Origin of the sequence: Halobacillus ihumii (assembly GCF_902726645.1) — a bacterium.
Taxonomy (GTDB): Bacteria; Bacillota; Bacilli; order Bacillales; family Halobacillaceae; genus Halobacillus_A; species Halobacillus_A ihumii.
The window spans coordinates 2,818,186-2,875,856 of the sequence record NZ_CACVAO010000001.1; the positions used below are offsets into that span (position 1 = coordinate 2,818,186).

The window sequence follows — 57,671 nt, forward strand, 5'->3', positions numbered from 1 at the left end:
CTGATGTTAATGAAGCTGGAAAGAAAGTCATTTCTGAAATTCATGATATTCAGTTGTATATCGATGGCGAATTTGTAGATGCAGAGAGTAAAGAACAATTTGAAAATGTTAGTCCATTTACTAATGAAAAAATTAATCAAGTAGCTTCGGGTGGGAGCGCTGACATTGAGAAAGCTGTTAAAGCAGCAAGAAAAGCTTTTGAAGGAGAATGGGGAAGCCTTCCACTGAAAGAAAGGCTCAGCTACATTTATAAAATAGCAGATGTCATTGATGAACATATTGACGAGATTGCGCCCTTAGAATCGTATGATACCGGTCTTCCGATTAGTCAAACCAAAAAGATGGTAGCACGAGCGGCACAAAACTTCAGATTTTACGCGGAGATGGTGTCAAGCCGGCTTGTTGGAGATGCATACCAGGTAGATGATCAGTTCCTGAATTACACGATCCATAAGCCCGTTGGAATTGCTGGTCTGATTACTCCATGGAATGCCCCATTCATGCTGGAAACGTGGAAAATCGCCCCGGCGTTAGCGACAGGAAATACGGTGATTTTAAAACCAGCGGAGTGGTCGCCGCTGACCGCTAACCGTTTAGCTGAAATCATCGACAAGGCCGGGCTTCCTGATGGAGTCTTCAATGTCGTACACGGATACGGGGAAACAGCCGGTGCCTCACTTGTTGCCCACGAGGATGTCGAACTGATTTCATTTACCGGCGAAACGAAAACAGGGTCAGAGATTATGAAAAATGGTGCCGATTCCCTAAAGCAGTTTTCCATGGAACTGGGAGGGAAATCCCCCATCATCGTCTTTGAGGATGCTGATATAGAGAGAGCCATCGATGCTTGTACATGGGGAATCTTTTCCTTTAACGGTGAACGCTGTACTGCAAACTCCAGATTGTATGTACAGGAAGATATCGCAGAAGAGTTCATTATGGCTCTCAAGGATCGCGTTAAGAATATTGTGGTCGGGGATCCGATGAAAGACGATACTCAAGTTGGCCCGCTAATTCATACAAAGCATTACGAAAATGTGAAATACTACCTCGACATTGCAGAACAAGAAGGATGTCAGGTGATCAGCGGAACGGTTCCTGAAGAATACAGCCGCGGCAATTTTGTGGCTCCGACATTGCTGCTAAATGCGGATACATCCATGAAAGTCGTGCAAGAAGAAGTATTCGGCCCTGTCATTGCCGTTATGACATTCAAAGAAGAAGAAGAAGTCATCAAGAAAGCAAATGACGTCCGGTATGGTTTGGCTGGTTACGTTTGGACAAAAGATATTCAGCGTGGTCACCGCGTGGCTCAAGCGGTTGATTCAGGAATGTTATGGATCAATTCCCAAAACGTTCGTGATCTGCGTACACCGTTTGGCGGTTCTAAGCATAGTGGAATTGGCCGTGAAGGCGGACATTACGCATTCGAGTTTTACACAGAAGTTCAAATCATCCATGTAGCGCTGGGAGATCATCGTATCCCTCAATTTGGAAAATAATTTGCTATACAAACGAAGGAGGAATTGATTATGCCTGCAAAAACAGGAGCTCAGTATAAGGAGAAATTAAGAAATGCAAAGAACAACATTTTCATCCATGGTGAGCGTGTAGAGGATCCGACGACACACCCTGCCTTTAAAAATGTGATTCAATCAATGGCAGATTTATATGATTTGCAATATGAGCAGCCTGACAAAATGCTTTATACGTCGCCGCAAACAGGGGATCAGGTGGGGATGACCTTTTACCGTCCGGAAACCATTGAAGATTTAATCAAGCGAAGAGAAGCTATCCAGGAGTGGGCGAAGCTTTCCGGCGGATTAATGGGACGCTCTCCTGACTATCTCAATGCTGAAGTTATGGCAATGGGCGTCGCTAACGATCTCTTCGGTGAAGATGATCCAATGTTCGCTGAAAATGCTAAGAACTATTACGATTATGCCCGAGAAAACGACATTAGCTTGACACATACGTTGATTCACCCGCAAGTAAACCGCCAAAAAGCCCAGCACGAGCAAGAAGACGCCAACGTAGCCCTGCACCTAGTTGAGAAGCGGTCGGACGGTATTATCGTCGATGGAGCCCGTTTGCTGGCTACGCAAGGCGGCATCACCGATGAAATTCTTGTTTTCCCATCAACGGTTAAAAAAGCCGGCGAACAAGATGATCCGTATTCACTCGCTTTTGTTGTACCGAATAACACGCCAGGCCTGAAATATATCAGTCGTGAGTCATTCGACTATGGCAAGAATAATTGGGACCATCCATTAAGCAGCCGCTTTGAAGAAGGCGATGCAATCGTTTATTTTGACAACGTTTTCGTACCATGGGAAAAGGTATTTGTTTGCGGGAACTCTTCGATTTGTAACCGCACCTTCCTTGAGACGAATGCAGTTGTTCACATGTCACATCAGGTTGTTGCTAAAAATGTGGTGAAAACGGAATTTGTCTTAGGTGTCGTACTTAGCTTAATGGATTCAATCGGCATTGATAAGTTCCAGCACGTACAAGATAAAGGGACAGAAATTATGCTGACACTAGAAACGATGAAATCACACTTATTTAGAGCTGAACACAATGCCAAGCTTGATAAATGGGGTACAATGACACCTGATTTTGAAGCCTTGAATGCGGCGAGAAACTGGTATCCAAGAATCTATCCGCGTCTAGTTGAGATCCTGCGTATTCTAGGGGCTTCCGGTCTTATGGGGATCCCAACAGAAGCAGATTTCCATCATGAGGAGATTGGACCGCTCGTCAATCGTGCGCTTCAATCTAAGAACCTTGAAGGCTATGAACGTGTGAAACTATTCCGTCTTGCCTGGGATCTGACGATGAGTGCCTTTGGAAGCAGACAAACGCACTATGAGTACTATTTCTTTGGCGATCCAGTGAAAATGGGGATGACGTATTTTGAGCAGTTCAACAAAGAGCCTTATAAAGAGTACATCCAGGATTTCCTGAAAAAAGTTAAACCATCAAAACCTGACTATACCAACGTATAAGGAGTGAAGAGGGATGAACTTTGATATCATCCGTACCGGCCGGGCGATCTTACACGTAACCGATTTAGACAAATCAAGAGCTTTCTATGAGGCTCTTGGTTTTATTGAAACAGCGTCAGATGACAAGAACCTATTCTTAAGAGGGATTGAAGAACACAACCATCACAGCCTGCTATTGAAAAAGGCAGAAACACCAGTCGTTGAAGTGATTAGTTACAAGGTAAGATCAGAGGAGGATTTAGATCGCCTCGCTGCTTTTTTTGAGAAGCAGGGCACCAAAGTGAAATGGATGGAAAAGGGTTCTCAAGAAGCTGTAGGAAGAGCGTTACGAATTCAGGATGTCTCAGGGCTGCCGGTTGAATTTTATGCTGAAATGGAACCAGCTGAACGCCTGCTTCAGAAATACCATCTTCATAAAGGGGCGAAGGTGCAGCGTATTGACCACTTTAACTGCATGGTTCCAGATGTTGAGAAAGCCTATAACTATTACATTAACGAGTTAGGATTCTCTTGCTCAGAATATACCGCGGGCGAGGAGGAAAAAATTTGGGCCGCGTGGCTGCACCGTAAACCAAGTGTTCACGATGTCGCTTATATGAATGGCTTTGGCCCCCGTCTTCACCACGTTGGATTTTGGCTGAAAGATCCAATGAACCTAATTGACGGATGTGATGTATTGGCATCTATGGGTTATGGAAATGCGATTGAACGCGGTCCAGGACGCCATGGACTATCCAATGCGATGTTCCTTTATTTAAGGGATCCTGATGGACACCGAGTTGAATTGTATAACGGAGACTATTTAACGAGTGATCCTGATTTTAAACCGGTACGCTGGGATTTAGATGATCCAATGCGCCAGACATTCTGGGGTCATGAAGCTCCGGACAGCTGGTTCGAAGAGGCATCTGAAGTTCTCGATGTTCATTCAAACGAGAAAGTGAAAGGCTCAGAGCCGACTCTGAAAAAACGTAAACCGACTTTTGTAACGTGACAAGAATAAATAAGAAGAGGTGGTAATGATGGACGATCGTATGTTCAGAGCAGCGATGGGGAAATTTGCTACGGGTGTAACAGTCATCGCTTCAGAGGTGGACGGAGATGTACACGGGATGACAGCTAATGCTTTTATGTCGGTCTCCCTTGATCCGAAGCTTGTCCTGATTTCTGTTGATGGAAAGGCGAAAATGAATGAAGTAATTAAGAAATCGGAGAAATTTACGGTCAACATTTTATCGGGTGATCAAAAGGAAATGTCGATGATTTTCGCAGGACAAATTAAAGATGGGAAGAAGGTAGAATTCGACACCTTTGAAGGGCTTCCGGCAATAGGCGACTCACTTGTCAGTTTGGCTTGTAATCTTTATCAGGCCCACGATGCTGGTGATCACACCTTATTCATTGGAGAAGTCAAGAATTTGAATGTTCAAGACGGAGAGCCGCTGGCCTTTTACGAGGGAAACTATAAACAAATGACATAACTTTATGGGGAGGGGTAACGATGAGAACGGTACCAATTGATTATCCAATGGCACGGTCAATACAGGAAGACAGCGAAGCATGCGTCATGGCGTTAGGTTTTTTTGACGGCGTCCATTTAGGACACCAAAAAATCATTCAAACAGCTAAGAAGCTGGCTGACGAAAAAGATCTCAAGCTTGCTGTTATGACTTTTAACCAGCACCCCTCCTCCGTTATTAAGAAAGGAACGATCATCACCAACTACATGACACCACTGGCTGCGAAAGGGAGAGTGTTCGAAGGGCTTGGTGTCGATCTTCTATACGTTGTGAATTTTAAACCGGAAGTCGCCAAAATTCCGCACGACCAATTAGTTGACGACTATTTATGCGGGTTGAGTTGTAAGCACGTCGTTGCAGGATTTGATTACAAATATGGGTTTAAAGGCAAAGGAGATATGGAACAACTGCCGATCGATAGTGCTGGCCGTTTTTCAGTAACAACCGTAGGTAAACTGGAGAAGCGCGAGCAGAAAATCAGTTCAACGCTGTTGCGGGAGTTGATTTCCTCCGGGAAAGTAGAAAAAATCCCTGGATACTTAGGGAGAAGCTACTCAATAGCAGGTACATTGAAGGGGCGCGGAAGAATCTGCACGGTGGATTTTGACCCGGACTATTATCTCCCTTGCCCCGGTTTATATGAAGTAACGATTAAAAAAGGTACGTTCCAATTAAAAGGAATGTGTGAAGTGAAATCCGTTCACCATCCTGACCAGCTGCAAGTGACACTCTTCCATGATCAATTATTTGATAGTTATGCGGAAGCAGAGCTGCAGTGGGATAATTTTATAGCTGATTTTGACATGGATGCATTCCATGCGCAAGGAGATTTTCGCGAATTGGAAATAAGCATTTGACCTTATTAGAATAATAGAGGAGGAATAGACATGGTACGAGATTATACTGAAGTTAAAGCAAGCTTGAGAGGTTCGGTAACCCCAGTTATTACACCATTTAAAGCAAATCATGATGTTGATTATGAAACATTGTCTGAACTAATCAATTTTCAGCTGGAAAATGGCACACATGCTATATCTGTAACAGGAACATCAGGGGAACCAAGCTCATTAACGGAAGAAGAACGAGTAAATGTTATGGAAACAACTTATAAAACAATTAATGGCCGCGTTCCATTTGTACCAGGCACAGGCTCAACGAACCATGATGAAACAATGCGGCTAACAAAAAAGGCAGAGGAAATTGGAGCCGATGCAGCATTAGTGATTGTTCCATATTATAATAAGCCTAACCAGCAGGCGCTCTACAAACACTTTAAAACAGTAGCGGATTCCGTTGATATTCCAATCATTGTTTACAACATTCCGGGACGGACGGCGCAAAACTTGGAGGTCGAAACACTTGCCAGCTTGAGTCGTGATTGTCCGAATATTATTGGGGTTAAAGAATCGAACAAAAATTTCGAACATGTGAATCGTGTCCTGTTAAATTGTGGCCGAGACTTTTTGTTGTTCTCTGGGATTGAATTGCTTTGCTATCCAATGCTTGCGATTGGCGGAGCAGGATCCGTCAGCGCAACGGCTAACGTACTGCCAGGAAAAGTCGCCCAAATGCATGATGCCTGGTTTGAAGGAGATGTCGAAACAGCTCAAAAGCTGCACTATGAGTTGATGGAGCTTAATGATGTGCTCTTTAAAGACACCAATCCGGCACCTGTGAAAGCCGCTCTTGGGATGATGGGCAAAATTGAACCGCATTTAAGGCTGCCAATGGATCTTCCTTCAGAGGAGCTGCAAAACGAAATTCGCGAAACATTGAATAAATACGGAGTTAATCTTCAGCTTGTTTAATAGGGGATTATGAAGAAGACGGTCTATCGATAAGGTAGGCCGTTTTTGTGTGCAAGAGGCGGCTGGTTGGTGAGCGATTTACATAGAAGATGAGCGCTTTAGAGAGAAATGTGAGCGACTCGCTAAAAAGACGAGTGATTACTAGAATAATACGAGCGTTTTCGACAAAAGTTGAGCGATAATGGTTAGAAGGGGGAAGCTTCCTTCATTATGGGCTCCTATTTGCTAGAACAATGTAGACGACTTCAATTATAATGGTATATGCTTAAGAGAAAGATAGGAAAGGAGCGGGGATTTTGTCGATACGAAAACGGTTGATTTTATCTAACATAGCCATGGTTGTTGGGCCTTTTTTATTCCTGCTTATAGTAGAAATTATAGCTGGCTACCTGCTGATGAATGTAATAGAGATAGAAAGTAGAGACCGATTGCAGAAAATATTTATCTCCATTCATTTCATAGGTTTGCTGCTCATATTAATTTTAACGAACGGAATCATTACATACTTTTTATCGAAGAGTATCATTCGTCCAGTGAACCGATTAACCCATGCAGCAGAAGAAATTGGCAAGGGAAATTTGGATTTTAAGATTGAACGGATGAGGAAAGACGAAATTGGTAAACTGTCCGATACTTTTGAAATGATGAGAAAGAGGCTGCAGGAATCGCAAGAGCTTCAGAAAAAGTACCAGGAGAACCGGAATAAACTGATGATGAATATTTCACATGACTTAAAGACGCCCATCACATCAATCAAAGGCCATATAGAAGGAATACGCGATGGTGTGGCAAACACCGAGGAGAAAATGGATGCTTATATCGAGACCATTCATACGAAAACTATTGTCATGGATCGTCTCATTGACGAACTTTTTGAGCATTCTAAACTTGATATGGGGCGGCTGGCTTTCCGATTTAAAGAGATAGATTTACAGCCATTTCTCGTTGATTTGATGGAAGAGTATCAGCTTGAGTGGGATGAAGTAACATTTTCTTTTGAGGCAGAAAAAGAAAAAACCTTTCGAGCAAAGGTTGATCCTGATCAACTAAGAAGAGTCGTTGTGAATCTAATGAATAATAGTTTAAAACATATGGATAAAACAGAGAAAAAGATTCATATTGATCTGGAAGAAAAATTTGATGAGATTACGGTAAAGGTTAAAGATAACGGACCGGGTATACTTAATAAAGACTTGCCTCATATTTTCGAGTTGTTTTATCGTTCAGACATGGCGAGGACTTCAGAAGGGGGGAGCGGTCTGGGACTAGCTATTTCTAAGCGCATTATTCAAGAGCATGAGGGAGAGATCAGCGCCTCCAGCAGAATAGGTCATGGAACAACCGTGACCTTTACTCTTCCTGTATCACGCATTTAAAGGATGATGTAATGAATCATATTCTAATCATTGAAGATGAAGAGAGTATTGCAGAACTGCAGAAAGACTACCTGGAAATGAACGGTTATGCGGTTTCGATATCTTTGGACGGATCAACTGGCCTTCAGACAGCTTTAACGGAAGACGTCGACTTAGTATTATTGGATGTCATGCTGCCGGGTATGGATGGATTCAGTGTGTGTAAAGCTTTACGTCAGAAGAAAGATATTCCGATTTTAATGGTGACGGCAAAAGTAGAGGATATCGATAAAATTCGGGGACTTGGCTTGGGGGCAGATGATTACATTGTAAAACCCTTCATTCCCAGTGAACTAGTTGCTCGTGTTAAAGCACATCTTACAAGGTACCAGCGTCTAGTCGGTAAGGCAGATCACGACATTCAAATTCGCGGACTCCACATCGATCGTAAGTCACGAAGAGTAAAAGTCGATGAGGAAGAAATCGTGCTGACGGCCAAGGAGTTTAATTTATTGTCATTTCTAGCGCAGAATCCTGATCATGTCTTTAGCAAAGAGGAGTTATTTGACCGGATTTGGGGATTCGATTCTGTAGGAGATATCAGTACGATAACCGTTCATATTAGAAAAATTCGAGAAAAAATTGAAAAAGACCCCTCACAGCCTGAGTATTTGGAAACAGTATGGGGTGCGGGTTATCGATTTAAAAAGTAAAAGGAAGGGATCTTCATCAATCGAAGATTCCTTCCTTTTTATAGTTAAGAAATATTTAATCATTCATTAAGTATATTTTAAGAAGGCTCCTGTATCTTGTTTATTAGTAGACAGGAGGTATTAACAGTGAATGAAACTCAGTTAATAAAAGGTACGAAAAAAAGGAAGAAAATATTCGCAGTGATTGCGGGGGTCTTTTCAGCCTGTATCGTCGCCCAGATATTTATCGCCGGTTTAGCTATTTTTGACACCCCATTACATTGGGGAGTGCATCGTTTCTTTGTACATTTCTTTGATAAACTAGCTCTTTTACTTTTCGTGATGTCCTTTATTTGCAAAATGCCCGCAAGCATCCGCTGGCAGAGTGGTGCGATGGTATTTTTGATTTATTTAATGTATTTTTCGGCAAACGTAAGCGCACTTGTATTATGGGGCGCCGCACTACACCCTGTCTTTGCCATGACGCTCTTTACTCTTTCAGTTTACTGCACCGTGCAATCATGGAAGACAACGAGGGAGGTGGAGTCTCAATGAGAAACGTCATGGTTATTATTATTGCCGCCCTTGTTGGAATTGTGGCAGGAATTGTAGTATCCGAATTAATTGGAATGATTGGTTATCTATTTCTTAATAAAATAATAGGGATCAAATATTTACCAATTGTTTTTGCAGTTGTGTTTGCCTGCATAGGTCCTAGTATAGACAAGCGTTTTATTCGTTTTAGCACTCGTAATTAATGGGTTTATATAGGTGAATTAATTTAAAGGAAATCTTGTTAAACGCGGCTAAATCCCTCTTGTTCAAGGAAATTAGCAGCTTCTTCATAAGAATTAAACGTTCCTTCAAGAGCCTCGTCTGCATATACGTTATATCCGTCTTCTTCGCGCATTAAAACGAGGGACTGATCGTAATCATTCATCCATTCCTCAAGGACAGGGTTTTTCTCAGCGGGCGTAGCGGATAGCGATTCGATCGCGTCCTGAACAAGATTTCGCAGTTCGTCCGCTTCAAAATCACGAATGTTGATCATCCCCTTTGAGTCAGTCGGATAGTCTTCAAGTTCGCCAGCATAGACAAATCCATTACCGTTTGGGTGGAGATGGTACACAATATTCTTTTTATCGTATAAGCTATTTTCAAAATGGAAATTAACGCGGCCAAGTGAAACTTCCTTTTTCTCCAGCTGGGCAAATTCCTCTATAATGGCTATTTTTTCTTCAAAAGATAACATAAGTGCCTCCTCGAGCTTTCATTATCATTCGTGATTATAGCACATGGGGGACAGGAAAGGAAAAAAGGAATTGTTTAAAATAGCCAACCGTGGTATAGTTAATTCTGCGATGAGCTAATTTGCGTAAGACGGCGTATATGCCTAACGTGGCTAAACGGCGAATGTGGTCGCCGGTACGTATGCGGCAAAGTATCGAAAGCTTTCCCTTTAATGGGAAGGCTTTTTTCATGTGAAAACAATTCGGTAACCACACGGCGAAGAGGGGGAGAGGAATGTACTTAACCATCCAGCAAACGGCTGAATACTTAGATGTGCCGTATTCATATATTGAATCCCTAATTAGAGACAAGCGAATTCGCGCTGTCCACGATGGTACAGCTTATCTTATTAACAGCAATCAATTTGATACCTACTTTGAACAGATAGAGAAATATCGTCTAATGATACAGGAGTACTTAAGTGAACCGTTACCTGAAGATCCAGATATTAAAGATGAAGATTAAATAGACAGAGCCCTAGAAGCTCTGTCTATTTACGTTCATACACTTTTTCACCACGATACCATGTTTGCAGAACTTTAATTTTGTGCAGGTCTTGAGGTGGAACTTCGTGTGGATGTTGATCAACCATTACGAAATCGGCTTGATACCCAGGTTTGATCTTTCCTTTACTATCTTCACGATATTCAATTTCCGCTGGGACAGTTGTGAAAGCATGAAAGCTGTCATCCACTTTTAACTTTTCCTGGGGCATCCAGCCGCCTTGAGGATTTCCTTCAAGATCTGTCCGATTTACAGCTGTGTTGATCGTCACAAACGGGTTGATTGAGCCGATCGGTAGGTCTGAACTTAATGTAACAGGAATGTGATCACGCACTAAACTGTTAAAGGCATCACAAAATGGCAGCAATTCTTTTGGTGTCCATTTATCTTTTTTATCCCATTCGCCCAGTAAAAAGGAGGGCTGTGTTTCGATATACGGTTTGAGTGTTCGCAGCCGATCCATAAGATCTGGGGCTAGAGTTTGAGCGTGGATGATTCGATGCCGTCGCTCTCTCGTGTTGGCTTCTTTCTGTTCTAAAGCTTCAATCGCCTGCTCACAGGCTCGATCTCCAATTGCATGCATAGCAACTTGCATGCCGTTTTCGCCAGCCTCGGCCACCATGTCGTTAACTTGCTCCTGGCTGTAAATGAGTGTGCCACTCGTATCAGGGTTTTCAGGGTAAGGGTTTCTCATGGCCGATGTATGAAGACGTTGGGTGCCATCTAAAAAGATTTTAATCGCTCCGACTTTTACTTGATTTGTCCCATCCCCCGTTCTAAGTTTATGGGTTTTAAGAAATTGTCTGAGGTCTCCAATATCAAAAATATAATGATGCAATTGAACATCAATAGGGAGCTCGCCTTCATTTTCAAGTTCCGTATAAGCTCTCCATAGCCGATCATAATTTCGAATGAAATTTATATCGTCTGTATGCACGGAGGTAAGGCCGTTAGCGTTAATATGAGGAAAAGCAGCCTTCAGCGCCTGCTTGGCATCTTCTACAGACCGCCCCCAGAAATGGCGCTTAATGTAATGGACCGCCGTATCTTTAAACCTCCCTGTCCACATTCCTTGATCGTCTTTCTCCTTAAAGATATCCGGTTCTTTTTTGAAATCTTCTTCTTCCCTTAACAATTCTAATGCTTTTTCACTAATCACACACTCGTGTCCATCTTCATGCAATAGAAAGATATAAGCATCTGCGTGAATTTCGTGCAAATCCTGGGCAGTTAATAAATGATCGATGTCATCAAATTGAGCATCATTGAACCCTTTGCCGAAAAACCACTGATTTTCTTCGAGGTTTCCATAATGATTTTCGATTAGTTCCTTCACTTCCTTAAAACTTTCGGCTTCTGTTAAGTCCAGTTCTTTTTTCAATAGTCCATATCTTAGTAAATGCATATGACTGTCGTTGAAGCTAGGTGCAATCAGCTTTCCTTTCCCGTTAATCGTTGTTTTTTGGCCTTTGTAGGGACTTGGATGAATAGACTGGAAGACACCGTCGTCAAATTCAACAGCATAAGTTTGATCCTTATTCTTCTCATCAAAAGGCTGATAGATTCTTACATTATCTATGATCACGAATCAATTCTCCTCTCAAGCTGGTTCTATTAAATAGTTACCACTAAAATCAATCAGTAAACCTTTTTGAGAAGTGAATGAAAAACGCAGAGTCATGGTTGCGACTCTGCGTTTTAGCTTACTCTTTAACAGCAATGGCTTCGATTTCAACTTTAGCTCCTTTTGGAAGCTTTCCTACCTCTACGGCAGCACGAGCGGGGTATGGTTCACTTAAATAGCTCGCATACACTTCATTCACAACTGCAAAGTCATCGATGTTCTCAAGATAAATATTAGCTTTTGCGATATGTTTGTAGGTAAGACCAGCTTCTTTGAGAATTGCGCCAATATTCTTCATCACTTGTTCCGTTTGCTCTTTTACATGTTCCGACACAAATAATTGTGTAGCGGGATTAAGCGGAATTTGACCTGAAATGAAAATAAGATTTCCGACGTCGACTGCCTGCGAGTAAGGTCCGATTGCAGCAGGTGCTTGGTCAGTTGAAATAGGTTTAAACAAAGTAAGTCACTCCTCTTATGTATAGTTAATAAATATCCTATCATGCTAAAGATATTTAAGGAATACAAAGCACCTTGAAAAAAATAAGTAGAAATAAATCATTTCCCGGGAAATATTGCTGTTTAATGTCTAGTTTTGCATTAAGAAGGTTAGAAATGGATTTACCGAAAATTTTGGCTTTACAAACTGAAAATTTTATCATTAAATTGTTATCAACTGCCTTTTGGAATGCTTTTGTTACAGGAGGATTTTTCAAGAATTACCAGGGTTCACCCTGATACAGGCAGATTCACTCGGTATAGAGAGGGTGGTGAGTGGGTACAACGACCTAAAATGATTAGAGTAATTTACCAATCAAAGGATAAGATAGCCTAGTTTGGTGTAAGCGATTACATATGATCGTATTTAATGATACACTATTTAAGGATTTCATTTGAAGGAGGGAAACTTGTGGCAAATTCACGAAACGATGAAGTCATTGATGAAGCAGTTGGAGAAAAGTCGATTAACAGATTAGAATTCCGTGGAGGCGTCTTTGCAGCCACAGTCCCACTAATCTTTTTCATAGTATGGGCGATTACATTAAGTGTAACGAAGCTTGTCACTGAAGAAGCATTGGTTCTCGGAATGGTAATCGGTGTAGCCATCGGTTTATTTCTTTGTAAATCAAAGTGGGCGGATTACGCACAAGCTTTAATTTCAGGAATGGCGCAGCCGATCGGGGTCATCGCTGTTATTGCCTGGTTTTGGGCAGGGATGTTTGCTAAATTGTTATCAGCAGGCGGTCTTGTCGATGGACTCATTTGGTTTGGATTTCAGACGGGGCTGGAAGGCGGTGCCTTTGTTGGAGTAACCTTCATGCTTTCAGCGTTATTTGCAACAGCCGTTGGTACAGGATACGGAACTGTTGCAGCATTTGGTATACTCATGTACCCAGCAGGGGTTATTCTAGGAGCAGATCCAGTCTTAATGCTGGCAGCCATCTTAAGTGGTGCGGTATTCGGGGACAACCTTGCACCTGTATCTGATACAACGATTGTTTCAGCTACAACTCAGGAGGCGGATGTGCCAGGAGTTGTTCGTTCACGATTTAAATATTCTATTACGGCGGCTATCCCAGCGCTTATTTTATTCGTGATTCTTGGTGATGGGGGAAATGCCCAAAATACAGAAGCTATGGCGAGGCTTCAGGAGCAAGTATCACCACACGGGTTGTTGCTGCTGATTCCGTTCGCATTAGTATTATATTTGGCATTGTCAGGTCATCATTTATTAACTTCTTTGACATGGGGCATTGTTGCTTCTATCGTCTTTATTATTATTTCCGGAACACCCTTTACCGAAATCATTCATATATACAAAGATGAGGCGGGTAATGCTGTTGTAGAAGGAGCCCTCATGAGTGGTATCGGCGGCTATTTCAATATGGCGATATTGATTCTGTTTATATTAGCAGCTGCCCACCTAATGGAAGTTGCGGGTACGATGGATAAAATTAGAGACTTTTTCCTTGGCATTATAAAAGGAGTAGTGAAACGTGCCGAGCTTTCCATGTATGGCATTGTCGCCTTCTTGAATGTGTTTATTACGATCAATACAGCAGCAGAAATTGCGGCGGCTCCATTTGTGCGCAAGCTTGGGAAAGAAATGAATATTCATCCTTACCGTCGAGCGAACTTCCTTGATACGGTAACTTCTTCATTAGGATATATTTTTCCATGGAGTGCTGGTGTTCTTTTGGCTTGGGCCACGATTAAAGGTGCTGCCAAGGAATACGAAAATATGCCAGTCGTTAGTCCAGCTGAAGTATTCCCGTATGTTTTTCAAGGTTGGGGACTTCTCATCGTTATGCTAATTGCAGCTTTAACAGGCTGGGGCTTACGTTACAGTGGAAAGAATGGTGAAGAAGTAAAACCGAAAGATTATGAAAATAAATAAAAACGAACGATGTAAAATTGAATAACAAAAACACAGATAATTAGCGAAGTGTTTTGTCGAAGCGAGGATAGAAATCCTTTCTTGACACACAATTAATCCGAACTGATTCCAAGAGAATGGAATCGTTCGGATTTCTTTATGCTTAATTCAGTATTTTCCCATCCTTTTTTATAGGAGGGGAGACAGGCTGATAGTTAATACCTATAGAAAAAGAGGTGTTAGGAGGATTTCATAATAATCTGTTGTATATTTCATCTCTTTATTAAAGATTGATATAGAACACTGTTTTCCTTACAATGTTATTGAAAGCGCTTTAATGAATAAAGGGAGGGGACGTACCGGATGCATGTACCACTTTTACTGACGGATTTTTTAGATCGTGCTGTTGAATTGTATGGGGAAAAGCCTGCCATAATTGATGATGAACGAGTTCTGACATATCGTCAATTGAACGGACGGGTTAATCAATTATCAAGGGGACTAAGGAGCCTCGGTGTGGAAAAGGGAGACAAAGTGGCCTATCTTGCTCCAAACACTACTGAAATGCTGGAAGGGTTCTACGGAGTGTTTCAAGTAGGGGCTGTCATGACAGCATTAAACACCCGTTTGCAGCCTGCTGATTATCAATTCATTTTAACCCATAGTGAAAGTAAAGTGCTGTTTGTGGATGAGGATTTATACCCGCTTATAAAACCAGTGTTGAAGGAGCTGCCTTCTTTGGAAAAGGTGATTATTCATGGTGAGGAAGCGGATGAACACAAAGGATATGATGAATGGCGGACTCAGTTTTCGGCGGATGCGTTTGAGCGTGCAAAACTGGAAGAAACGGATATAGCAAGTTTACTTTACACGAGCGGTACGACCGGAAACCCTAAAGGTGTGCTGCTTTCTCACCGATCCAATTACTTACATGCTTTGTCTTCGATGCATCATCTGCGTGTATCGGACGACGATACGCTGCTGCATGTGCTGCCGATGTTCCATGTGAATGGCTGGGGATCACCATTTTACTACACGATGAATGGGGCGACTCAAGTCATGTTGCGGAAGGTCGACCCGAAGTCCATTTTACAAAAAGTGAAAGACCATGGTGTCACCGCCATGCATATGGCTCCAACCGTTTTAAATATGGTTATTGAGGAGTACGATTCGAACGCTATTGAATTGGAACATGACTTGCGCGTAGTCATAGCCGGTTCTGCGCCACCGCCAGCTTTCGTACGGAAGGTTGAAGAAGACCTCAAGTGGGAATTCATTCAAGTTTATGGAATGACGGAAATTAGCCCCTTAATTACAACATCGATACCGCGATCAACAGAACTCGATTTACCTTCAGAAGATCAGTATCTTTTAAAAGCGAAAACGGGGTATGCGATGGTTGGGTCTAAAGTCAGGGTGCTGGATGAACTTGGAGAAGAAGTGGTGCATGACGGAAAGACGAGGGGGAAAATTGCGCCCCGCTCAAATAATGTGAGGGAAGGGTATTAAAAAAATGAGACCGCCACTAAGGAAACGATTCGTGATGGCTGGTTGTACACAGGGGATATGGCGGTTGTCGATCATCAGGGTTTTATTGAGATTGTGGATCGCAAAAAGGATGTCATTATCAGTGGAGGAGAAAATATTTCATCGATTGAGGTAGAAGGAGCCCTTTATGACCATCCTGCGATTTTAGAAGCCGCTGTGGTGGCTGTCCCCGATGAAAAATGGGGAGAAGTTCCACATGCAGTTATTGTCTTAAGGGAAGGCTATAAGGAAACAGAAGCTGATTTTATCAGTTATTGCCGCGAGCGATTAGCTCATTTCAAAGTGCCTAAGAGTTTTTCATTTGAAAATGAACTTCCTAAAACAGCTTCAGGAAAAATACAAAAAGTCGTCCTTCGTAAAGGGTTTTGGAAAGACCACGATCGTATGGTTCGATAACGGGAAACAGAAAGCCTCGGATTCCGGGGCTTTAATTTGTAATATTTACGTTAGGGATCGGGTGATTTGTGGTATGTAGAATAGGTGCATCAAAAATATATTCTTAGATAAGGAGAAAAAACATGTGGCTGAGGCATTCCTTCTTCAAGTATATAACAGCTGTGATTCTCGTGTTAATCTGTATTTATTTTCTACATATTCTCCACTTTTTCCAGCCCGTTCAAACCATTATCGGTACGCTATTCTATCCTATTTTAATCGCTGGGTTTTTGTACTATTTAATAAAGCCCTTCGTTAAGTTTTTATCAAAATCCAAGTATATCCCAGAAGTGGCGGCCATTCTGATTGTATTTGCGGCAATAGCCGCACTGCTGTATGCGGGCTTTACCTATTTGGCTGATACAATCCAAAAACAAGTTTCCAGCATTACAAATTTACCAAATAAGTTAAAAGAAACAGCTCAACAGACGGAACAAGTGATCCAAAGTAACAACTTAGGAATCCTTTCAGTTGGAGAGCTGCGCCAAAAAGTGACTAGTTTCTTTGGGAGTCTCACCCAGCAAATTAGTGACCATCTGACAGAAGTTGTCTCCACTATTGCTGGAGCAGCAACTGTTTTAGTCATTATCCCATTTGTCTTATTTTACTTTTTAAAAGATGGTGACCGTTTAATTCCATTTTTACTAAAATCGATTCCGGAAAAGCATAAGATGGAAGGGGAGAACCTATTAAAAAATATTGACCAAACTCTGGCTGCCTATATTATTGGTCAAATAACAGTCGCTGTAGTGGATGGCGTACTTATGTACGTTGGCTATTTGCTGATTGGGCTTGATTATGCGTTAGTACTTGCCTTGTTCGTTATAATTACCGCAGTGGTTCCTTTTTTCGGACCGATCATTGGCGCTATTCCGGCTTTAGTGGTAGCTTTGTCGCAAGACCCTGTAATGGCAGTGTATGTTTTAATTATTCTTGTAGTGGTCCAGCAGCTTGAAGGAAATCTCGTGGCGCCCGTTGTGCTTGGCAACCGCCTGAACCTGCATCCTTTGACGATTATTTTGCTGTTGGTCGTGGCGGCTGCCTTATATGGCTTTATTGGCATGGTCATCGCTGTTCCGCTGTATTCTGTTCTAAAAGTGGTATTGAAGAACCTTGTACAATTTTTAAAGCTCAGATATCAAGGATGAGGTACTTACATGGAAATGCAGGATCAATTTGTTAAAAACGTTGTGTTTTCTTTTCGAGAACAAGGAGAAAAGTGGTTAAAAGACTTGCCGCATCTTCTTCATTATTGTGAACGAAAATGGGAGTTGTCGATAAAAGAGCCTTATCCGTTGTCTTATAACTATGTGGCGCCAGCCGTGACCAGGGACGGGAATGAAGTGGTCGTTAAAATTGGCTTGCCAGGTCAAGAATTTAATCAAGAGCTTGATGCCCTTCAGGCGCTTAATCCCAAAGGTATCGTTCGACTATTAGATGAAGAACGCGAGCGTGGGGTGCTACTGTTAGAAAAAGTAGAGCCGGGGACGATGCTCTCAACAGTTGAAAAGGAAGATGAGGTATGTCAAATAGCTGCCAGTGTGATGAAGGGACTAGTGGCCCCTGTTGAAAATAGAAAAGGGCTCCCTACGACAAGAGACCGAGAAGCAGAATTAGCTCGTATATGTGAAGAAAATCCAAACGGACTCGGCCCTTTTTCGGGGGCAGATTTAAAAAGGGCATTACATGTGTTTACGATTATGAATACGTCTGCGAGTAATTTGAAGTTACTTCATGGTGATTTCCATCATTACAACATTCTGTCTAATGGACGTGATTCGTGGATTGCGATCGATCCGAAAGGGTTAATCGGGGAAGTGGAGTATGATGTCATCCAATTTCTGATGAACCGTTTGCCGCAAGAAGGTGCGGCTGATGTTATCGCAAATAGAGTGAACCGGCTGACTGAGGAGTTAGATTTAAACTTGAAGCGTTTGTTGCTTTGGGGATACGCACATTCTGTTCTATCCAGCGCATGGACCGTTGATATGGTAACAGATGAGTACGATCGAAGCTTCTCGCAGTGCCCGGCTGTTTTTAAGAATTTGTATGAGAGATACTATGGCCATACGATTGATGACTTTTTGGGAAAACGAGCACCATAGAGGCGCTCGTTTTTTCAATCCTTAAGGACTTTTAGCGACTGCTCTGTCTTTCCGTACAACTCCCATTATCCCAGCGATAAGCAGTAAAGCTGCTGGAATTAAGTAGAACATCGAAATACTAATAAGGCCCCCAAGAGCAGCAGCAATCATCATAATCGCGCCTATCTTTGTTTTGCTCTTAACAAGTATGGCTCCTACAATGGCGAGAGTAGAGAACAAGAAGGCCGCCCAGCCAAGTCCGCTGATAGCACTTGCTCCCGTCTCACTGACGGCCGCATCAATTTCTCCAATGAAGATCGCAAAAAAAGCACTGAAAAACCCAAGAATTCCGCCGATTAATCCTAAAATGAATTCACTGTTACGGTCCATGATGTTGTATCCCTCCACTCATAATAGAACCTGTCTATTCAATCGTATTCGGAAGCAGACAATTTATACCTGTCCGAATTCAGCGAACCGGCGGGGAGGTGAAGAGGCTGTGTTTATCCGCGAAATTCTACATACTTCAATACTCCTGCTCTGTATTTGGCTAAAATCCCTATACTATGTTATATTCATACCAATGCCATCCTACGCTAATAGCGACTGCGGGAAACTTAACCATTCTCATAGGATGGCAGGTTACATATGAAAGCCGGACTTGTTTTATAAACAAGTCCGGCTTTTTTTATTGAAGCAGCTTTAAAAGTGTCTAGTTTTCATGAAGTCAGGCCCATCCATCTCCACCCTTTTTGCTTTGTCCGCCCGCGTCGTATCCGATTTAGATCTGAAAGCGTTTTACTTTTATGAAAAAAATGGGAAAAAATATAATTTTCAGAAAAACGGTTGCTATTCGACAAAAACGGGTTTACAATACTTTTTATTATTTATTGTTGAAAGGAGGCTTCGCGATGGTTACATTTCTTGCATCCATCATGATTTTACTACTAGGATACTTTTTCTATGCAAAGGTGGTTGAGCGGATTTTCGGCATCAACGACCAGAACCCAACACCTGCTTACACAAAGAATGACGGGTTTGACTATACACCGATGAGCTGGTGGAAAGCGAGCCTCATTCAATTGTTAAACATCGCTGGCCTCGGTCCGATATTCGGTGCCATCATGGGTGCGCTTTATGGACCCGTTGCCTTCATATGGATTGTTATAGGCAGTATTTTTGCTGGTGCTGTACACGATTATTTCTCAGGTATGCTGTCACTTAGACACAATGGTGCACAGTTTCCGACGATCGTCGGAAAATATTTAGGCAAACCGGCGCAATCCATGATCAATGTGCTCTCCATCGGCCTGATGATTCTTGTGGCGGCTGCGTTTACCGCAGGACCTGCCCAGCTGATGTCCGAAATTACGCCGCTCAGTTTCACGGCTTCGCTACTGTTGATTTTTGCTTACTTTTTGCTGGCGACTTTGCTGCCTATTAATAAAATTATTGGACGAGTCTACCCAATTTTTGGGGCGATTCTTATTTTTATGGCGCTTTCGATCGGGGTAGGGCTTTTCTTTTTTGATAATCCTGTACCCAACCTGACGCTGGAAAACTTGCATCCTGACGAGCTGCCGATGTGGCCGCTTCTTATGGTAACGGTCTCTTGCGGCGCTATATCAGGTTTTCACAGTACACAGAGTCCGATTCTTTCCCGGACGCTGAAAAAGGAAAGTGAAGGGCGAAAAGTTTTTTATGGTGCGATGCTTAGTGAAGGCATCATTGCCCTTATCTGGGCTGCTGCGGGAATGGCGTTCTTCGGGAGTACAGGGGGTCTTCAAGAAGCCCTTGCTAATGGCGGACCAGCTGGGGTTGTGAATGAAATCAGTATTACAACTCTTGGCACATTAGGTGGGATACTTGCTGTGCTTGGTGTGATTATCTTGCCGATTACTACAGGAGATACAGCATTAAGGTCCTCAAGAATGATGCTGGGAGACCTTCTTACACCGATTCTTAAAAAACGCGGAAAGTGGACGAATGGGCTGCTGGTGATTCCGGTTGCTGTGCCGACCTTTTTGCTCACCCAAATGGATTATAGCTTCCTGTGGCGATATGTGGGCTGGTCCAACCAAGTGGTGGCCACTGTTATGCTATGGACCGGCGCCATGTATTTGATCAAACATCAGAAATTCCATTGGATTTGCAGTATTCCAGCTTTATTTATGACCGCGGTTGTCAGTTCCTATATTTTCTATGCACCAGAAGGATTTGATCTGCCTTATACAACATCGATGGTGATCGGAGCTGTTATTTGGGCCTCTGTCCTAATTTGGTTCATTACGCAGGTCATGAAATACAAGGCAGCCAGTCAAGACGAATCCGCTGCCCGAAAAGCCGGATAATAGAGAATCCCGTCTCCCGTATTTCAGGGGACGGGAATTTTTTCGGCTTAATTCTTCTTCCTATAGGGTGACTTACATATTCACATAAAACGACCGTGTGGCTATTCTTTTTCATAACAACTCCAAAAGGGTGAAAGTTTATCAATATCAAACTTCTCTATCGATTTTATCATTTGAATCTTCAGCTCTTGCTCCATATCTTCACGCTCAGTCGCAGGCAGAGAAGCACTTAATTTTTTTATTTTCGGTTCGAATTTGTCAATCAGCTCCATCATAGCTGTTTCATCTGCTTCTTTTGCTCGTAACAATAACTCGTACACCTCACTCATGTTTCTTTTTCACCTCTTCCGTTAAATGATCTATCGACTTATCAAGGTTTTGCAGGCATTGGTCCAATCGAAATAGAACGAAGAATGTAACAACAATGGGGAATCCAATATTTCCAGCAAGACTCATCCAAGATTCGATGGCTATCATATCCATTCTCCTTCCTGATAAGCTTTACGAAATTTTCTTATGATCCTGTGAAATGATTTTGAAGTAGATTGTTGTGAAACACCCAGTTTCTCAGCGATTTCCTTGAACGACAATTGATTGGCGACATGGTCATATAAAATCAAGCGCTGCTGAAGAGTAAGTCGACTAATTACGGTTTGTAATCGTGGACACGTGACCAACTCAAATGAATCGCCTTCCTCACCCCAGCCGCTAAAATTAGTATCTTCGACCGTCATTACATCCAATACTGTCAGGTCTTCGCCTACTGGCTGATTAAGGGTGAGCCTATGAGAATCATGCCAGCGCTGCCGCTTTTTTCGATAATCCTTCGCACATCGCCACATCGTTGTATTCATATAGGTTACAAACCTTGCTTCAATCTGATAATGATAAAACAGCTGATTCACACGACTACGATTCTTGGTCGTTGGATCGTTGCTCGCAATTGTATATGCTTCGTAATAGCGGCCATGCTGCAAAAATGAGTCGAATGGTTTTTTGGACATGTTACCAGCCTCCTTTCTAAAGAATAAGGGTTAAGAACAAGATTTCACAACCGACAATCGAACTAATGTTCGTATTTTTTCACGAAAAGTACCATTTTATACATGATTAATGAATCAATTCTAGGCTTGTGAGATGTTTGCAGCCACGGTCTATAATTGCGTTTATATGTTTGGACAAATTTGGGAATAGTAGTAAAAAGTTTTTCTATGGAGGAATGAACATGCCGGAATTACCGGAAATGGAAAACTATAAACTATTACTTCAGCAAAAGATTGGTGGGCAAACAATCACAGACATCTCCATTAACCGTGAAAAATCCATTAATGTGTATACAGAGACTTTCATACGCCAGGTGCAAAATCAGAAAGTAGTAGAGATAGAAAGGAAAGCTAAGCATTTATTGTTTTATCTTGAAAATGGCCGTGTTCTAGTGCTGCATCTCATGCTTGGTGGCTTGATGTTTTATGGTACTGAAGAGGAAAAGCCGGATCGTACCATTCAAATACGACTGTCCTTTGGAAGTGAGAACCTTTATTTTATTGGCTTACGGTTAGGGTACTTGCATCTTTTTACACAAGAAGGGGTTAAGGAGGAATTAGCTGATTTAGGCCCAGAGCCGCTAAATGTGAATTTTTCGCTCGATCACTTTTTAGAACTAGTAGAAAATAAAAGAGGTATGCTGAAAAACACCCTCGTTGATCAGGAATTTCTATCAGGGATTGGCAACTGTTATTCGGATGAAATTGCTTGGCATGCTCACTTGTTGCCAGACCGAACCATGGACGATCTCGACAAAAAGGAGAAAGTTCAATTGTACGAATCTATACGCTTTATTCTTCCACGAGCCACTCAATTCGGTGGTTACATGGACCAGCCCCTTTTTAAAGGGGATAGCAAAACAGGCGACTACCCTTCGCAAGCGTATGTGTATGATCGAGAGGGAGAATCATGTAGAAGGTGTGGGAACAAGATTAGTAAAGGTGAGATTTCATCCCGAAAAACATTTTACTGTCGTGAATGTCAGCACTAGGAAGGGGAGATGATTATGAATTTTGGCAGCCATGTCTCCATTCGCGATGGCTATTTAGGTGCTGCAAAAAAAGCTGTATCCATGAATGCTTCTGCTTTTCAGTATTTTCCTAAGAACCCAAGAAGTTTATCTGTCAAAGCGGTAAGTAAGGATGATGCTGCATTATGTAAAGAATTTTGTGAAAAGAATAACCTTATATCTGTCAGTCATTCTCCTTATCCAACAAACTTGACGCCAACGAGCTCCAGCAAAAGAAAACAAATAGTTCAGTCGCTGCTAAACGACCTGGAGATCACCAATGCGTGTGGTTCGCTTGGGGTAGTTGTTCACTTTGGGAAGGAAATCAGCCAGAATGATCCGCTTGTAAGCTATCGATTGATGATTGAAGTACTCAATGAAATTCTCGGCCAATGGGATGGGGAATGTAAGATTCTTCTTGAAAACAATGCCGGGAAGCCTGGCACAATTGGGACTACTCTTGAGGAGCTTGTCCAAATTCGGCAGTTATGTGATGAACCGGAGAAAATTGGGTTTTGTTTTGACACGTGCCATGCTTTTGCAAGTGGTTTATGGAGTGGAGAGGATTGGGGAGAAGTATGGAATAAAGGGACAGAGCTCGGCTATTTTGAACAATTAGAGGTAGTCCATTTTAACAATTCCAAATATGAGAGCGGGTCGGGGAAAGACCGCCACGCTAATATTATCGACCATGGTTACATAACCGGTGACCAATTTGATCAACTTTTGAGTACTCCACAATTGAAAGACATACCATTTATTCTGGAAACGCCGAAAGAAATGGTTCCCCATCAAAAGGAGATTGCGCTTCTTCAAGAAAGATGGGGGTAGAAGGATGATGCTTTTTTATATTGAAGTAAGCCTTTTGAGTTGACTCACAAACCATTTCAATATTACCCCAATGGCAATATAAATAGGGAAAGAATAGATGTGTTTCCACTCATGGAGTTCATAAATATTCATCCAGACAAATAAAGGTTCGGCGATAAATGCACCACCGGCTGAGAGTATGATATGGGCCAGAACAAAGTTTCTCCAGCGTGGAAACCACTGATATATAAGCATGTGGCATACAGGTAATAACGAATAATCTATAGGCAGTAACTCTGGCAGCATCTGGATCAACTTGGATTCATATGTCCATAACCCCCATATCACCCCAATAGAGTCCAATAAGGCGGCTGTTGTGGCTACAAAAAAACCCAGTGTGATCATTTCGAATAATCGGCTACGATCTACAAGTATCCACCAGAGGATCCAAGGAATAATCAGTATTAGAAGGAGAAACCACCAATTAAAAGAGAACAGAACATGTTCCACCCAATAATGATAATGGGTGTAGAACCATTTCTCTTGAATTTCATAGAGATCGACTGGATTTACAGTTGAAACGAGACTGCTCATGGTTAACGGCCCTCTCTTCTGAAAAAAATATGCTGAACTTACATTATGGAATATAGAAATAAACGGTGTAGGATCTCGATGTTCAGAACTAAGTCGTACTCTTATTCTTCCTAAAAGGGATGTATTTATTTAACACATAAAAAAATGTGAAGTACAGAGCTGAATTGAAAATGGCTGCCAAACAATCTTTGGCAGCCCATGTTTAAAAGTTTATTTATTATCCTCGTGGTTTTTCCAGTATGTTTCTTTCCCGCTAACAGGACAAACGGGAAAGTCCTCATCTTTATTAAAGGTGACCTTTTCTCCTGACTGACACATATATTCTCCAGTCTTAGGCACTCCTTGTCCAGTTCTATATTCACGGTAGTCTTCTTCCATTTATTCCACCTCCATCGGTTAACCTTGAGACTTATCGTTTCCAAAAAAAGTTGTTTTTACCTATCTAATTTGAATTTCGCTGGGGTTTTTGGCCAACGGACATGTTTATTATTCTATGGCACGGGTAAAATGGTGAAAAATAACAACGATGAGATAACTATGAGTAAAGTTTGGAGGGCTAGAGATGGAAAAGAATTCTGCCAATTTAACCCCAGGCGCATACTCTGCCCGCAATTTATGGTCGGGAATTTTATTTGGCATCGGACTGGTCGCTTTTTTGGATGAAATGGTTTTTCACCAACTGTTGCATTGGCACCATTTTTATGACAAATCTACAACGGATATAGGGCTGGTGTCTGATGGTCTCTTTCATGCTTTCAGCTGGTTTGCGACAATTGGTTCGTTGTTTATGGTTGCAGATCTGCGTCGTCGAAGTGCATTTTGGCTAAAAAGATGGTGGGGAGGCGTATTACTTGGGGCTGGTGCTTTCCAATTATATGATGGAACGATTCAGCATAAGTTGATGAGGATTCATCAAATTCGCTATGTGGAAAATCTTCTCCTGTACGACTTGATCTGGAATATTTCAGCTGCGGTCATGATAGTAATCGGCAGTGTACTTGTTGTTCGTACAGGGCGCAAATTACAATCAGCAGTGGAGGGGAACTATGATGGGTAGCTCTCATTTACAACAAGGGAGTGGCTTCCTCCCTGATTTACCTGTAGTTCTATTTTTTGGATTGCTGTTCATATTATATATCTGGGCGGCGATCACAACTAGTAAGCAAAGTCGTCTCAGGTCATGGCCGATTCACAGGTACATATGCTGGTGTGCTGGCGTACTATGTGCTGGAGCAGCTATTGTTGGCCCTTTAGCAAATAGAGCCCATTATGACTTTACGGCCCATATGACTGCTCATTTATTACTTGGTATGCTTGCTCCTCTACTTTTAGTTCTTTCTGCTCCGCTGACTCTATTGTTACGAACAGTTCCAGTCCGAACCGCAAAGTTTGTTGCTAAGCTATTGAAGAGCTGGCCTGTCAGCCTGGTCAGTCATCCGGTCTCTGCCTCAATCCTTAATATCGGCGGACTGTGGCTTCTTTACATGACGAGCTTGTACGAAGCCATGCATCATAATTTGTTAGTGGGCTTAGCTGTTCATTTACATATGTTTTTAGCAGGCTATCTGTTTACCGCTTCTATGATTTATATCGACCCGACTCCGCATAGGTATAGTTTCGTTTATCGTGCGATCGTGTTAATTCTTACTTTGGCAGGGCATAGTATTTTATCAAAATATATCTACGTGCAACCTCCACCTGGCGTATCGGAAGCCCATGGCGAACTGGGAGCGATGATCATGTACTATGGGGGAGACCTCATTGACTTATTTCTAATTATCGTGCTTTGTTATCAATGGTACAGAGCTGCCCGTCCTCGCGTTACCATAGGCGTATGTCAATAAACAAAATTCTGATGATTTTACAAAGTACAGACAAACTTATGGCTATATAATTTTAATGAATTGGTGCGAAAGACTTTCATATATAAGACGGATTCCGTACAATGGTTACTAATTATACTTTTTGACTTTCAAGCGTCATAGAAGTAAACCAATACCAATTTCAGTTAGGAGTCCTGTCAATGAGTGAACATCAGCTTGAAATCGTAGAAACAGAAAACAAGAAACCGAAACCTGAAACAGATCATATTCCATTTGGGAGAACATTTACGGATCATATGTTTGTTATGGATTATGATACAGACAAGGGATGGTATAACCCACGGATTGTTCCTTATGAACCGCTGACGCTCGATCCTGCAGCAATGATTTTTCATTATGGACAGACTGTTTTTGAAGGGCTAAAAGCCTATAGGGCAGAAAACGATCGGATTCTATTATTCAGACCTTCTAAAAATTTGCAGCGACTAAATCGTTCAAGTGAACGGCTTAGTATCCCGCCGATTGATGAAGAACGTGTGATGTATTATCTGAATCAATTGATCAGCCTGGAACAGGGCTGGGTTCCTTCCACACAAGGCACGGCCTTATATATCCGGCCATTCATCATCGCCACGGAAACGAATCTGGCTGTGGCACCGTCACATTCTTATAAATTTATGATTATTCTTTCACCGGTGGGTCCTTATTTTTCTGGCGGCTTAAAGCCTGTTAAGATCAATGTCGAAGAGCAGTTTACACGAGCTGTTAAAGGCGGAACAGGTACGGCAAAAACGGCAGGGAACTACTCGTCAGGTTACCAGGCCCAAGCGAAAGCGAACAACGAAGGAAATGCAGATGTGCTCTGGTTAGATGGAGTAGAGAAACGATACATTGAAGAAGTTGGCAGCATGAATATCTTCTTTAAAATCAATGGAGAAGTAGTAACGCCTGAATTAAATGGAAGCATCTTAAATGGGATCACAAGAATGTCGATCATTGAGTTGCTGAAAAAATGGGAGATCCCTGTAACTGAGCGCAAAATCTCCATCGCCGAATTGTATCAAGTGTACGAAGAGGGTGGTTTGGAAGAAGCCTTTGGAACTGGTACAGCTGCTGTTATTTCTCCAGTAGGGGAATTAAATTGGCTGGGCCATAAAATGGTGATCAACAACCATGAAATTGGAGAGTTATCTCAGAAACTCTATGATACAATTACGGGTATTCAAACAGGGAAAGTGGAAGATGCTCACCAATGGACAGTCGAAGTAAAATAAGTGTGAGAAAGGGCGCCTGGCAAAATGCGAGGCGCCTTAGTACTTTTAAGCTTCAGATAATTCATTTTCTGTGACCCATTTATGGTTTGTGACCTTTTCACCACCCGTAGTGGGGGTGTACGTAATCATATAAACTGTAGTTTGTTTGGCAGCCTCAATTTCCGCTGTAGCACCATGCATTCCCTTCATATGTGAGGCCTGAATGGTGACCTCAGTGCCGGGCTCAAGCGGTTCTTCACCTGGGTTCTTAATTTCTTCGTGAATGACCCATTTATGGTCTTCTACTCTTTCTCCTCCTGTGGTCGGAGTGTAGGAAACTACGTAGGCGGTCGTGTTAAAAGCGCCTTCTATAGTTGCTTCTGCTCCTTGCATCCCCTTCATATGGCCTTTCTCAATTACTGCCTGACTGCCAACTTCAAAGGTTGGATCCTCTGCCTTTTCTAATCCCTCAGGGACTTCACCTGAACTAGAATGATTCATATCCGTATGGCTTTCAGCGTCTGATTGTGTTTTGGAAGTCTCCTCGTTGGTACCCTGATTTGTTTCTTCATTACCACTACTGCATGCAGCTAACATCATAGTGAAGATCAGAATCACGATGCCAGCCCACTGTCTTTTACCTATCATACAAGCCCTCCTTCTACCTATTATCGTTCTCTTATACTGTACCCCCCTATAGTATTAAGTGCAATAATTAAATATTCCTAGATGATTTGTTATGTTTAATAAAGAAAAAGTGCCGCTGAAACTCGTGCCGGCACTTTTTTCGTGGTTTTAGGTTTGCTGAGGAAGTACGAACGATATATTTTTATAACCTTATTCGGTGTCTTTTGTACGAGCAAGCTGTTGTTTATTCAGGGTGCCAGGTGGTTGTTCTAACCATCCATGATCAATCATAAGTTCAGCACCGTCTTTCGCGTATTTTGCGATTTCTAATGACATACGTTCATATTCGACAAACAGATCCGTTCTCTGACTAGCTGCTGCTCCAGTTGCATAATTCCCAATTCCTGCTCCGCTTAACAGGTCCATATGGAATAGAATTAATCGATCTGAGAAGGGCGGTACAGTGGAATTAGTGATACCGGCGTCTGAGGAAGCAGGTGCTTGGATATTGTTGTCCAGAAGAGTTTTTGCGAAAACTTCCACATGTTTTTTGGCGATTTCCGCTCCTCTGAACAACCAATTTTGTACGTCCCTCCTCGGGGAAGTTTGCGCAAAGCCGATAGTAAGCTTATGGCCTATGATATTTGTCTGAACGTTCATGAATAGATGAGATATTTCTATAGCATTCAGCGGTCTTTGTTTATGGAAAAGTGAATAACCATTTAAATATTTTTTAGAATTGATAAATTCTGTGGTTTGAGGGTAAGCCATATAAGGGGCTCTGACAAAGATACCCTTGGAAAGAGAAACATCAGAACTTCTGTCATATAACTCAGAGGCTTCCTGCAGCCCTGTTAAAAAATAGTTTCTTACATCTTTCCGAGCACTCATGGCGATATAACTGCTGTAGGCAAGTAATCCGACCTTAGCCATATGATTAATATACGTGAGCTTGAATATGTCTGTAAAAAGTCTAGGAGCATTTAAATTCACATCATTCTCTAGAGTGAAGCTTGTCGGAATTGGAATTTCTTCCATCTCAAAAATAGTGGTCAATTGCTTTTTATGGGTTGTCGTCAGGTCATAAGCAAATTGCACAATTGGTCGTATCTCTTCGTCTTCTATATGTTTAAGAAAGTACTTTAATATGCAATTCGACATACTGTCATTCATATAACTCGTCCACAATGAGGCTAATTCAGAAGAAGTAAGTTTAGTACTCATGATATCTATCCTCCACGGCATTTTTTTCAGATGTTATTACTATTATTGTTAGCAAAAGTTAGATTATTATCAGATTGAAGAAATCAATTACACTTTTTGTGCTATAAACAGGGCAGGTCCCCTTTAACTTATGAATTAAGGAGACCTTTCCATTAGTAAACTTTACATTCTAACTATGATGGCGCCGCCGCCACTACCTTGCACACACTTGGTATCTTCTTGATCGTGCATGGATTGAAGTAATTCATTATACTGGGTCATTAATTGGCTGATTTTTTCCATTTGGCTCTCCAGTCTGATGATGGCTTGCATCATATATTGCATATCCGAAGAGGAACCGTTGTACGAAGGGACGGGATAGGGAGGATATCCCTGACCATGGTAAGGGAGAGAACTCTGGTGGTGGGAGCCCATCTGGTACATGTCATCGTGATATGCACCGTGATGGCCGCTATCGTCTTCAGCACCTCCGCGTCCCTGAGTTCCACCGCTTTCACCCTGGTTGTGACGGTAAGGATTCCACATAGGCTGGTATCGATCGTATGAAGACATCCTCTTACCTCCTTTCCTCATACGAGTAGTTTATTCGTTTATGTCTTTTCTTGGGTATAAACCTTATAAAATGATTGATCTGCCCATCCATGAAAGAATAAGCCAATGATTTTTCTTCTCTTGGTAACAGAGCAGAATCCGTATGTAAATAATGAATCATTTTTGTTCCATGGACTTAGGGTTACACTCCGAAAGTGGAAAGAGAACTTGTTTATCAAAGTATTGAGCGGACAAATGACTTCAAGCAAGCGGGTGAAACATATAGAGCCTTTGGCAGGAGATGTAAGGAAAAGATCGAATTATATGCAGTGAAATCATTTACACAACTTTCAAGTAGAAAGAAGGAATCAGATTATGCAACACATACCTGTTGCCGTGCAAATGTACACATTGCGAAAAGAAGCAGAGCGCGATTTTGCCGGAACTCTGCAACGAGTAGCAGAGCTAGGTTTTGCCGGAGTGGAGCTGGCTGGGTATGGCGGCTTGACTACAAAGGATTTGCGGCAGTTACTCGATCAACTCGGTCTTAAGGCAGTATCAAGTCACATTCCGCTCGATGAAATTAAACATAATTTAATGCAAGTGATCAAAGACCAGAAGACGCTTGGAAGCCAATATGTCGTCTGCCCTTATTTTGAACCAAATGGGGAAGAGGATTATCAAAAACTGATAAATACCCTGCGGCAAGCGGGGGAAGTATGTCGACAAGAAGGAATGACCCTTTGCTATCATAATCACGATTTTGAATTGGAAAAATTAAGTGATCATCGTAGCGCCTTACAAACAATCTTTGAAGAAACTGAGGCTCAACAGCTTCAGACAGAATTTGATGTGTATTGGCTGCAAAAAGCTGGAGAAGACCCGTTGGATTGGCTGGAGAATTATAAGGGCAGAACACCACTCGTGCATTTAAAGGATATGACAACGGATGAAGCGCAGTTTTTTGCAGAGCTTGGTACTGGCGAGGTTGATTTGGATTCGATTCTTGAAAAAGGGAAAGCAATAGATGTGAAGTGGTGGATTGTTGAACAGGACGAAAGTCGAAAAACACCTTTTGAAAGTTTGGAGATTAGTATGGAGTATTTAAAAACCAAACTTCCTTATTTAAGAACGGATTAACATGAGGGATGGGGATATTTAACACGTGTAAAAAACAAACGAAATTCTAATCCTAAGGATATGGAACAGTAAATGTTCCAAACCCCACGAGGAGTGATCAACGATGGCTGACAACAATCGGAATGAATTGTTAGTGCCTGGTGCAGAAAATGCAATGGACCGGATGAAGGAAGAAATTGCAATGGAATTTGGTGTTGAGCTTGGTGCCGACACTACTGCGCGTGAAAACGGATCAGTGGGCGGCGAAATGGTCAAACAGATGATCAGAATCGCCGAGTCAAGTATGGCAGACAGAAACAAATAGCCTGAAGCAAAGGGAACTCATATTAAATGGGTTCCCTTGTTTCAATTTTACATACTAAAGCATTTTTAAACGAGTTCATTTCATAAGGGTTTTATACAAAAAATCAGAACGGTGTCTTTGCGAAAATCTTATCAATTATTGAATGAATTAACATCAAATGAAATAATTTTTTAAAAAATAAGTCGATCTGTAAAATTGATCAAATGGATATTCGTTGTACCCCCTGTAATATCTGTATAGTATCCGCTTTCATTCTTATATATCCCTTCTTATAGGCAAGCGCTTACAAAAGTCCGTGAATAGATTCATTCATTTGACTATCCAAAAAATTCTGATAACATAATTAAAATACGAGCGAGGTTATCGTTATCGCTCAACCAAAAAGACAATTACAGGATGGTGAAAGAGTGACAATCCAAAAAGAAAAAAACGATCATACTACACCACTTCGACGTGATGTGAGTCTCCTCGGACATATGCTTGGTGAGATTCTCGTTCATCATGGCGGAGAAGAATTATTTAACAAAGTGGAAACAATCCGTGAGTTAACGAAAGAGCTTAGAAGAAACCGAGATACTTCCACTTATGAGCAATTAAAAACAGAAATCCAAACCCTTCAACCTCCGATGCGTTCGCAAGTCATCCGCGCATTCTCAATCTACTTCCACCTCGTGAATATTGCTGAGCAAAACCATCGTATTCGCAGACGCCGTGAATACCAGCTTTTTGAAGACCAAGGGGTGCAGCCTTTTTCAATAGAAAGTGCGGTGCTCTCGCTTAAGGAGCATCAAATCGATAAAGGGGTCATCCAGAATGTGCTCAACGAACTATCACTGGAATTGATCATTACGGCGCATCCTACCGAAGCAACGAAACGAACGGTACTTGAAATTCAGAAGCGTATTGCTACGATTTTAAGACAGCTTGATCATCCACAGTTAACGGATAATGAACGTGAACGTATTCAGGAGAGTCTGTTTAACGAAGTGACCGTACTGTGGCAGACCGATGAATTAAGGCAGCGTAAACCAACGGTCATGGATGAGGTTCGAAATGGTTTGTACTATTTTGATGAGACATTATTTGATGTCCTTCCTGATATCCATCAAGAATTGGAGGACCGTCTAGAGGAAAGCTATCCTGAAGATGAATGGACGGTTCCTAACTTCCTTCGTTTCGGTTCCTGGATTGGCGGGGACCGTGATGGGAACCCGAATGTGACACCAGAACTGACATGGGAAACCCTCAAGAAACAGCGGGCATTAGTTTTGAAAAAATATGAGGCTGTGCTTATTGAATTAATGAAGAGATTCAGTCATTCAACGAATCGTGTGCAAGTAAGTGATGAACTCATTACTTCCGTTGAAGCGGACGAGTCACTGATACCTTCGGATAAAAGATGGAAAGTCAAGGAAGAAATGTACCGTCGTAAATTCGCAGTAATCTTGGAACGTTTACGCCAGGTAGGAAAATCGGAAATAGGCTATCCAGCAGCAGACGACCTGATGGCGGATTTGCACCTGATTCAAGACAGTGTGAAACACCATCAGCCGACGAAGCGTGAATTGAAAATGCTTAGCAAACTTGTCCGTCAAGTAAAGCTGTTCGGATTCCACTTAGCGACACTTGATATTCGTAACCATAGCGGGGAGCATGAGGCGGCAATTACGGAAATTTTGCAAAAAGTAAGCATTCATAGTGACTACGCGAAGCTTTCTGAATCGGAAAAAGTTGAGCTGCTCGAGGATGTCTTAAAAGATCCTCGTCCGATCACCCTTCTGAATGAAGATTATAGTGAAGAAACGCAGGAAATGTTGAAAGTGTTCCAGTTGATTCGTGATGCTCATAAAGAGTTTGGAAAACGTTCGATCGAAGTTTATTTGATCAGTATGGCCGAGTCAGCAAGTGACATGTTAGAAGTGTTAGTGCTGGCGAAAGAAGCCGGAATTTATCGTCTGCACGCTGATGGCCGTGTAGAGAGTAACTTGAATGTCGCACCGCTGCTGGAAACGGTAGATGATCTAATAGCCGGTCCAGAAATTTTAAAAACACTGTTTGAAAAAGATATTTATAGCAAGCACTTGAAGGACTTGAATAATCATCAGGAAATTATGCTGGGCTATTCCGATGGCAGTAAAGATGGCGGTACGCTGACAGCGAACTGGAAACTATATAGGGCCCAGCAAGAGATTCATGAAATGGCAAAAGAGTACAATATTGGCTTGAAATTTTTCCATGGGCGCGGCGGGTCACTTGGCCGTGGCGGAGGTCCTCTAAATCGAAGCATCTTATCACAGCCAGCAGAAACGTTGGGAGATGGTGTGAAAATTACGGAACAAGGTGAAGTATTATCTTCTCGCTACCTGCTGCGTGATATTGCCTACAGAAGTCTTGAGCAAGGTGTGTCAACGCTAGTTGAGGGAGCGGCTCATGTTTCCAAAGAAACCGAACAAGTTGATCACCATGAGGGATCATGGACAGAGGCCATGGAAGAAATGGCAGATGTCTCACTTGAAAAATATCAATCGCTCGTTTTTGCCGACAAAGACTTTTTAACGTACTTTAACGAGGCGACCCCGCTTCAGGAACTTGGTGAATTAAATATTGGTTCACGCCCGATGAAGCGGAAAGACAGTATGAAGTTTGAAAATTTGCGCGCCATTCCATGGGTTTTTGCCTGGACGCAAAATCGCCAGCTGATCCCGGCATGGTATGCGGCGGGCACAGGGCTTGAGGACTATGCATCTCGTAGTGACGATCACTTAAAGCAATTACAGCATATGTATGAAAACTGGCCTTTTTTCCGCTCCACGATTCATAATTTACAGATGGCCTTGACGAAGGCGGATATCCACACCGCTCAAGAGTACACAACACTGGTCAAAGATCAGGATCTTGGAGAACGAATTTTCCAAAATATTGTGGAAGAATACGAGAGGACGAAACAGGTTCTTCTGAAAATTACGGGAAACGAAGAATTGCTCGATCAGCAGCCGACGATTCAAGAGTCTGTGAAGCTGCGAAACCCATATGTAGACCCGATGAACTTCCTGCAAGTTGAATTGATCAAGGATCTCCGTGAATATGGTGATGACAATGAAGAGACCCTCACGGAAGTATTGCTAACGATCAGCGGGATTGCTGCAGGTCTGCGAAATACAGGTTAATGTGTGAAAGAGGCTGTCGGCTTTGACCGGCAGCTTTTTTTGGTGGTGCGTACTATCTGAATTGATAGTGAACTTGCTTCATGGATAGGAAAGTTTGCTATTGAGAAAAATAACCTTTAGAATGTATGGTTGAGACAGGAAAATAAAGTCCAGTCTATAAAAAGGAATGAAGTGCATGGAGAAGAATTCATTGCAATCAGAGGTAGCCAGCTACATAGGGAAGTTATTACGGGACAACTTTGGGAAGGGACCTTCTTCCGTGTATGCTTCAATTGAAGAACCGTATATCGTGATCTATCTTCGCGGATTCTTAGCACCAATGGAGCGTGTGCTCGTTGGTCAGGACAATGAAATGAAGGTAGAGGAAACACGAGACCTATTAATGTACGAGCTGCTGCCGGAGATTAAAGCAACTCTCAAACTTATGACCGGATTTGAAGTAGATGAAATGTACTACGACTGGTCACTGGCAAATCAGTCAGGGATGTTTGTCTGTACGATATCCGACTGCACAGAGAAGGAAAATGGGTTTCTCGATTATTCTGTTAAAGAGAAGCTTCATGATGAAATTATCCGTGTAAGTGAACTGGCAGAGAAAGCACCAGAAAAAGTTGAGTCATATATGTTAAATTCCCGCACACTTCTCATTATCCGTGAAGGTATTCTCGTTCGAATAGAGAAGGAATTAATTCGCTCCGGGTTTGATGAGGTATTGAAACTAACGAAACGAAAGCTTGAAAAAACTTTATTAAGACAGTCATATTGCGAAACGATCTTAGAACAGGAAGTGTTGGATGTTTTCGCAGACTGGGACTTTGATCAGGATAAAAGTTACATTCTCTTTATTTTAAAACCAAATACAAGGTAGAAATGAGCCGGACAATTAGAGCTGGACATAAGCCGAAAAGATACTAAATCTTTTCGGCTTTTTTAATTTTTTTGAGAATTTTGAAACGAAAAGGAGCTCAATATATGCATTATATTATTATTGCTACAGATGATAACGGACTACGAATTGAGTTTGATAAAAACGAACAGGAACTTCACTTTGAAAGCTACGAGGAGGCTCAACAATTTATGGATCATATTAAAGAATCTAAGGTGCTTCCTGAGAAAAAATATAAGTTTATTATAGAGGAAAACAAGCCGAATTTTTGATGGAAATCTATTAAAAGGAGGGATTGGTTTGTTTCCCCTATGTGGGGGAATAGACAATTAGTTTTATATTAGAGGGAGGAGGTTTGGAAGCTTGTTACTTGATATATTACCAGTATCGCTAAGAAAATATTTAAAGATGTCCAAAAGACAGCGTAAAAATGAAATGCAATCCACTCTATGGTATATGCCTATGCTATACATAGGTTTAGCCATCTTGCTTGTTGCCGTAACGCTTTTTCTTGATTTAGTTGTGAATGTAGCACCATACACGTTTGAGATTTTACACTTTAATGCTTCGGTAACGAGGACACTTGTGAGTACGTTGATCGGAGGTATTTTGACTCTGAGTGCGTTCACAATTAACTCTTTGCTAGTTGTGCTTACTACGTTCAGCGGTCAATTTTCTCCACGGATGCTCTTAAATTTCACATCAGATAAGCAAACACAGCATGCTCTTGGGATCTTTAATGGGAGTTTTATCTATGTTCTTGTGCTGTTTTTATTTATTGGAAGTGCTGATAATGAAGTGTTCGTCACGGTGCCGCTTGTAACCATTGCTCTGGCATTTATAGCAGCAGTGACGTTTATATATTTTATTAACCACGCAACGACGTGGATGCAAGTCCATAATATTACCTACAGTATGAAAGAAGTATCTGAAAAAATTGTCTACAATACGTTAAGGGTAGAATTGGAACCTTATCGGACAAAAGAAAAAGGCGACTTGATGGAAGAGGGGCGTAAATTGGCTGAGCAAGTCAAAATAGAGACTTCAGGCTATTTGCAACTGATCCATTATAGAAAGATGATTGAAGAGGCTAGGAAAGATAATATTATTATAGAACTACATTCACAAGTAGGAGATTATATTCTAGAGGGAAATGTTCTTTACAGCTTCTGGGGGCCGGGCGCCAAGAGTGTGGGTCGGCAGAAATATCTCCAAATGGTAGAGATGGGTCACAAGGAAACAGAAATTCAAGATATTCAAATGGGAATGCATAAACTAGCCGAGATCGCTATCAAAGCTGTAGGAAATGATGACCCTAAGACAGCTACAAACACCATTCATAAGATGACCGAACTTATGCTTTCGATAGATAGCTACATTACATTTACACCGTATTTGGCTGATGAGAATCATCAAGTTCGCATTATTATGAAAGAAGAAACATTTGAATACTATCTGTACCGCGGTTTTGGTTTCATCCGCCATTATGCCGGTGACAATCACTTAATCATTACGGAAATTATTAGCGGTTTGGCCATGGTTGCTGATTCTATTGATTCGTCCAAGCATGAGGCGATATGGAAGTTTGGGTGTAACACGCTTGACCATATTGAGAACAAACTAATTTATGAACTGGATAAGACTTTCTTATTGCAGGAGTTCCATAAACTTGCCAGCGCAACAGGGAATATGGACGGATATAGGGAAATTGAGAAGAAGTTTTATCCTGCTGCAAATGAGAATGTTTAGTGTTAAGGTTTTGGGATTCTATATTAGGTATTTAAATAAGCCAACAGAATGGATCACTTCTGTTGGCTTATTTTCTGTGGGGAAATTATACAAGCTCAGGCTGTTTAGCTGTACGAAGGGCTGCCAACCCTGCCTTATTTAAAAAGTTCCATGGCTGGTTAAAGTGTGGTTGGAAGAATTGGTCTACAAATGCCAATTCATCGATTGTCATACCCTGCTGGATACCGACAGAAATCGTGTTGATGGCTTGAGTAACATCTGCTTTTGATATCACCTGGGCACCTAGAAGGCGTCTTGTATCAGGGTCAAATGTTACTTTTAACTTAACGTTTTCTGCTGTAGGCATAAAAGCAGGACGGTGAGTGTCCTCTATTGTGATGTTTTTCACATGAATGTCCGTGAAAGAAGCAGATGTTTCAGTTAATCCAGTTGAGGCCATGTTTAAATCGTAAATACGCAGTCCGGATGTGCCCTGTGTCCCAACGTTTGCAATCGTTGGTTCCAATAAGTTCCGTGCGGCAAGTGTCCCCATACGAACAGCATTTGTAGCGAGCGGAATATAGGCATGTTCTCCAGTCGGGTTATACTTGACTGCACAGCAATCACCGGCTGCAAAAATGGATGGATTGCTTGTTCTCATATACTCATCAACAGTAATAGCTCCATTATCCAGCATATCAACTTTTCCTCTCAACAACTCAGTATTAGGTCGGAAACCTACACACATGATGACTAGATCTGTCTCATACTCATCTTTGTCTGTAATGACTTTGTTCACAGAGCTGTTCTGACCTTCGATGCGTTCCACAGTTTGTGAAAGAGCAAGCTTGATGCCGCGGGAGTGGAAATCAGTTTCTACTTCGTTAGTGAATTCAGCATCAAGATACTTATTTAAAATTCGGTCAGCCCCGTCGATAAGCGTCACCTGTTTACCGGCTTTTTCGAATGCTTCTACGAGTTCAACACCGATATAACCTGCACCGACAACGGTAACTCGTTCTGCTTTTTCAGCCCGTTCAATGATGGTATTGGCCTGATTGTAGTTCTTGGCTAACAGTACGTTATCAAGGTCTATCCCTTTGATCGTTGGGGTGACAGGCCAAGATCCTGTCGTCATGACGAGTTTATCATAATCATCGGTAACGGTTTCTCCCGTCACCAGGTTCGTTGCATGGATGAATTGCCGCTCTGTATCAATATCATCAACATCATGCTGTATCTTCATTGTAATGCCTAACTCTCTCATTTCTTTGGGGGAGGAGTAGAATAAGCCTTGAGGGTCATCGACAATGCCTCCTACATATAGGGCTAGACCGCAAGATAAAAATGATACGTTATCGTTTCGTTCATAGACGGTGACTGTTGAATCAGGATATAAATTCGCAATCGTAGTGGCAGCTGCTGTTCCGGCATGTGTACTTCCGATGACTGCAATTTTCATAAGGTTATCCTCCTAGTTATCATTTGTGAAATATTTCACAAGTTGACTATAACCTTAGTATAATCTGTAAAAAGCTAACACACAAGTACATTGCTCACTATTTCACAAATTAGTCAAAAGTATGGTGCTGCCTATTGTACGAGCTAATATAAAAAACATCCTGCTTCTTATTAGACGAAGCAGGATCGGTTTCGTTCACTCATTCAGAATCCTCAATTGAATCATTGAGACGTTTGAATTTATTTTTTATAACTGAAGTGTCCGCAAATAAATCGTGAATCCCTTGGTGACGTTTTGTAAAGGCAACAACCAGGTAAGGCAAGCCTAAAAGCGCCATGCTGATATACCTGCCAATACACTCTCGGAAAATGATTTGCCCGTTGGTGAGAGGCTGATCATTTAGTGATTCGACAGATAAGCCAAGAATCATCTTCCCAAGTGTGGCACGGAAAAATTTTGTCATTAAAATAAAATAGAGAAAAAAGATGATCGATGTCGTGATATTTGCTGCACTGAACATGCTGATCCAAAGTTTTGCCTCCTCTAGGTTCAACAGTCGGAGGATCGGTCTGGTCACAATCGAATTAACGCCCCAGATAACCATCAGGTCAATAAGATAAGCAACAAAGCGGGGGCCGAACCCAGCATAAAATACTCGTTGTATATCGTCTTTTTGTCCTTTGAACATCTCATTGAGCGGTATGTCATTAGGGTGGTGCTCGGTAGTCTCCATATTTGTCCCTCCTTACTCGCTGTACATGTACATCAAGGTTGGTCCTTGACGGTTGCTAATCAATTGTTTGATGAAGCGGACTTCGCTATTTGGCAGTAAGCTCTTGGCTACCGGAAGGTTAAAGAAGGAACCTATGCTGTTCTGTTTATATTTAAACACTTGCGGGTTTCCTCCAACTTTTTTCTGCAATGCATTCAATGCTTCATCTTTAAAGCCAATTTCATCGACGAGTCCGTTTTCAACAGCTTGCTTACCAGAATAAATTCGTCCATCTGCGAGCTCATAGACTTTGTCTTTAGGCATCTCACGTCCTGATGCTATAACCTCAACAAACTGTTCGTAAGATTCATCAACAAGAGCCTGAATGATTTGACGGTCTTCTTCAGACATAGGACGCGTTGGACTCATGATATCTTTGAATTCACCACTCTTGAACGTGTTGAATTTGATCCCAAAGTCATTGGCTAATTGCTGATAATTGATACTTTGCATAATCACACCAAGCGAACCTGTGAATGTTTCATTCGAAGCGAAAATTCGATCGGCAGGAGCTGAAATGTAATACCCGCCTGAAGCGGCCATTCCACCCATAGAAACGTAAATCGTTTTACCAGCTTTCTTAATCTCAAGGAGCTGATCATGGATTTGCGCACTTTCATAAACTCCTCCGCCTGGCGAGTTCACATAGAGCAGCACACCTTTTATACTGTCATCTTTTTTGATGGCCTCTAATTTCTTTAGGAACTGCTCGTGTTGATATCCTCCAGACCCAAAAGGATTGGAGCCTGACCCTGGATTGTTAATAATTGTGCCATTTACCTCAAGCTGGACAATTCGGTTGGCGGTTGAACCTTGTTCAATGATTTGCTCCTTTGGCTTCTGACTTACTGAAAACATCGAGGTTGTATTTTCAGAAATACTTTGATTCATGAAAAAGCTGACACTCTGAAATGCAATCGCGATCAGCAATATACTCGCGGCGATAATACTGGCCACAATACGTTTGTTCATATGTAATCCCCTTTCAAGATATGTACAACCATCAGAGCTGTACTTAATGAGGCGATCTAATCCTGCCCCTTTATTCATACGGTTCATGGAATGGAAAGTTTCGTAAAATACGAGATTTTTCATGTAAAATTTGAAGTGACATGTGAAAAAAGGAGGAGTCAGTAGGCTGGTTTAACTAAATGTTTTCAGTTAGGACGTTATGGTCCTCCGTTAAGTCGCTATGGCTTTGAGTTAGGGCGTTATCATTTTGAGACAAGACGTTATGGCTTCCTGTTAAGGTGTAATAAAAAAGAAAAAGAGTGTCCCTCAAGTCATTGGTACACTTTAGGGACCTCATGTTATTTATCTTTATTGATTAATTCGTTTCGGTTCTCTGCTTGAGGCGGCTCTTCCATCCAATTGTTTTCAATCATAATTTTTCCGCCTTCTTTTGAATAAGTGAAGATATCCTTTGCCAGCATAGCCATTTTTACAGGAAGATCCGGACGGAAGCTGAATGCCCCGCCAATAACGTTGCTTCCTAATCCAAAGGTGCTGAGCAGGTTGGTGTTATACATCATCAGCTTTTCTGAAAAGGGAGGTGTGGTAGAATCCGTCGCCTTTCCTGCAAATGTAACCGGGGCTTGGATGTTACTTTCCAACAGAATGTCGCTGAGTTCTGTGATTATTTTCTGTGAGATTTCTTTCCCTTTGAGAAAGTGGTTCTTAGCAGCTTTGTTTCTAGCTGCCTGAGCGTAGCCCGTCATCAACTGCATACCAGCTGTATTGGTTTCGATTCCATAACATAAATGCCCGATTTCCATGGCGTTTAAAGGCCGCTTTTCCTGAGAAAATGGAAATCCGCTAATGTATTTTGGGTCTTTTACAATCTCAACTTCCTTCGGTACGGAAATGTGAGGCGGACGCACCAGTGTACCCCGGTTTAACAAGACCTCGGTGATGTTGTCGTACACTTTCTGAGCGTGCTTAGTCAAACGGTTGTTTAAACTTCTAATATCCTTTCGATAGGACATGGTACTATACAATGCATAATAGCCAACGCTGACTTTTGCCATCGTACGTACATACATCAAGTCAAAATCCTGATCAAATAAACGAGGCACGCCTTTTCTGACGTCCTGCTCAGTAAAGCCGATGGGGACGATCGCTTGCTCATTTTGCAATATAGTTGTCAATTCTTTAACAATGCGAACTTCACCTTCATAAAGCTTTGTGAGGATCTTTTGTGACTCTTTGTCATCAGTTTCTTTAAAATGTTCCAGTACACTGATCATCATGGTTTTAAATTGATATAGTGACCAGATAATTCCGATTTCAGTAGCACTTAGCTGCACGTGTCTAGAATCTCCCATTATATACCACCCTTATTTATTGTTACTCCTTACTATTTCCAGTATTTGTTTAATTATGATGATTCATGACATATAGTCATGAATCATATTTTCATAATTGATCTATATATTGTAGTACAAGCAATATTATATGGAGGGGAGCAGATGAAGAAGAGGATAGGTATTGGAATTGGGACAGCTTTAGCTTGTGTGATCATCGTTTGTTTATTTTATTCTTTTTCCAGCAATCAAACAGTACCAAGCGAACACTTAGAAAAAAGGATCAAACATAGCATGGAGGAAACGGAACGGATGAACAAAACGATAAGATCTTTTCAAGAAAGTCTACATAAACAGCTCCAAGAAAGAGGCTTGAAAGGTAGTATTTCCAGTTCGATCGGTGCTATTTTTTCTTCAAAACCTCCTTCTGTAACGATTAGAGTTGAGAGTAAGCAGTATAAACAAAAAAACGAAAAGGAAATAAAGCATATCATTCAAAAGCTGGTTACTTCTCATCAGCTGGGAGACGTAGACATTCATGTAAAAGTAGCGGATAGAAGATTAGAAGAGCCAAGTGAACAAGATAAAAAGCGGGAGAAGCATATGAGAGAATTATTTGAAATCGCTCACGAAACTTTAGAAGAGGCAGGGGATATCAAAGTTAGCTCGATTAGCGTAAGTGGAAGAGAACCTAAAACAATGACAATTGAAATAAAGGGATCAGAAAAGCTTTACCATGATGTTCGGAAAGACATTAAGAAACGTGTACACGATGCCATATATACCAAAAAGAAATTAGATTTAACCATTAAAGTAAACAGAAGAAATGAAAGCCGTATGAAGTGGTCTCCTATTTTCCATTCCATTATGGAAGAAACCGATAAAAATTTTGATGATGTGACAGGATTTGCGCATTCTTTTCACCCGAAACCGCTGCAAATTATTTTAAAAACATCTTTATCGAACGGATGGTTTTCATGGGGAACGAAGGATAAGGTCAAAGAAATTGAGACTTATGTGGAGAAAATAATAGACATTAAAAGTGAAGAATTATCCAAAAAGGCCACTCCTTATAAACTAATTATTAGGGGGGAAGAAGGTAACAAATTGAACTAGTATACCAATTGAAATCCATGGTGATGGGCCACTAGAACTTTATGATTCTGCTGGCTTATTATAGTAGTTGGAAAAAATGTCTTATAACTGTGAATTTGCCACAAAGAATCCAGAAGAATTCCAATTTAAGTGGATTTTTTGAAACTAAATAATGGTTCCACACGTATTCATAGTAGAGAGAGGCTCACGGTTGATGAGAGGTTTCTGATAAATAACTACCCATAACTCCATGTTAAAGCATCTAAAAACCGGACTATTATGAAGAGAGTAACTCATGAAAATCATTTCAAAAAATATAATACATACTGGAGTTTTTATAAGGTGGAGACGGTAATATTAGAAACCCAATATACATATTACGTGGGTTTTAGAATTTTAAGGGGGAATGGAAATGCTTGAAGGAGCATTATTGTTTGTGATTTTAGGAATTATTGGTTTCTTAGTCGTCGCCGGCGGAATTATAACGTTCATCATTTTTAAAGTGCGTTATAAAACGGCAAGCTCGAATGAAGCCTTGATTGTGACGGGGCCAAAGTTAGGAGATCCCGAGAAAGAGAAGAATGTGTTTGAAGATGATAATGGCCGTTCAGTGAAGATTATCCGCGGGGGCGGATATCGTCTGCGTATGTTCCAAACGGCTACCCCAATTGATTTGACTTCTTTTCAGCTGCAAGTTAACTCGGAAAAAGCGTACACCAAGGAAGGAATTCCGGTACGCGTAGCGAGTACAGCAGTGATTAGTATCGGCAGTGAGCTTGAGATCATGGCGAATTTTGCCGAGAAATTCTTAGGGAAAAAGCAAGATGAGCGAGAATCCGAATTGAAGGATGTCTTAAATGGTCACTTGCGCTCCATCATTGCGTCGCTGCCTATCGAGAAGATTTACAATGATTTTAAAGAGGTCAATACACAGGTGAAGAAAATTGCTGAATCCGATTTAAAAGGTATGGGCTTTGAAATTACTTCGTTCGCCTTAAATGACGTAGAGGACGTTGATCAAGAGAATGGTTATATTGATGCCCTCGGGCGTCCACATATTGCTGAAGTACAGAAGAAGGCGAATATGGCAGAGTCTGATGCGCAAAAAGAAACACGGATTTATCAGGCGAAGAATGATCAGGAAGCTCAAAATGAAGAGATTCGCCGTTTAACTGATGTGGCAGAATCGAAAAAAGAGAAAGATATAAAAGAGGCTGAATTTAGAAAAGATACGAATCGGGCCAAAGCTAATGCTGAACAAGCGGGTGAGATTGAGCGTCAAAAGCTCGCTCAGCAAGTTAAGGACGAAGAATTGAAGGTTCAGTATATCGAGAAACAACGTGCGGTTGAACTTGAAGAAGAAGAAAATAAACGCCGCCGCTCCATCGCTGATGCTGAGGCTTACCAAACGACCAAAAAGGCAGAAGCGGAAGCAGAGAAGGAGCGCATTAAAGGTGAATCAGAAGCAGAAGTTATCCGCCAGCGTGGTATAGCTGAAGCGGAATCGAAAGAACGGATGGCTAAAGCCATGGAACAGTACGGAGAAGCAGCCATTATGGAGATGATGATCAATGTATTACCTGACTATGCAGAAAAGGTATCTGCTCCTCTGTCCCAAATTAAAGATATGAAAGTGATTGATATGGGAGGATCCAATTCTCAAGGCGGGTCCGCGAAAGTGGCGAATAGTGTAACTTCAACTATGCTGGGTATTCAGGAATCTTTAAAGGAAACTACCGGAATGGACTTGAAAGCAATGCTTGAGAGCTATGTTTCACGAGGGAACGTTAATCCGTTTGATCCTTCTCCTGACAGCCATTATCAAGAAGCAGCGGCATCTGAGGAATATAAGACGAGACCTCAAGAAGCAGAAGAAGAAGCTCCAGAAAAAGAATTGGAAGAGGAAAATAAAGGATCAGACAAAAAGTAAATGAACCAGAAAAAGCTAAATAATGCAGATGATCCATAATCATCTGCACAAATTCTAAAGCCAAGCCGGCAGAATCTGCGTATTCTGCCGGCTTGGTCTATTTTGTCGAGTATTGACAACTGCTTTACAGAGAGGTAGTTTGATGATAACTTAATATTTAGAAAATTATAAAATAATGAACAACTCCACAGGATCCAGTTAACTTTTTAACTGGATTTATTTTTCCTATTGGGAGAGGCGTTCACGTAGGAGGGAGCAGAAAAACATGAGGAAACCTGATTTGATTTTCTTCAACGGCGATGTATTGACAATGGATGATTCATTTCCTCAAGCCAGTGCTGTGGCAGTGAAAGATGGAATGATTGCAGCTGTTGGGGACGAGTCATATGTGTTCGACTGGAAAACGGAACAGACAGAAATCATCGATTTAAACGGAAAAACGCTAATGCCTGGATTCATCGAAAGTCACATTCACCCAACCATTTACGGAAGTACGCTGCTTGAGATTGACTGCAGGCCAGAAATCGCTCCTTCGATGGAAGACCTTTTACACAAGGTAAGCGAAGAGGCAGTGAAAACTCCTGAAGGTGAATGGATACGAGGGTTTGGCTGGGATGATAGTAAGTTAGCAGAAAAGCGAAATCCGACACGGTGGGAATTGGATGAAGCTGCTCCTAACCATCCGGTAGTGTTGAAAAGATCTTGTGCTCATATGGCCGTAGCGAATTCCAAGGCGCTTGAGCTGAGTGGGATTACAGAAGAAACGTCTGATCCTTCTGGCGGTCATATTGAACGAGACGAACATGGAAACTTAACGGGATTACTTCAGGAAAAAGCGCAAGGGCTGCTAGATGTTCCTCGTTACGACCTTGAAGACATTGCCAAAGGAATGAGGCTGGCTCAGCAGCAATTCGCTGAATGGGGAATCACGACTGTTCATGATATGTCGACTCAAACAGCAGACCTGCAACTATTTCAGTATTTGCAGAAGCGAAATGAATTAAGAGTCAGAGTGCGGCCATGGATATGGGCGATTGATCAAAATGGCTTTGACGGTTCGTTAGATGAAGTGTTAAAGGTGGGGTTGAGAAGTGGATTCGGGAATGATCTTGTGAAAATTCAAGGTATGAAATTTATGCTGGATGGAAGCGTGGGCGGGAAAACTGCAGCCGTGTACGAGCCCTACGCAGGAACAGAGGAAAAAGGGATTCTGTATAATGCGGCAGAAGAAATCTATCCGCTCATGCAAAAGGCGATAGAAGCGGGACTGCGGGTAGCGGTTCATGCGATTGGAGACCGTGCGATTGAGGTGGCGATCGAATCATTCGAACAGATACATAACAACACGAACATAACAGACATGCGCAACAGGATCGAGCATTGCGTCATGCCGACAGCCGCTCATTTGAAGCGCATGAAGAACTTAAAGCTGGTGGCAGCCTCTTCGATAGGCTTCCTGTACCATATTGGTGATAATTATATGGCTAAACTAGGGACGGAGCGCATGGACGGGATTTTTCCGCACAAGTCTTATAAAGACTATGAAATTGTCGCACCAGGTAATTCCGACTTGCCTGTTAATAACGGTAATCCATGGCAGGGAATATACAGTGCCGTCACGAGAAAAACGTCCAGTGGACAGGTTGTGGCTCAAGGAGAACAGGTTTCCGTCTGGGATGCGTTGAAAGCGTTTACGACAGATGCGGCCTACAGCTCTTGTGAAGAGCAGCTGCTTGGGATCATTAAAGCAGGTGCGAAGGCTGACCTTATCGTTCTTACTGAAAATCCGCTTGAGATTAAGCCCGAACAATTAAAAGAATTGAAGGTGCAGCAAACGTATATGGAAGGCGAATTGACGTTCAGTCAAAGCCAGTCGTATCAAAAAGCCTTGAAAGGGTGATGGGATGTTTTCTGAACAACAGCAAACGATATTGTTTTTCATCGTAGTTGTCTATTTTTTCTTTTTATTTGGTCTTTCCCTCTATATTAATAGGAAAATTAAAACGTACGATGATTATAATGTGGCCGGGCGGACGATATCACTCATCCCGCTCATCTTAACCTTTACAGGAACAGCGATTGGCGGTTCCATTTTGCTTGGCTACATGACGAATGGTTATTTATACGGAATGGGGCAGCAGTGGCTTGCGATTGGATTTACGTTAACATCAATCATTTTGGCGTTTGCTATGTTAAAGCGAATTAGGATTTTAGGTGAAAAATATAATATGGTAACGATCGGAGATTTCACGGCATTGCGGTTCGGGGAAGCGGCTCGAATCCCAACTATGCTGAGCATACTTGTCGCCTATTGTTCCATCACTGGCATGCAATTTGTAGCGATAGCAACGATCTTGAATTTGACAGTTGACTTAAGTATGACGACAGGCATTCTAATCAGCTGGGTGTTATTAACGCTGAAAACGTACTTCGGCGGATTAGTTTCAGTTATCTGGCAGGATGCGATTCATGGTACGATTCAAACAATCGGAGTCGCGGTGCTGCTTGTTGCCGTGTGGATGGCTTCTGGTGGATGGAGTACTGTTACAGAAAATGCAGCTGCTATGGGCAGTCCGAATGCGCTTAGTATTTTTAATATTTCTCCCTACAACTTCTTTGTTTTTTTATTTACGATTGGGGCTTATCAGTTCGTCAGACAGGATTTGTGGCAGCGCTTCTGGGCTGCCAAGGATATTAACATTGCCAGGAATGGGTACTGGGCCGCGATTATCCTTGGGTTTCTGACAGCAAGCGGAGTGATTGTCATTGGCGTTCTAGGGAAGTTCGGCATGCAAATGACAGACATTGACCCGACTTTAATTTATTATGAACTGAGTGCTGCCGTACTGCCATTTGCGCTCGTTGTCATTATGGTTATTGTTCTGCTGGCCACAGTCATTTCCTGTGCCGATTCCTTTTTTCTGGCAGCTTCAACATCTATTGTCAATGATCTCGTTAAACCGAGGCTGGGTGGTAAGTCCGATCAACATAACATGCTATTATACAGTCGCTTATCAGTCGCAGCCGTATCGGTCATTGCTGTGCTATTAGCTCTTTATATTCCTACTTTGGTTACTCTTTGGGTAACTGGTAGTGCGATGCTCGTTTCCGGATTACTAGCCCCCGTTTTGTTCGGCTTGTTTTGGAAAAAGACGACCAAAGCCGCAGGAGTATCAGGAATGTGGCTGGGATTGTCAGTGGCAGTGATTTGGCAAATTGCAGGTCACCCGTTTGGTGCTCATCCAGTCTTCATTGGATTTCCTCTATCGATTATCACCGTTATTGCAGTGACCTTGTTTTCTAGACAAGAAAAGGAAAACGCCATGTATGAGGAGTTTAGAAAGACGGTTTAATTTTGGAGATGCCGGATCGATTGCAATTCAATAACTTCATCTTTGGGACTTCTCATAATAACGATTGGGGATTAAAAAACAGTGAGGAACGCATGCTATAGGTTGAGGTGATGACTTTGAAGAAACAGCCCAAGAAGACATTCGATTTCCCCACACAGGCAAATACAAATGGTGAAATAAGTGTAAGAACCGGCCCCAATAGTTTAGGGGAGAAAGACTGGTTTGCCGGAGATTCCGTAGATGAACATATGGAATTGGAAGCTGCCAATGCAGAACTTGCTGAAAAGGAAATATCTCAAACGTTCAATAATTCGTAACAACGAGTAGAAAAAAGCCTGAAAATCCAGCAGTGTATAGAACACTGCTGGATTCCAGTTTAGCAAGGTTATGACTATGAAGCCTGCTGCTCCTTTAACACCGTTACTTTTTTCTTTGATTGGGTCATATTAAAGACCACGTTCAGGACAATGGCTGTTACACTGCCTGCGACAATCCCGTTACTCGTCAAGATTTGGATGCTCTGCGGGAGCTGTGCGAACAATTCAGGAACTACTGTCACCCCAAGCCCCATACCTACGGAACACGCTACAATCATTGAGTTTTCAGGAGAATCTGTAATGACGCTGCTTAACATTTTAATCCCTTGTGCAATGACCATTCCAAACATGGCAATCATTGCTCCGCCCAACACGGCAGTTGGAATAATGGTTGTTAAGGCAGCAATTTTTGGAATGAACCCTAAAGTAATCAACATCATACCAGTAACGAGGATGACTTTTCGAGATTTAACTCCAGTCATATGCATTAAGCCGACATTTTGAGAAAAAGCGGTGTAAGGGAAGGAGTTGAAAATTCCCCCAAGTAGAATGGCTAAGCCTTCTGCCCGGTACCCTCTAGAAAGATCTTCTTCGTCTAATGTTTCCTCGGTCATATCTCCCAGGGCAAAATAAACTCCTGTCGATTCGACCAGGGAAACCATGGCGACCAGGATCATCGTTAAGATCGCTGACCATTCAAAGGTTGGCATCCCAAAGTAGAAGGGCTCCACCATGTGGAACACAGAAGCCTCTGTAACGGCAGCAAAATCAACTTTTCCAAGAAAGGCGGCTGCAATCGTTCCTCCAATCAGACCAAGTAAAATGGAGATGGATCTGGTAAATCCTGTTGTGAACCGATACATAAGAATAATAAATAATAGTGTCCCGAAGGAAAGAGACAGATTAGTGATAGAACCAAAATCACTTGCACCTTGCCCGCCACCCATATTGTTAATGGCTACAGGGATTAAGGTGATGCCGATTACGGTAACTACGGTCCCTGTCACGACTGGCGGGAAAAAGCGGACTAATTTTCCAAAGAAACGACTGATGAGAACAACAAATAAACCAGATACAAGGATGGAGCCATAAATAGCCGAGATACCATACTGTCCGCCAATTGCAATCATCGGACCGACGGCTGTAAAGGTACAGCCAAGAACAACAGGCAAGCCTATTCCAAAGAAGCGATTATTTAACACCTGTAGGATTGTAGCAACACCGCACATTAAAATGTCGATAGCAACCAGATAAGTGAGCTGCTCAGAAGTCAATCCTAAGGCTTCACCAACAATAAGCGGAACTAATATGGCCCCTGCATACATCGCAAGGAGGTGTTGAATTCCTAACGTTGCTGTTTTCACACGGATGCACCTTCTTTATGAAATGTAATCTTCTGATCTGCTAATGAATCGATGATGGCAAGCGATTCAACACGAATACCTTGTTCCCTCAAGAGTTTACCGCCATCCTGGAAGCCTTTTTCAATAACAATCCCAACACCGGCAAGGGAGGCTCCCGCTTGCTGTACGATGTTTATGAGTCCTAGTGCAGCCTGTCCGTTTGCCAGAAAGTCATCCAGGATAAGTACTGTATCGTCACTTGACAAGTAATCTTTGGATACGGAAATCTCATTGGATTGATTTTTCGTAAACGAATGAACGGTTGTTGAATAGAGGTGGTCATTTAAGGTAAGAGATTTACGTTTCCTCGCAAAAATGGCCGGGACGCCTAATGTGAGTCCTGTCATTTGGGCTGGGGCAATACCAGATGATTCTAGTGTTAATACCTTCGTAACTCCCGCATCACCAAAGCGATAAGCAAACTCATCACCAATTTGCTTCATTAAGACCGGGTCAATCTGATGATTTAAAAAGGAGTCCACCTTGATGACAGAGTCGGATAACACTCTTCCTTCATCTCTGATTTTCTGTTCTAATATATCCATAATGATCACCCTTCTGTTGTAAAAATAAAAAAGCTCGAAAAATCCTGCTTCCGCACCAACTATGAGGAAAGCAAGTTTTTTCGAGCTTTGAAAAAACAAATTGAAATGATAAGAGAGCACAAAAATAGGCATCGCCTCATCATTACAGCTTTTCATAGTCGGTTCATTTAAGGTAAACCGGTAGAAACTTGCAGGCCATATCCCCGCGATTATATGAAAAAAGCGTTATTCGAATGTTATCAACAGTATAGCACGAGTTTTGTCGAAAACAACACCCGATAAAGAAAAAATAAGGTTTACAAAAATTTGGTTGGAAACACTGTCAAATTATTTACAGCCATATTGCCGCTTTGTCAATCCGTTAAAAACTGATGAATGTTATGAAACACGAGTTCACGGATTTGTTTTGATTCATTAAATAACGAATGCTTTCCGTCTTCTATATGAACGATCTTTAGATGGGGAAATTTTTTACTGATAAAATGGAGATTATGCTTCCAGGCCACTGTGTCATCTTTAGTGCCTTGAATGACACAAGTCTCCATTCCTGTTGAGCGATAGGTTTGGATGTTTTCGTTCCAACGTATCAGTGCATTCAGCCATTCTAATGGGATGGTTTCAGGTTGTAATGGATCTTTACGGACAAACTTTAAATAGGCTTGGTTTGATGAATTTTCCCGGTATCGTCTATGAACACTTTTGATAAAGGGGAAAAGTTTAATCAGGTAAAACGCTAATTTTGTTAAACACCAATGATTGGATTGAACGAGCGGTGCCACCAGAACAGCTTTATCGAAATTATGATCGCGATGTTGTAATACATAATTGATTGCGATGGCGCCCCCGGTACTATGCCCTATAATATAAAACGGTCCGGCCATCTCATCCCTTGCTTTTTTCATTAATTTTTCTAACGTTAAAACATAATTGGAGAAGTGATCGATTGAAGCAGCTTCCCCTTCTGACAATCCATGCCCCTGTAAATCATAACTGACCACACGGTAGTGATGGTCGTTTAGAAATTGAATGATATTTCTTAAGTAACCGACATGCTCCAAGTATCCGTGCAGTAAAAAAACAGTCGCTTTACTTTGCTTTGGGTTAAAAATCTGGACAGCGATTTCCTGTTCATCAATTTCCATCTTCCCAAAATGAAAATCCACATTCTCTATATCAAATCCATAGTAGTTCAGGTACCTTTGAATATCCATTGTTTTCTCAACGGGACGGTCAAAGTCTATTCGCTGCTCCCAACTTGATAAGCGTTCCAACACATTTCTAATTTCCTTGTTGTCATTCATAAGAGGTTTTCTCCTTGTAAGCTGAGCCTCGTGCAATCATCGAATTAAACCATCTTGTTTAACGTTTTCGAAGGCGGTCTGAGGATTGAATCTGGACGATCATTTGGCCGTTTTTTGATGTAGCTCGGATTAGAATGGGCTGGTTATATTCATTTTTAAAAGTAAAGTCCGGACCATACCAGCTGACTGTGGCATCTCGTCCCTTAGGTACATAAGGGACCTCCCGACTATGGGAGTAGCGCTCGACAATTTCAAGGCCGGCTTCATCTACAGCGTTATATAATGTAGAGGAAACCTGACAAATCCCGCCTCCAATATCTTCTGACAGTTCACCTTTTACAATGACAGGCGCACGCATATATCCTTTTTCCTCCGTCCGTTTTCCCACAACCTGATTAAACGAAAACAATTCACCTGGAAAGACAACGTGGTTATTAATCGCTTCAGTCGCAAGAGAAATGTTGTTCGTCCGTTCGCGATTGCCTTTTTTAAAAAAAGTTTGGTAGGCTCCGATTTGATTTGTTCTAATGTCCGCAAGTAATTCACCATCTACTTGGGGGTAATCTTGAATCATTGGTACTTTCGTCTCTACTTCTTCATGGGAGTAAAAATAATCGAGAAATTGTCTGCTTAATTTAGCACGATTCACTTTCGTACCGGCCTTGCCTTGAACAATCGTTCCGTTTTCATCGATTGTAGCATTCACAGGCTCCTTAGATAATTTGCTGTCGATTTCATCGATAAATGTTTCAAACCCTTGTTGATCCACAAACTTCTCGTCAAGGTAAGGGATCGTAAAGTCGGTTCTGCTGATCCTAGCCACCGTTTCCCCGTCGTGAGTAAGAGAGAAATAATCCGTCATATCTTCCTGTGGCAGTATAAAAAATAAAAGAAAAGGGAGAATCATGATTTTCATTTCCAACACCTCTGACAGTAGTATGAAGTAATGCCGCAAATTCATGCACAGGAAGAGGGGGAATATCAGTGTTACTTTTATTGGAAATGGCTTGCTTTGAAGTTTTTTCTAGTGAGATCAATAAAGGATTGCAAAGGGATAGTAATCAACTTATCTTTATGCCAGGCGATTTGAGTGAAAAAAGAAGAGGTAGGGTGATTCCATTTAAGTTCTTTGATCCGGCCTTCTTGCATTTCTCTATTCACGACCATAGCAGGCAAAAAGGCTATACCTAACCCTGCTAATACACATTGCTTAATTGCCTCAATGCTTACGAATTTGAATTTATTAATGGATTGAACTCCTTGTTCTTTTAAGGAATCCTCCAAGATTGTACGATAAGAACATCCTTCGTCAGTTAGCAGAAGGGTTTCGTGCTCCAGATCGTCTGGAGTAATTTCTTGTTTCCGTGCCAATGAGTGTTCTGCAACTGCCACAAGTTTCATTTCTTCCTCGATAAGGGACTCGGTGATGAGTGAGTCTCCTGGTTTAGGGACATCCATAATGAAAGCAATATCAAGCTCTCCCTTAAGAAGTTGTTCTTTTGCTGCTTCGTCTGAATGGGCAGGTTTAAAGATAAGTTTGACGTTTGGAAATTGACTTTTAAAGGCCGTTAAAATTGGAGGGAGACGATACGTGCACTGGCTTTCCTGTGCGCCAATGACGAGGGTCCCTGTCGGCTCCTTTAACTCGCCAGTCATTAACTTTGCTTCTTCAGTAAGTGTAATCATTTTGTCTGCATAACCTTTAAATTGGCGGCCCGCTTCTGTTAAAACTAATCGTTTCCCCAACCGTTCGAACAATACTGTTCCCAGTTCACTTTCTAGTGCTTTAATCTGAGCGGTTACAGTGGACTGAGCAAAATTTAAGCTCTTGGCTGTTTGAGTGAAATTTAAAGTTTCCGCTGCCATCTTAAATGTAATCAATTGTTTGGTTTCCATACAACTTCTCCCCTAATCAAAATTATCGATTAATATAATCATTATTATCATCTTTATTGATTTATAAGTTCATTATAGTATAGAAGTGGAAGCAGGAAAAAAAGCAGTGAGGAAAGGGAGTAGATGAGCATGTCAGTAGCCGTTATTTACGGAGGAACTCGTTCAAACGGGAATACAGAACAACTAACGGAACGGGTAATTAGCGAGATGGAAGCGGAGAAAATTGTATTGAAGGATTACGATATTCAGCCCATAGAAGATTACCGACACGATGAATCTGGTTTTCCAAGAGTAGGGGATGACTATAAACAACTTATAGATCGTATGCTCTCACATGATGTGATCATTTTTTCTACACCTATTTACTGGTACGGAATGTCGGGAACGCTAAAGAATTTTATCGATCGATGGTCGCAGTCCATCAAGGAATATCCAAATTTTAAAGAGAGAATGGCTGAAAAACAGGCGTATGTTGTGGCAGTGGGCGGGGATATGCCGTTATTAAAAGGGCTTCCTCTAATACAGCAATTTCAGTATATCTTTAGTTTTGTTGGGGTTGCTTTTGAAGGTTATGTTCTTGGGGAGGGAAACAAACCAGGAGATATTCAAGAGGATGTGCAAGCGAAATTTGCCGCCCAACAGCTTCAGAAGAAAATTAAAAACGAATTACGTTAGCATTGATAAATATTAAAAGCCAGCGGTGAAGTGCCCCGCTGGCTTGTTTACAGTTACTCAATTGTGAAGGAAGTCTTGGCTTTTAGCACGGGCTGAGTATGCAGGATAGCTGTAATTGAATATGTCCCCGGTTCCAAATCTTCCGGGATGGGCAGTTTGTATTCAATCTCTTCAGCTTGCTTTAATGTGATCGGCTTTTTAGGCTCGTGTTGAGGCTGACTTTTTGAATTCTCAAAAACTGTATTTCCCTGAGGATCTGCAATGATGTAGTTGTAGGCAGTTTTTCCAGAGATGACGAGCTTCTGGACGCGTTCTGTTTGGTTCTTAATTTGAAAATAAGCATGTTTTTCGCTGACTTTAAGGTTTGTCTCTAATTTTCCTGCGACAATACCTCCGGGACGGTCCGGTTTGGAATCTTCCTGGCTCCCATTCGAGTTGTTCTGGTCACCATTTACCTCCTCTGCTTTGTCGTCATTTGCGTTGTTGTCGGTGTTAGTTTGGCTGTCTTGTTGTTGACCGCAGGCTGATAGAACAATTCCCACTATCAAAAATGCCGTTAATAAAATCATGATTCTCATGGGACTTCCCATCCTTTCTAGATCACACCAATTTGTTATCTCTATTTTACTCGAAAAGGTGACAAAGTAACAATTTGTTGTTGATAAAGCCCTAACGAAGGGGCATAGTACCGTGTCTCAAAATTATAGCGCCCTGTCTCGGAATTATAAAGACCTAACTAAAAGAGATAACTTCCTAACGCATGAACATTGCGGCCTAACTCCAAATTAAACGATTCAAAGGGGGCGACAAGTTTTATTGTGAATCATATAAGCATATGCTAATATACTAATTGAGCGAGGTGATGTTCATGGAAAAAACAAAGATTGAGCTAGAAAACGCTGCCCAAACATTGAAACTTCTGGGTGATAGAACACGCTTAACCATTATGGGATTAATAAAAGATGGAGAGTGCTGCGTGTGTGAATTTGTGGAAGTACTCCAAATGAGTCAGCCTTCCATTAGCCAGCATTTAAGAAAGCTTCGCGATGCTGGGCTTGTGAAAGAACAACGGAGGGGGCAATGGATCTTTTACACAATAAACACTGCTCATCCAACATTTCCGATCGTTCAACAGATTTTAGAGCAGATTCCAGATCAAAAAGAGAAATTACGCGCATTGGAGGAAGCGGGTTTACGTATACAATGCGGTTCGTAGGGGGATTCAATTGAACTTAGCTATTATAGCAACAATTATTTTTATACTTACACTAGTGTTAGTGATTTGGCAGCCGAAAAATTTGGGGATCGGCTGGTCTGCATGTGGTGGAGCGATTCTGGCGTTACTTTTCGGTGTGGTTGATTTCCAGGATGTCGCAGCGGTGACTGACATTGTGTGGAACGCCACTTTAGCGTTTATCGCCATTATTATTATTTCACTTATCTTGGACGAAATCGGCTTTTTCGAGTGGGCTGCTCTTCATATGGCTAGAGTAGCCGGTGGAAATGGGAAGAAGATGTTTGTGTATGTCATTCTTCTGGGAGCAGTTGTGGCAGCCCTGTTCGCTAACGATGGAGCTGCACTGATTCTCACACCGATCGTCCTTGCGATGGTGAGGAACCTGAATTTTAGAGAGGCAATGATCTTGCCGTTTATCATGGCGAGTGGATTTATCGCAGATACTGCCTCGTTACCACTAATCGTGAGTAACCTGGTTAATATTGTCTCAGCAGACTTCTTTGGCATTGGATTTGTTGAATATGCCTCACGGATGATCGTTCCGAATTTCTTTTCCGTTGGGGCGAGTATCCTTGTGCTTTATTTGTTTTTCCGGAAAAGCATTCCAGAAAATTATGACCTCAATCAGTTAAGGGAACCAAAGCAGGCGATTCAGGATCATAAAATGTTCAGATTATCCTGGGCTGTGCTGGCGATTCTGTTAGTTGGTTATTTTGTAAGTGAACCATTAGGTATTCCAGTGTCGATTATCGCAGGAATTGTGGCGATTTTCTTCCTTCTGATGGCCAGAAGAAGTACCGCGGTAGAGACGACAACAGTGATAAAAGGTGCTCCATGGGCAATTGTCTTTTTCTCAATCGGGATGTATGTCGTCGTTTACGGACTGCGCAATGTTGGTTTAACGGATGTGCTAGCCAATGTTATTCAATTTACTGCTGAACAAGGGTTATTTGCAGCGACCATCTCAATGGGGTTCATCGCAGCCATTTTATCATCGATCATGAACAATATGCCGACCGTTATGATCGACGCGCTTGCGATTGCTGAAACGAACACCTCTGGCGTGATGCGTGAAGCGCTAATCTACGCCAACGTCATCGGTTCTGATTTAGGGCCGAAAATTACACCGATTGGCTCGTTGGCGACCCTACTATGGCTGCATGTTTTAGCAACAAAAGGGTTTAAGATTTCATGGGGCTACTATTTTAAAGTAGGTATTCTGCTCACGATTCCAACACTATTCATTACGTTAACAGGACTGTATCTATGGTTAAGGTTCATTTTATAACGATGAAAAAAAGAAGAGCTAAAGGGGAGACTTCACATGACTAAAAAGATTATTTACTTTCTTTGCACAGGAAACTCTTGCCGTAGTCAAATCGCTGAAGGTTGGGCAAAAAAACATCTAGGAGAAGATTGGGTCGTCAAAAGCGCTGGAATTGAAGCCCATGGATTAAACCCAAATGCCGTGAAAGCGATGAATGAGGTGGGTATCGATATATCAAGGCAGCAATCAGATGTGATTGATCCTGAAATTTTCAATCATGCTGATTTAATCGTCACCTTATGTGGGGATGCCGCAGATAAGTGTCCGATCACTCCCCCTCATGTAAAAAGAGAGCATTGGGGCTTTGATGACCCGGCTAAAGCTGAAGGAACGGATGAGGAAAAATGGGCGGTCTTCCAGCGTGTTCGTGATCAAATTGGGGAGCGAATTCATCGGTTTGCAGAAACAGGTGAATAAGAACCATAGTAATAGCCAGAACGATTAGGGTTCTGGCTATTACTAGTATGGTTTGGGAAAGTGAGTTATTTTTCTCCTTCCCAGGCGATTAGGACTTTGCCGAATTCTTTTTCAAGATTTTCTAACTTTTCTCGCTCAGTCTCTGAGAGTGTTGCCAGCTGGTAGTCATTCTTCATAGTAAAACCTCCTATCTAAATTCTCTTTTAAGTATTCGTTACTAAGCAAAAACTATTCTGTGCTGCTGTGTTTGCTTATGGGGAATTATTGAATAATAGAGAAATCGTTTATCTCCATGCTCTTGTCCCTTTGTGTATGCCATGGTAGAGTTTAATATAATATGACGGAATATTATGGTAAATATTAATTCTAGTTAGATTTCAATGGAGGTTTTTTATGAAAAAATTATTTGTCTATGTATTGCTCGCTATGTGGGTATTTGCAGGAATAGGAACACAAGGAGTCCAAGCTAAGGGTCCACAACAATATGGTGAAATTTCGTTTAACCATGTATCCTATCTAGCAACCGAAATCGGTGATCGTGTTGCTGGAACAACCGGAGAAGAATTGGCACGGGATTATATCTATCAAACTTTTGAACAATTAGGCTATCAACCGGAGGTCCAGCCTTTCTCATTCATTTGTTCGAATAACAATAAGATTCATTCTGCCAACGTTACCGCTGTCAAGCCCGGGCGTTCTAAACATGAAATTATTATTGGTGCTCACTACGACACGGTAAATCGAGTGGAGGGCGTGGACGATAATGGTTCTGGTGTAGGGGTAATGCTTGAGGTGGCAGAGAAAATCCAGAACATAGATACCCCTTACACGATTCGTTTTGTCGCTTTTGGCGCAGAAGAAACTGGGTTACGAGGATCAAATTTTTATGTTTCACAAATAAC

Annotated in this window: 58 protein-coding genes, 1 pseudogene and 1 riboswitch (2 of these 60 only partly in view); of the genes and pseudogenes, 37 read left to right on the top strand and 22 right to left on the bottom strand. The window is 41.8% G+C overall.

Annotation, left to right across the window (positions count from 1 at the left end):
- The 10 genes from hpaE to G6R08_RS14020 all read left to right on the top strand — a co-directional run.
- Window positions 1-1,502 carry the 3' portion of a 5-carboxymethyl-2-hydroxymuconate semialdehyde dehydrogenase gene (gene hpaE, locus G6R08_RS13975; RefSeq protein ID WP_163528742.1) on the top strand. 19 nt of this gene lie to the left of the window's left edge, so the window shows 1,502 of its 1,521 coding nt (coding positions 20-1,521); its start codon lies off the left edge, out of view; the stop codon is at window positions 1,500-1,502.
- 30 nt (window positions 1,503-1,532) lie between these two features.
- Complete coding sequence (gene hpaB, locus G6R08_RS13980) at window positions 1,533-3,008, top strand: 4-hydroxyphenylacetate 3-monooxygenase, oxygenase component (RefSeq protein WP_163528743.1); 1,476 nt, start codon at window positions 1,533-1,535, stop codon at window positions 3,006-3,008.
- 13 nt (window positions 3,009-3,021) lie between these two features.
- Entirely contained in the window at window positions 3,022-4,002 is a 981-nt protein-coding gene (gene hpaD, locus G6R08_RS13985) for a 3,4-dihydroxyphenylacetate 2,3-dioxygenase (protein ID WP_163528744.1), read from the top strand.
- Window positions 4,003-4,030: 28 nt separating this feature from the next.
- On the top strand, window positions 4,031-4,489 hold the full coding sequence (locus G6R08_RS13990) for a flavin reductase family protein (RefSeq protein ID WP_163531325.1): 459 nt from the start codon (window positions 4,031-4,033) through the stop codon (window positions 4,487-4,489).
- 20 nt (window positions 4,490-4,509) lie between these two features.
- The gene (locus G6R08_RS13995) at window positions 4,510-5,385 is read left to right on the top strand and encodes an adenylyltransferase/cytidyltransferase family protein (RefSeq protein WP_163528745.1); all 876 of its coding nucleotides are present in this window, start codon (window positions 4,510-4,512) and stop codon (window positions 5,383-5,385) included.
- A gap of 30 nt (window positions 5,386-5,415) precedes the next feature.
- Entirely contained in the window at window positions 5,416-6,336 is a 921-nt protein-coding gene (hpaI, locus tag G6R08_RS14000) for a 2,4-dihydroxyhept-2-ene-1,7-dioic acid aldolase (protein ID WP_163528746.1), read from the top strand.
- Window positions 6,337-6,632: 296 nt separating this feature from the next.
- The gene (locus G6R08_RS14005; RefSeq protein ID WP_163528747.1) at window positions 6,633-7,712 is read left to right on the top strand and encodes a sensor histidine kinase; all 1,080 of its coding nucleotides are present in this window, start codon (window positions 6,633-6,635) and stop codon (window positions 7,710-7,712) included.
- An 11-nt stretch (window positions 7,713-7,723) separates the two neighbouring features.
- Window positions 7,724-8,404: a response regulator transcription factor gene (locus G6R08_RS14010; protein WP_163528748.1), complete on the top strand. Its 681-nt coding sequence runs from the start codon at window positions 7,724-7,726 to the stop codon at window positions 8,402-8,404.
- 126 nt (window positions 8,405-8,530) lie between these two features.
- Window positions 8,531-8,938 (top strand): DUF6220 domain-containing protein, encoded by a 408-nt coding sequence (locus G6R08_RS14015; RefSeq protein ID WP_163528749.1) that lies wholly within the window; start codon window positions 8,531-8,533, stop codon window positions 8,936-8,938.
- Complete coding sequence (locus G6R08_RS14020; RefSeq protein ID WP_163528750.1) at window positions 8,935-9,141, top strand: DUF5957 family protein; 207 nt, start codon at window positions 8,935-8,937, stop codon at window positions 9,139-9,141. Before G6R08_RS14015 ends, G6R08_RS14020 begins: the two co-directional genes overlap by 4 nt.
- 38 nt (window positions 9,142-9,179) lie before the next feature.
- Here G6R08_RS14020 and G6R08_RS14025 read toward each other — a convergent pair whose 3' ends face one another.
- On the bottom strand, window positions 9,180-9,635 hold the full coding sequence (locus tag G6R08_RS14025; RefSeq protein WP_163528751.1) for a hypothetical protein: 456 nt from the start codon (window positions 9,633-9,635) through the stop codon (window positions 9,180-9,182).
- A 272-nt stretch (window positions 9,636-9,907) separates the two neighbouring features.
- Between G6R08_RS14025 and G6R08_RS14030 the strand changes: the two genes are divergently transcribed.
- Window positions 9,908-10,138 (top strand): excisionase family DNA-binding protein, encoded by a 231-nt coding sequence (locus tag G6R08_RS14030; protein ID WP_163528752.1) that lies wholly within the window; start codon window positions 9,908-9,910, stop codon window positions 10,136-10,138.
- A 25-nt stretch (window positions 10,139-10,163) separates the two neighbouring features.
- Here the strand turns inward: G6R08_RS14030 and G6R08_RS14035 are convergent, their stop codons facing one another.
- A complete protein-coding gene (locus G6R08_RS14035; protein WP_163528753.1) occupies window positions 10,164-11,762 on the bottom strand; it encodes an amidohydrolase in 1,599 nt (532 codons plus the stop codon).
- A 118-nt stretch (window positions 11,763-11,880) separates the two neighbouring features.
- A complete protein-coding gene (locus G6R08_RS14040) occupies window positions 11,881-12,261 on the bottom strand; it encodes a RidA family protein (protein WP_163528754.1) in 381 nt (126 codons plus the stop codon).
- 450 nt (window positions 12,262-12,711) lie between these two features.
- On the opposite strand from G6R08_RS14040, the gene G6R08_RS14045 reads away from it, so the two are divergent.
- The 4 genes and pseudogenes from G6R08_RS14045 to G6R08_RS14060 all read left to right on the top strand — a co-directional run bounded on the left by G6R08_RS14045 (window position 12,712) and on the right by G6R08_RS14060 (window position 18,266).
- Entirely contained in the window at window positions 12,712-14,199 is a 1,488-nt protein-coding gene (locus G6R08_RS14045) for a Na+/H+ antiporter NhaC family protein (RefSeq protein WP_240339722.1), read from the top strand.
- Between the two features lie 342 nt (window positions 14,200-14,541).
- Window positions 14,542-16,122 (top strand): annotated as a pseudogene (locus tag G6R08_RS14050) (long-chain-fatty-acid--CoA ligase).
- 122 nt (window positions 16,123-16,244) lie between these two features.
- Window positions 16,245-17,309, top strand: coding sequence for an AI-2E family transporter (locus tag G6R08_RS14055; RefSeq protein WP_163528756.1), 1,065 nt, complete (start codon window positions 16,245-16,247; stop codon window positions 17,307-17,309).
- 9 nt (window positions 17,310-17,318) lie between these two features.
- The gene (locus G6R08_RS14060) at window positions 17,319-18,266 is read left to right on the top strand and encodes an aminoglycoside phosphotransferase family protein (RefSeq protein WP_163528757.1); all 948 of its coding nucleotides are present in this window, start codon (window positions 17,319-17,321) and stop codon (window positions 18,264-18,266) included.
- A 21-nt stretch (window positions 18,267-18,287) separates the two neighbouring features.
- Here the strand turns inward: G6R08_RS14060 and G6R08_RS14065 are convergent, their stop codons facing one another.
- Window positions 18,288-18,635, bottom strand: a complete 348-nt coding sequence (locus G6R08_RS14065) for a DUF4064 domain-containing protein (protein WP_163528758.1) — start codon at window positions 18,633-18,635, stop codon at window positions 18,288-18,290.
- 521 nt (window positions 18,636-19,156) lie between these two features.
- Here G6R08_RS14065 and G6R08_RS14070 point away from each other — a divergent pair.
- Window positions 19,157-20,596 (top strand): carbon starvation CstA family protein, encoded by a 1,440-nt coding sequence (locus G6R08_RS14070; RefSeq protein WP_163528759.1) that lies wholly within the window; start codon window positions 19,157-19,159, stop codon window positions 20,594-20,596.
- Between the two features lie 101 nt (window positions 20,597-20,697).
- Here the strand turns inward: G6R08_RS14070 and G6R08_RS14075 are convergent, their stop codons facing one another.
- The 3 genes from G6R08_RS14075 to G6R08_RS14085 are packed head-to-tail and all read right to left on the bottom strand — an operon-like array spanning window position 20,698 to window position 21,600.
- Window positions 20,698-20,925, bottom strand: a complete 228-nt coding sequence (locus tag G6R08_RS14075) for a helix-turn-helix domain-containing protein (RefSeq protein WP_163528760.1) — start codon at window positions 20,923-20,925, stop codon at window positions 20,698-20,700.
- Window positions 20,918-21,073, bottom strand: a complete 156-nt coding sequence (locus G6R08_RS14080; RefSeq protein ID WP_163528761.1) for a YvrJ family protein — start codon at window positions 21,071-21,073, stop codon at window positions 20,918-20,920. Before G6R08_RS14080 ends, G6R08_RS14075 begins: the two co-directional genes overlap by 8 nt.
- Window positions 21,070-21,600: a sigma-70 family RNA polymerase sigma factor gene (locus G6R08_RS14085; RefSeq protein ID WP_163528762.1), complete on the bottom strand. Its 531-nt coding sequence runs from the start codon at window positions 21,598-21,600 to the stop codon at window positions 21,070-21,072. The genes G6R08_RS14080 and G6R08_RS14085 overlap by 4 nt, the downstream gene beginning before the upstream one ends.
- A gap of 221 nt (window positions 21,601-21,821) precedes the next feature.
- Between G6R08_RS14085 and G6R08_RS14090 the strand changes: the two genes are divergently transcribed.
- Both G6R08_RS14090 and G6R08_RS14095 read left to right on the top strand, forming a co-directional pair.
- Window positions 21,822-22,631, top strand: a complete 810-nt coding sequence (locus G6R08_RS14090; protein ID WP_163528763.1) for an Fpg/Nei family DNA glycosylase — start codon at window positions 21,822-21,824, stop codon at window positions 22,629-22,631.
- A gap of 15 nt (window positions 22,632-22,646) precedes the next feature.
- Complete coding sequence (locus tag G6R08_RS14095; RefSeq protein WP_163528764.1) at window positions 22,647-23,480, top strand: deoxyribonuclease IV; 834 nt, start codon at window positions 22,647-22,649, stop codon at window positions 23,478-23,480.
- 15 nt (window positions 23,481-23,495) lie between these two features.
- On the opposite strand, the gene G6R08_RS14100 is transcribed toward G6R08_RS14095, so the two are convergent.
- Together G6R08_RS14100 and G6R08_RS21990 are read right to left on the bottom strand one after the other, a co-directional pair.
- Window positions 23,496-24,053 (bottom strand): CBO0543 family protein, encoded by a 558-nt coding sequence (locus G6R08_RS14100; protein ID WP_163528765.1) that lies wholly within the window; start codon window positions 24,051-24,053, stop codon window positions 23,496-23,498.
- Between the two features lie 210 nt (window positions 24,054-24,263).
- The gene (locus G6R08_RS21990; RefSeq protein WP_205439427.1) at window positions 24,264-24,431 is read right to left on the bottom strand and encodes a hypothetical protein; all 168 of its coding nucleotides are present in this window, start codon (window positions 24,429-24,431) and stop codon (window positions 24,264-24,266) included.
- 184 nt (window positions 24,432-24,615) lie between these two features.
- On the opposite strand from G6R08_RS21990, the gene G6R08_RS14105 reads away from it, so the two are divergent.
- From G6R08_RS14105 to G6R08_RS14115, 3 genes are all read left to right on the top strand, one after another.
- Window positions 24,616-25,110 (top strand): DUF2243 domain-containing protein, encoded by a 495-nt coding sequence (locus tag G6R08_RS14105; RefSeq protein ID WP_163528766.1) that lies wholly within the window; start codon window positions 24,616-24,618, stop codon window positions 25,108-25,110.
- Window positions 25,100-25,897 (top strand): cytochrome c oxidase assembly protein, encoded by a 798-nt coding sequence (locus tag G6R08_RS14110; protein WP_338035434.1) that lies wholly within the window; start codon window positions 25,100-25,102, stop codon window positions 25,895-25,897. Before G6R08_RS14105 ends, G6R08_RS14110 begins: the two co-directional genes overlap by 11 nt.
- 179 nt (window positions 25,898-26,076) lie before the next feature.
- Entirely contained in the window at window positions 26,077-27,150 is a 1,074-nt protein-coding gene (locus G6R08_RS14115) for a branched-chain amino acid aminotransferase (protein ID WP_163528767.1), read from the top strand.
- Between the two features lie 45 nt (window positions 27,151-27,195).
- Here the strand turns inward: G6R08_RS14115 and G6R08_RS14120 are convergent, their stop codons facing one another.
- The 3 genes from G6R08_RS14120 to G6R08_RS14130 all read right to left on the bottom strand — a co-directional run bounded on the left by G6R08_RS14120 (window position 27,196) and on the right by G6R08_RS14130 (window position 29,532).
- Window positions 27,196-27,777: a YdhK family protein gene (locus G6R08_RS14120; RefSeq protein ID WP_163528768.1), complete on the bottom strand. Its 582-nt coding sequence runs from the start codon at window positions 27,775-27,777 to the stop codon at window positions 27,196-27,198.
- A 189-nt stretch (window positions 27,778-27,966) separates the two neighbouring features.
- A complete protein-coding gene (locus G6R08_RS14125; RefSeq protein ID WP_240339723.1) occupies window positions 27,967-28,980 on the bottom strand; it encodes a DUF3231 family protein in 1,014 nt (337 codons plus the stop codon).
- Between the two features lie 162 nt (window positions 28,981-29,142).
- Entirely contained in the window at window positions 29,143-29,532 is a 390-nt protein-coding gene (locus tag G6R08_RS14130; protein WP_163528770.1) for a hypothetical protein, read from the bottom strand.
- Between the two features lie 354 nt (window positions 29,533-29,886).
- Between G6R08_RS14130 and G6R08_RS14135 the strand changes: the two genes are divergently transcribed.
- From G6R08_RS14135 to G6R08_RS14160, 6 genes are all read left to right on the top strand, one after another.
- On the top strand, window positions 29,887-30,651 hold the full coding sequence (locus G6R08_RS14135; protein WP_163528771.1) for a sugar phosphate isomerase/epimerase family protein: 765 nt from the start codon (window positions 29,887-29,889) through the stop codon (window positions 30,649-30,651).
- Window positions 30,652-30,754: 103 nt separating this feature from the next.
- Window positions 30,755-30,955 carry an alpha/beta-type small acid-soluble spore protein gene (locus G6R08_RS14140; protein ID WP_163528772.1) on the top strand — a complete coding sequence of 67 codons (201 nt, stop codon included), beginning with the start codon at window positions 30,755-30,757 and terminating at the stop codon, window positions 30,953-30,955.
- Window positions 30,956-31,362: 407 nt separating this feature from the next.
- Window positions 31,363-34,122, top strand: coding sequence for a phosphoenolpyruvate carboxylase (gene ppc, locus G6R08_RS14145; RefSeq protein ID WP_163528773.1), 2,760 nt, complete (start codon window positions 31,363-31,365; stop codon window positions 34,120-34,122).
- 175 nt (window positions 34,123-34,297) lie between these two features.
- Entirely contained in the window at window positions 34,298-34,990 is a 693-nt protein-coding gene (locus tag G6R08_RS14150; RefSeq protein WP_163528774.1) for a Na-translocating system protein MpsC family protein, read from the top strand.
- Between the two features lie 104 nt (window positions 34,991-35,094).
- The gene (locus G6R08_RS14155; RefSeq protein WP_163528775.1) at window positions 35,095-35,280 is read left to right on the top strand and encodes a hypothetical protein; all 186 of its coding nucleotides are present in this window, start codon (window positions 35,095-35,097) and stop codon (window positions 35,278-35,280) included.
- Window positions 35,281-35,371: 91 nt separating this feature from the next.
- Complete coding sequence (locus G6R08_RS14160; protein WP_163528776.1) at window positions 35,372-36,757, top strand: DUF2254 domain-containing protein; 1,386 nt, start codon at window positions 35,372-35,374, stop codon at window positions 36,755-36,757.
- Window positions 36,758-36,842: 85 nt separating this feature from the next.
- Here the strand turns inward: G6R08_RS14160 and G6R08_RS14165 are convergent, their stop codons facing one another.
- From G6R08_RS14165 to G6R08_RS14180, 4 genes are all read right to left on the bottom strand, one after another.
- Window positions 36,843-38,198: an FAD-dependent oxidoreductase gene (locus G6R08_RS14165; protein WP_163528777.1), complete on the bottom strand. Its 1,356-nt coding sequence runs from the start codon at window positions 38,196-38,198 to the stop codon at window positions 36,843-36,845.
- A gap of 199 nt (window positions 38,199-38,397) precedes the next feature.
- Complete coding sequence (locus tag G6R08_RS14170; RefSeq protein ID WP_163528778.1) at window positions 38,398-38,931, bottom strand: RDD family protein; 534 nt, start codon at window positions 38,929-38,931, stop codon at window positions 38,398-38,400.
- 12 nt (window positions 38,932-38,943) lie between these two features.
- Entirely contained in the window at window positions 38,944-39,942 is a 999-nt protein-coding gene (gene sppA, locus G6R08_RS14175; RefSeq protein ID WP_163528779.1) for a signal peptide peptidase SppA, read from the bottom strand.
- Between the two features lie 338 nt (window positions 39,943-40,280).
- On the bottom strand, window positions 40,281-41,294 hold the full coding sequence (locus G6R08_RS14180) for a DUF3231 family protein (RefSeq protein ID WP_163528780.1): 1,014 nt from the start codon (window positions 41,292-41,294) through the stop codon (window positions 40,281-40,283).
- 144 nt (window positions 41,295-41,438) lie between these two features.
- Here G6R08_RS14180 and G6R08_RS22140 point away from each other — a divergent pair, with 144 nt between their 5' ends.
- The 5 genes from G6R08_RS22140 (at window position 41,439) to G6R08_RS14205 (ending at window position 47,968) form a co-directional block, all read left to right on the top strand.
- On the top strand, window positions 41,439-42,389 hold the full coding sequence (locus G6R08_RS22140; RefSeq protein WP_240339724.1) for a hypothetical protein: 951 nt from the start codon (window positions 41,439-41,441) through the stop codon (window positions 42,387-42,389).
- Between the two features lie 391 nt (window positions 42,390-42,780).
- Window positions 42,781-44,298: a flotillin family protein gene (locus tag G6R08_RS14190; protein WP_240339725.1), complete on the top strand. Its 1,518-nt coding sequence runs from the start codon at window positions 42,781-42,783 to the stop codon at window positions 44,296-44,298.
- 265 nt (window positions 44,299-44,563) lie between these two features.
- The gene (locus G6R08_RS14195; protein WP_163528781.1) at window positions 44,564-46,198 is read left to right on the top strand and encodes an amidohydrolase; all 1,635 of its coding nucleotides are present in this window, start codon (window positions 44,564-44,566) and stop codon (window positions 46,196-46,198) included.
- 4 nt (window positions 46,199-46,202) lie between these two features.
- Window positions 46,203-47,651, top strand: coding sequence for a sodium:solute symporter family protein (locus tag G6R08_RS14200; RefSeq protein ID WP_163528782.1), 1,449 nt, complete (start codon window positions 46,203-46,205; stop codon window positions 47,649-47,651).
- A gap of 110 nt (window positions 47,652-47,761) precedes the next feature.
- A complete protein-coding gene (locus G6R08_RS14205; RefSeq protein ID WP_240339726.1) occupies window positions 47,762-47,968 on the top strand; it encodes a hypothetical protein in 207 nt (68 codons plus the stop codon).
- 74 nt (window positions 47,969-48,042) lie between these two features.
- Here G6R08_RS14205 and G6R08_RS14210 read toward each other — a convergent pair whose 3' ends face one another.
- The 5 genes from G6R08_RS14210 to G6R08_RS14230 form a co-directional block, all read right to left on the bottom strand.
- Window positions 48,043-49,332 carry a nucleobase:cation symporter-2 family protein gene (locus tag G6R08_RS14210; RefSeq protein WP_163528784.1) on the bottom strand — a complete coding sequence of 430 codons (1,290 nt, stop codon included), beginning with the start codon at window positions 49,330-49,332 and terminating at the stop codon, window positions 48,043-48,045.
- Window positions 49,329-49,916 carry a xanthine phosphoribosyltransferase gene (locus tag G6R08_RS14215; RefSeq protein WP_163528785.1) on the bottom strand — a complete coding sequence of 196 codons (588 nt, stop codon included), beginning with the start codon at window positions 49,914-49,916 and terminating at the stop codon, window positions 49,329-49,331. Before G6R08_RS14215 ends, G6R08_RS14210 begins: the two co-directional genes overlap by 4 nt.
- Window positions 49,917-50,051: 135 nt before the next feature.
- A riboswitch (purine riboswitch) is annotated at window positions 50,052-50,153 on the bottom strand.
- 116 nt (window positions 50,154-50,269) lie between these two features.
- A complete protein-coding gene (locus G6R08_RS14220) occupies window positions 50,270-51,217 on the bottom strand; it encodes an alpha/beta hydrolase (RefSeq protein WP_163528786.1) in 948 nt (315 codons plus the stop codon).
- A gap of 58 nt (window positions 51,218-51,275) precedes the next feature.
- On the bottom strand, window positions 51,276-52,133 hold the full coding sequence (locus G6R08_RS14225; protein ID WP_240339727.1) for a VanW family protein: 858 nt from the start codon (window positions 52,131-52,133) through the stop codon (window positions 51,276-51,278).
- A gap of 77 nt (window positions 52,134-52,210) precedes the next feature.
- The gene (locus tag G6R08_RS14230; RefSeq protein WP_163528787.1) at window positions 52,211-53,113 is read right to left on the bottom strand and encodes a LysR family transcriptional regulator; all 903 of its coding nucleotides are present in this window, start codon (window positions 53,111-53,113) and stop codon (window positions 52,211-52,213) included.
- 129 nt (window positions 53,114-53,242) lie between these two features.
- Here G6R08_RS14230 and G6R08_RS14235 point away from each other — a divergent pair, with 129 nt between their 5' ends.
- Window positions 53,243-53,788, top strand: a complete 546-nt coding sequence (locus tag G6R08_RS14235) for a flavodoxin family protein (protein WP_163528788.1) — start codon at window positions 53,243-53,245, stop codon at window positions 53,786-53,788.
- Window positions 53,789-53,841: 53 nt separating this feature from the next.
- Here G6R08_RS14235 and G6R08_RS14240 read toward each other — a convergent pair whose 3' ends face one another.
- A complete protein-coding gene (locus G6R08_RS14240) occupies window positions 53,842-54,366 on the bottom strand; it encodes a BsuPI-related putative proteinase inhibitor (RefSeq protein ID WP_163528789.1) in 525 nt (174 codons plus the stop codon).
- 290 nt (window positions 54,367-54,656) lie between these two features.
- Here G6R08_RS14240 and G6R08_RS14245 point away from each other — a divergent pair, with 290 nt between their 5' ends.
- The 4 genes from G6R08_RS14245 to G6R08_RS14260 all read left to right on the top strand — a co-directional run.
- The gene (locus G6R08_RS14245) at window positions 54,657-55,004 is read left to right on the top strand and encodes an ArsR/SmtB family transcription factor (protein WP_163528790.1); all 348 of its coding nucleotides are present in this window, start codon (window positions 54,657-54,659) and stop codon (window positions 55,002-55,004) included.
- Window positions 55,005-55,014: 10 nt separating this feature from the next.
- Entirely contained in the window at window positions 55,015-56,313 is a 1,299-nt protein-coding gene (locus G6R08_RS14250) for an arsenic transporter (RefSeq protein WP_163528791.1), read from the top strand.
- A 36-nt stretch (window positions 56,314-56,349) separates the two neighbouring features.
- Complete coding sequence (arsC, locus tag G6R08_RS14255) at window positions 56,350-56,769, top strand: arsenate reductase (thioredoxin) (RefSeq protein WP_163528792.1); 420 nt, start codon at window positions 56,350-56,352, stop codon at window positions 56,767-56,769.
- Between the two features lie 393 nt (window positions 56,770-57,162).
- Window positions 57,163-57,671, top strand: the 5' portion of a protein-coding gene (locus G6R08_RS14260; protein ID WP_163528793.1) for a M28 family peptidase. It continues 478 nt past the right edge of the window; 509 of the gene's 987 nt are visible here — the first part of the coding sequence; its start codon is at window positions 57,163-57,165; the stop codon falls past the right edge of the window.

Bases quoted from the DNA above. Each gene is read 5' to 3' on its own strand.
- hpaB (WP_163528743.1), top strand. From the start codon at position 1,533: ATGCCTGCAAAAACAGGAGCTCAGTATAAGGAGAAATTAAGAAATGCA.
- hpaD (WP_163528744.1), top strand. From the start codon at position 3,022: ATGAACTTTGATATCATCCGTACCGGCCGGGCGATCTTACACGTAACC.
- G6R08_RS13990 (WP_163531325.1), top strand. From the start codon at position 4,031: ATGGACGATCGTATGTTCAGAGCAGCGATGGGGAAATTTGCTACGGGT.
- G6R08_RS13995 (WP_163528745.1), top strand. From the start codon at position 4,510: ATGAGAACGGTACCAATTGATTATCCAATGGCACGGTCAATACAGGAA.
- hpaI (WP_163528746.1), top strand. From the start codon at position 5,416: ATGGTACGAGATTATACTGAAGTTAAAGCAAGCTTGAGAGGTTCGGTA.
- G6R08_RS14010 (WP_163528748.1), top strand. From the start codon at position 7,724: ATGAATCATATTCTAATCATTGAAGATGAAGAGAGTATTGCAGAACTG.
- G6R08_RS14020 (WP_163528750.1), top strand. From the start codon at position 8,935: ATGAGAAACGTCATGGTTATTATTATTGCCGCCCTTGTTGGAATTGTG.
- G6R08_RS14025 (WP_163528751.1), bottom strand. From the start codon at position 9,635: ATGTTATCTTTTGAAGAAAAAATAGCCATTATAGAGGAATTTGCCCAG.
- G6R08_RS14030 (WP_163528752.1), top strand. From the start codon at position 9,908: ATGTACTTAACCATCCAGCAAACGGCTGAATACTTAGATGTGCCGTAT.
- G6R08_RS14055 (WP_163528756.1), top strand. From the start codon at position 16,245: ATGTGGCTGAGGCATTCCTTCTTCAAGTATATAACAGCTGTGATTCTC.
- G6R08_RS14060 (WP_163528757.1), top strand. From the start codon at position 17,319: ATGGAAATGCAGGATCAATTTGTTAAAAACGTTGTGTTTTCTTTTCGA.
- G6R08_RS14065 (WP_163528758.1), bottom strand. From the start codon at position 18,635: ATGGACCGTAACAGTGAATTCATTTTAGGATTAATCGGCGGAATTCTT.
- G6R08_RS14070 (WP_163528759.1), top strand. From the start codon at position 19,157: ATGGTTACATTTCTTGCATCCATCATGATTTTACTACTAGGATACTTT.
- G6R08_RS14075 (WP_163528760.1), bottom strand. From the start codon at position 20,925: ATGAGTGAGGTGTACGAGTTATTGTTACGAGCAAAAGAAGCAGATGAA.
- G6R08_RS14080 (WP_163528761.1), bottom strand. From the start codon at position 21,073: ATGATAGCCATCGAATCTTGGATGAGTCTTGCTGGAAATATTGGATTC.
- G6R08_RS14085 (WP_163528762.1), bottom strand. From the start codon at position 21,600: ATGTCCAAAAAACCATTCGACTCATTTTTGCAGCATGGCCGCTATTAC.
- G6R08_RS14090 (WP_163528763.1), top strand. From the start codon at position 21,822: ATGCCGGAATTACCGGAAATGGAAAACTATAAACTATTACTTCAGCAA.
- G6R08_RS14095 (WP_163528764.1), top strand. From the start codon at position 22,647: ATGAATTTTGGCAGCCATGTCTCCATTCGCGATGGCTATTTAGGTGCT.
- G6R08_RS14100 (WP_163528765.1), bottom strand. From the start codon at position 24,053: ATGAGCAGTCTCGTTTCAACTGTAAATCCAGTCGATCTCTATGAAATT.
- G6R08_RS21990 (WP_205439427.1), bottom strand. From the start codon at position 24,431: ATGGAAGAAGACTACCGTGAATATAGAACTGGACAAGGAGTGCCTAAG.
- G6R08_RS14105 (WP_163528766.1), top strand. From the start codon at position 24,616: ATGGAAAAGAATTCTGCCAATTTAACCCCAGGCGCATACTCTGCCCGC.
- G6R08_RS14110 (WP_338035434.1), top strand. From the start codon at position 25,100: ATGATGGGTAGCTCTCATTTACAACAAGGGAGTGGCTTCCTCCCTGAT.
- G6R08_RS14115 (WP_163528767.1), top strand. From the start codon at position 26,077: ATGAGTGAACATCAGCTTGAAATCGTAGAAACAGAAAACAAGAAACCG.
- G6R08_RS14120 (WP_163528768.1), bottom strand. From the start codon at position 27,777: ATGATAGGTAAAAGACAGTGGGCTGGCATCGTGATTCTGATCTTCACT.
- G6R08_RS14125 (WP_240339723.1), bottom strand. From the start codon at position 28,980: ATGAGTACTAAACTTACTTCTTCTGAATTAGCCTCATTGTGGACGAGT.
- G6R08_RS14130 (WP_163528770.1), bottom strand. From the start codon at position 29,532: ATGTCTTCATACGATCGATACCAGCCTATGTGGAATCCTTACCGTCAC.
- G6R08_RS14135 (WP_163528771.1), top strand. From the start codon at position 29,887: ATGCAACACATACCTGTTGCCGTGCAAATGTACACATTGCGAAAAGAA.
- G6R08_RS14140 (WP_163528772.1), top strand. From the start codon at position 30,755: ATGGCTGACAACAATCGGAATGAATTGTTAGTGCCTGGTGCAGAAAAT.
- G6R08_RS14150 (WP_163528774.1), top strand. From the start codon at position 34,298: ATGGAGAAGAATTCATTGCAATCAGAGGTAGCCAGCTACATAGGGAAG.
- G6R08_RS14155 (WP_163528775.1), top strand. From the start codon at position 35,095: ATGCATTATATTATTATTGCTACAGATGATAACGGACTACGAATTGAG.
- G6R08_RS14165 (WP_163528777.1), bottom strand. From the start codon at position 38,198: ATGAAAATTGCAGTCATCGGAAGTACACATGCCGGAACAGCAGCTGCC.
- G6R08_RS14170 (WP_163528778.1), bottom strand. From the start codon at position 38,931: ATGGAGACTACCGAGCACCACCCTAATGACATACCGCTCAATGAGATG.
- sppA (WP_163528779.1), bottom strand. From the start codon at position 39,942: ATGAACAAACGTATTGTGGCCAGTATTATCGCCGCGAGTATATTGCTG.
- G6R08_RS14180 (WP_163528780.1), bottom strand. From the start codon at position 41,294: ATGGGAGATTCTAGACACGTGCAGCTAAGTGCTACTGAAATCGGAATT.
- G6R08_RS22140 (WP_240339724.1), top strand. From the start codon at position 41,439: ATGAAGAAGAGGATAGGTATTGGAATTGGGACAGCTTTAGCTTGTGTG.
- G6R08_RS14190 (WP_240339725.1), top strand. From the start codon at position 42,781: ATGCTTGAAGGAGCATTATTGTTTGTGATTTTAGGAATTATTGGTTTC.
- G6R08_RS14195 (WP_163528781.1), top strand. From the start codon at position 44,564: ATGAGGAAACCTGATTTGATTTTCTTCAACGGCGATGTATTGACAATG.
- G6R08_RS14200 (WP_163528782.1), top strand. From the start codon at position 46,203: ATGTTTTCTGAACAACAGCAAACGATATTGTTTTTCATCGTAGTTGTC.
- G6R08_RS14205 (WP_240339726.1), top strand. From the start codon at position 47,762: ATGACTTTGAAGAAACAGCCCAAGAAGACATTCGATTTCCCCACACAG.
- G6R08_RS14215 (WP_163528785.1), bottom strand. From the start codon at position 49,916: ATGGATATATTAGAACAGAAAATCAGAGATGAAGGAAGAGTGTTATCC.
- G6R08_RS14220 (WP_163528786.1), bottom strand. From the start codon at position 51,217: ATGAATGACAACAAGGAAATTAGAAATGTGTTGGAACGCTTATCAAGT.
- G6R08_RS14225 (WP_240339727.1), bottom strand. From the start codon at position 52,133: ATGAAAATCATGATTCTCCCTTTTCTTTTATTTTTTATACTGCCACAG.
- G6R08_RS14230 (WP_163528787.1), bottom strand. From the start codon at position 53,113: ATGGAAACCAAACAATTGATTACATTTAAGATGGCAGCGGAAACTTTA.
- G6R08_RS14235 (WP_163528788.1), top strand. From the start codon at position 53,243: ATGTCAGTAGCCGTTATTTACGGAGGAACTCGTTCAAACGGGAATACA.
- G6R08_RS14240 (WP_163528789.1), bottom strand. From the start codon at position 54,366: ATGAGAATCATGATTTTATTAACGGCATTTTTGATAGTGGGAATTGTT.
- G6R08_RS14245 (WP_163528790.1), top strand. From the start codon at position 54,657: ATGGAAAAAACAAAGATTGAGCTAGAAAACGCTGCCCAAACATTGAAA.
- arsC (WP_163528792.1), top strand. From the start codon at position 56,350: ATGACTAAAAAGATTATTTACTTTCTTTGCACAGGAAACTCTTGCCGT.